Annotated in this window: 50 protein-coding genes and 1 pseudogene (1 of these 51 cut by a window edge); 23 read left to right on the top strand and 28 right to left on the bottom strand. The window is 75.2% G+C overall.

Annotation, left to right across the window (positions count from 1 at the left end; all coding sequences use genetic code 11):
• From pqqE to ACR9E3_RS15085, 10 genes are all read right to left on the bottom strand, one after another.
• Positions 1-1,024 carry the 5' portion of a pyrroloquinoline quinone biosynthesis protein PqqE gene (gene pqqE, locus ACR9E3_RS15130; RefSeq protein ID WP_460381119.1) on the bottom strand. It extends 104 nt beyond the left edge of the window, so the window shows 1,024 of its 1,128 coding nt (coding positions 1-1,024); its start codon is at positions 1,022-1,024; its stop codon lies off the left edge, out of view.
• Positions 1,017-1,298 (bottom strand): pyrroloquinoline quinone biosynthesis peptide chaperone PqqD, encoded by a 282-nt coding sequence (pqqD, locus tag ACR9E3_RS15125; RefSeq protein ID WP_460381118.1) that lies wholly within the window; start codon positions 1,296-1,298, stop codon positions 1,017-1,019. Before pqqD ends, pqqE begins: the two co-directional genes overlap by 8 nt.
• Positions 1,295-2,020, bottom strand: coding sequence for a pyrroloquinoline-quinone synthase PqqC (gene pqqC, locus ACR9E3_RS15120; protein WP_460381117.1), 726 nt, complete (start codon positions 2,018-2,020; stop codon positions 1,295-1,297). The genes pqqD and pqqC overlap by 4 nt, the downstream gene beginning before the upstream one ends.
• Before the next feature lie 7 nt (positions 2,021-2,027).
• The gene (pqqB, locus tag ACR9E3_RS15115) at positions 2,028-2,921 is read right to left on the bottom strand and encodes a pyrroloquinoline quinone biosynthesis protein PqqB (RefSeq protein ID WP_460381116.1); all 894 of its coding nucleotides are present in this window, start codon (positions 2,919-2,921) and stop codon (positions 2,028-2,030) included.
• 84 nt (positions 2,922-3,005) lie between these two features.
• Positions 3,006-3,098, bottom strand: a complete 93-nt coding sequence (pqqA, locus tag ACR9E3_RS15110; RefSeq protein ID WP_460381115.1) for a pyrroloquinoline quinone precursor peptide PqqA — start codon at positions 3,096-3,098, stop codon at positions 3,006-3,008.
• 74 nt (positions 3,099-3,172) lie between these two features.
• The gene (locus ACR9E3_RS15105; protein ID WP_460381114.1) at positions 3,173-3,937 is read right to left on the bottom strand and encodes a ribonucleotide-diphosphate reductase subunit beta; all 765 of its coding nucleotides are present in this window, start codon (positions 3,935-3,937) and stop codon (positions 3,173-3,175) included.
• 13 nt (positions 3,938-3,950) lie between these two features.
• The gene (gene rd, locus ACR9E3_RS15100; protein ID WP_285649603.1) at positions 3,951-4,166 is read right to left on the bottom strand and encodes a rubredoxin; all 216 of its coding nucleotides are present in this window, start codon (positions 4,164-4,166) and stop codon (positions 3,951-3,953) included.
• Between the two features lie 93 nt (positions 4,167-4,259).
• Positions 4,260-4,349, bottom strand: coding sequence for a pyrroloquinoline quinone precursor peptide PqqA (gene pqqA, locus ACR9E3_RS15095; protein ID WP_460381113.1), 90 nt, complete (start codon positions 4,347-4,349; stop codon positions 4,260-4,262).
• A 58-nt stretch (positions 4,350-4,407) separates the two neighbouring features.
• The gene (locus tag ACR9E3_RS15090; protein WP_460381112.1) at positions 4,408-6,096 is read right to left on the bottom strand and encodes a PQQ-dependent dehydrogenase, methanol/ethanol family; all 1,689 of its coding nucleotides are present in this window, start codon (positions 6,094-6,096) and stop codon (positions 4,408-4,410) included.
• 35 nt (positions 6,097-6,131) lie between these two features.
• On the bottom strand, positions 6,132-6,590 hold the full coding sequence (locus tag ACR9E3_RS15085; protein WP_460381111.1) for an MSMEG_3727 family PQQ-associated protein: 459 nt from the start codon (positions 6,588-6,590) through the stop codon (positions 6,132-6,134).
• 529 nt (positions 6,591-7,119) lie between these two features.
• On the opposite strand from ACR9E3_RS15085, the gene ACR9E3_RS15080 reads away from it, so the two are divergent.
• On the top strand, positions 7,120-7,878 hold the full coding sequence (locus tag ACR9E3_RS15080; protein ID WP_460381110.1) for a hypothetical protein: 759 nt from the start codon (positions 7,120-7,122) through the stop codon (positions 7,876-7,878).
• 78 nt (positions 7,879-7,956) lie between these two features.
• Positions 7,957-10,632, top strand: coding sequence for a DNA translocase FtsK (locus ACR9E3_RS15075; protein WP_460381108.1), 2,676 nt, complete (start codon positions 7,957-7,959; stop codon positions 10,630-10,632).
• 21 nt (positions 10,633-10,653) lie between these two features.
• Here the strand turns inward: ACR9E3_RS15075 and ACR9E3_RS15070 are convergent, their stop codons facing one another.
• From ACR9E3_RS15070 to ACR9E3_RS15040, 7 genes are all read right to left on the bottom strand, one after another.
• On the bottom strand, positions 10,654-12,930 hold the full coding sequence (locus tag ACR9E3_RS15070; RefSeq protein WP_460381106.1) for an HNH endonuclease signature motif containing protein: 2,277 nt from the start codon (positions 12,928-12,930) through the stop codon (positions 10,654-10,656).
• A gap of 161 nt (positions 12,931-13,091) precedes the next feature.
• Positions 13,092-14,105 carry an amidohydrolase family protein gene (locus ACR9E3_RS15065; RefSeq protein WP_460381105.1) on the bottom strand — a complete coding sequence of 338 codons (1,014 nt, stop codon included), beginning with the start codon at positions 14,103-14,105 and terminating at the stop codon, positions 13,092-13,094.
• Between the two features lie 73 nt (positions 14,106-14,178).
• On the bottom strand, positions 14,179-15,135 hold the full coding sequence (locus tag ACR9E3_RS15060; RefSeq protein ID WP_460381104.1) for a fumarylacetoacetate hydrolase family protein: 957 nt from the start codon (positions 15,133-15,135) through the stop codon (positions 14,179-14,181).
• Positions 15,135-16,070, bottom strand: coding sequence for a VOC family protein (locus ACR9E3_RS15055; protein ID WP_460381103.1), 936 nt, complete (start codon positions 16,068-16,070; stop codon positions 15,135-15,137). Before ACR9E3_RS15055 ends, ACR9E3_RS15060 begins: the two co-directional genes overlap by 1 nt.
• A 14-nt stretch (positions 16,071-16,084) precedes the next feature.
• Entirely contained in the window at positions 16,085-17,212 is a 1,128-nt protein-coding gene (locus tag ACR9E3_RS15050) for an FAD-dependent monooxygenase (RefSeq protein ID WP_460381102.1), read from the bottom strand.
• Positions 17,212-18,201 (bottom strand): cyclase family protein, encoded by a 990-nt coding sequence (locus tag ACR9E3_RS15045; RefSeq protein ID WP_460381101.1) that lies wholly within the window; start codon positions 18,199-18,201, stop codon positions 17,212-17,214. Before ACR9E3_RS15045 ends, ACR9E3_RS15050 begins: the two co-directional genes overlap by 1 nt.
• A complete protein-coding gene (locus tag ACR9E3_RS15040) occupies positions 18,198-19,142 on the bottom strand; it encodes a fumarylacetoacetate hydrolase family protein (protein WP_460381100.1) in 945 nt (314 codons plus the stop codon). The genes ACR9E3_RS15045 and ACR9E3_RS15040 overlap by 4 nt, the downstream gene beginning before the upstream one ends.
• 150 nt (positions 19,143-19,292) lie before the next feature.
• Here ACR9E3_RS15040 and ACR9E3_RS15035 point away from each other — a divergent pair, with 150 nt between their 5' ends.
• Positions 19,293-20,264 carry a LysR family transcriptional regulator gene (locus ACR9E3_RS15035; protein ID WP_460381099.1) on the top strand — a complete coding sequence of 324 codons (972 nt, stop codon included), beginning with the start codon at positions 19,293-19,295 and terminating at the stop codon, positions 20,262-20,264.
• Between the two features lie 69 nt (positions 20,265-20,333).
• The gene (locus ACR9E3_RS15030) at positions 20,334-21,548 is read left to right on the top strand and encodes an MFS transporter (RefSeq protein WP_460381098.1); all 1,215 of its coding nucleotides are present in this window, start codon (positions 20,334-20,336) and stop codon (positions 21,546-21,548) included.
• Here ACR9E3_RS15030 and ACR9E3_RS15025 read toward each other — a convergent pair.
• Both ACR9E3_RS15025 and ACR9E3_RS15020 read right to left on the bottom strand, forming a co-directional pair.
• Positions 21,509-22,171, bottom strand: coding sequence for a response regulator (locus ACR9E3_RS15025; protein WP_460381097.1), 663 nt, complete (start codon positions 22,169-22,171; stop codon positions 21,509-21,511). The two genes, ACR9E3_RS15030 and ACR9E3_RS15025, sit on opposite strands and share 40 nt — an antisense overlap.
• Positions 22,168-23,328, bottom strand: coding sequence for a sensor histidine kinase (locus tag ACR9E3_RS15020; protein ID WP_460381096.1), 1,161 nt, complete (start codon positions 23,326-23,328; stop codon positions 22,168-22,170). Before ACR9E3_RS15020 ends, ACR9E3_RS15025 begins: the two co-directional genes overlap by 4 nt.
• A gap of 156 nt (positions 23,329-23,484) precedes the next feature.
• Here ACR9E3_RS15020 and ACR9E3_RS15015 point away from each other — a divergent pair, with 156 nt between their 5' ends.
• The 5 genes from ACR9E3_RS15015 (at position 23,485) to ACR9E3_RS14995 (ending at position 28,864) form a co-directional block, all read left to right on the top strand.
• Entirely contained in the window at positions 23,485-24,135 is a 651-nt protein-coding gene (locus ACR9E3_RS15015; RefSeq protein WP_460381095.1) for a hypothetical protein, read from the top strand.
• Positions 24,132-25,265: an alpha/beta-hydrolase family protein gene (locus tag ACR9E3_RS15010; protein WP_460381094.1), complete on the top strand. Its 1,134-nt coding sequence runs from the start codon at positions 24,132-24,134 to the stop codon at positions 25,263-25,265. The genes ACR9E3_RS15015 and ACR9E3_RS15010 overlap by 4 nt, the downstream gene beginning before the upstream one ends.
• A gap of 18 nt (positions 25,266-25,283) precedes the next feature.
• Positions 25,284-25,946 carry a response regulator gene (locus tag ACR9E3_RS15005; RefSeq protein ID WP_460381093.1) on the top strand — a complete coding sequence of 221 codons (663 nt, stop codon included), beginning with the start codon at positions 25,284-25,286 and terminating at the stop codon, positions 25,944-25,946.
• The gene (locus ACR9E3_RS15000; protein ID WP_460381092.1) at positions 25,943-27,955 is read left to right on the top strand and encodes a sensor histidine kinase; all 2,013 of its coding nucleotides are present in this window, start codon (positions 25,943-25,945) and stop codon (positions 27,953-27,955) included. The genes ACR9E3_RS15005 and ACR9E3_RS15000 overlap by 4 nt, the downstream gene beginning before the upstream one ends.
• Before the next feature lie 165 nt (positions 27,956-28,120).
• Positions 28,121-28,864 carry a lysostaphin resistance A-like protein gene (locus ACR9E3_RS14995; RefSeq protein WP_460381091.1) on the top strand — a complete coding sequence of 248 codons (744 nt, stop codon included), beginning with the start codon at positions 28,121-28,123 and terminating at the stop codon, positions 28,862-28,864.
• Here the strand turns inward: ACR9E3_RS14995 and ACR9E3_RS14990 are convergent, their stop codons facing one another.
• Positions 28,865-29,398, bottom strand: coding sequence for an amino-acid N-acetyltransferase (locus ACR9E3_RS14990; RefSeq protein WP_460381090.1), 534 nt, complete (start codon positions 29,396-29,398; stop codon positions 28,865-28,867).
• A gap of 116 nt (positions 29,399-29,514) precedes the next feature.
• On the opposite strand from ACR9E3_RS14990, the gene rimO reads away from it, so the two are divergent.
• The 4 genes and pseudogenes from rimO (at position 29,515) to ACR9E3_RS14970 (ending at position 33,351) form a co-directional block, all read left to right on the top strand.
• Complete coding sequence (gene rimO, locus ACR9E3_RS14985) at positions 29,515-30,966, top strand: 30S ribosomal protein S12 methylthiotransferase RimO (protein ID WP_460381089.1); 1,452 nt, start codon at positions 29,515-29,517, stop codon at positions 30,964-30,966.
• Entirely contained in the window at positions 30,963-31,604 is a 642-nt protein-coding gene (gene pgsA / locus ACR9E3_RS14980) for a CDP-diacylglycerol--glycerol-3-phosphate 3-phosphatidyltransferase (RefSeq protein ID WP_460381088.1), read from the top strand. Before rimO ends, pgsA begins: the two co-directional genes overlap by 4 nt.
• Positions 31,605-31,759: 155 nt before the next feature.
• A pseudogene (locus ACR9E3_RS14975) lies at positions 31,760-31,976 on the top strand (helix-turn-helix domain-containing protein); the annotation flags it as partial.
• 544 nt (positions 31,977-32,520) lie between these two features.
• On the top strand, positions 32,521-33,351 hold the full coding sequence (locus ACR9E3_RS14970; RefSeq protein ID WP_460381087.1) for a PspA/IM30 family protein: 831 nt from the start codon (positions 32,521-32,523) through the stop codon (positions 33,349-33,351).
• Positions 33,352-33,366: 15 nt separating this feature from the next.
• On the opposite strand, the gene ACR9E3_RS14965 is transcribed toward ACR9E3_RS14970, so the two are convergent.
• Positions 33,367-34,170 (bottom strand): helix-turn-helix transcriptional regulator, encoded by an 804-nt coding sequence (locus ACR9E3_RS14965; protein ID WP_460381086.1) that lies wholly within the window; start codon positions 34,168-34,170, stop codon positions 33,367-33,369.
• Between the two features lie 49 nt (positions 34,171-34,219).
• Here ACR9E3_RS14965 and ACR9E3_RS14960 point away from each other — a divergent pair, with 49 nt between their 5' ends.
• On the top strand, positions 34,220-34,630 hold the full coding sequence (locus tag ACR9E3_RS14960) for a DUF2000 family protein (RefSeq protein WP_460381085.1): 411 nt from the start codon (positions 34,220-34,222) through the stop codon (positions 34,628-34,630).
• Here the strand turns inward: ACR9E3_RS14960 and ACR9E3_RS14955 are convergent.
• The 5 genes from ACR9E3_RS14955 to ACR9E3_RS14935 form a co-directional block, all read right to left on the bottom strand.
• Entirely contained in the window at positions 34,605-35,249 is a 645-nt protein-coding gene (locus tag ACR9E3_RS14955; protein ID WP_460381084.1) for a hypothetical protein, read from the bottom strand. The two genes, ACR9E3_RS14960 and ACR9E3_RS14955, sit on opposite strands and share 26 nt — an antisense overlap.
• A gap of 95 nt (positions 35,250-35,344) precedes the next feature.
• On the bottom strand, positions 35,345-38,077 hold the full coding sequence (locus ACR9E3_RS14950) for an AAA family ATPase (protein ID WP_460381083.1): 2,733 nt from the start codon (positions 38,075-38,077) through the stop codon (positions 35,345-35,347).
• A 33-nt stretch (positions 38,078-38,110) separates the two neighbouring features.
• Positions 38,111-38,989 carry a DNA-formamidopyrimidine glycosylase family protein gene (locus ACR9E3_RS14945; RefSeq protein ID WP_460381081.1) on the bottom strand — a complete coding sequence of 293 codons (879 nt, stop codon included), beginning with the start codon at positions 38,987-38,989 and terminating at the stop codon, positions 38,111-38,113.
• A 25-nt stretch (positions 38,990-39,014) separates the two neighbouring features.
• The gene (locus ACR9E3_RS14940) at positions 39,015-39,332 is read right to left on the bottom strand and encodes a hypothetical protein (protein WP_460381080.1); all 318 of its coding nucleotides are present in this window, start codon (positions 39,330-39,332) and stop codon (positions 39,015-39,017) included.
• A gap of 88 nt (positions 39,333-39,420) precedes the next feature.
• The gene (locus ACR9E3_RS14935) at positions 39,421-41,265 is read right to left on the bottom strand and encodes an MFS transporter (protein WP_460381079.1); all 1,845 of its coding nucleotides are present in this window, start codon (positions 41,263-41,265) and stop codon (positions 39,421-39,423) included.
• 267 nt (positions 41,266-41,532) lie between these two features.
• Here ACR9E3_RS14935 and ACR9E3_RS14930 point away from each other — a divergent pair, with 267 nt between their 5' ends.
• The 4 genes from ACR9E3_RS14930 to ACR9E3_RS14915 all read left to right on the top strand — a co-directional run bounded on the left by ACR9E3_RS14930 (position 41,533) and on the right by ACR9E3_RS14915 (position 45,450).
• Positions 41,533-43,014 carry a M28 family metallopeptidase gene (locus ACR9E3_RS14930; protein WP_460381078.1) on the top strand — a complete coding sequence of 494 codons (1,482 nt, stop codon included), beginning with the start codon at positions 41,533-41,535 and terminating at the stop codon, positions 43,012-43,014.
• 107 nt (positions 43,015-43,121) lie between these two features.
• Positions 43,122-43,943, top strand: a complete 822-nt coding sequence (locus ACR9E3_RS14925; RefSeq protein WP_460381077.1) for an IclR family transcriptional regulator — start codon at positions 43,122-43,124, stop codon at positions 43,941-43,943.
• Between the two features lie 113 nt (positions 43,944-44,056).
• On the top strand, positions 44,057-45,196 hold the full coding sequence (locus ACR9E3_RS14920) for an inorganic phosphate transporter (RefSeq protein ID WP_460381076.1): 1,140 nt from the start codon (positions 44,057-44,059) through the stop codon (positions 45,194-45,196).
• 11 nt (positions 45,197-45,207) lie between these two features.
• Positions 45,208-45,450 (top strand): hypothetical protein, encoded by a 243-nt coding sequence (locus ACR9E3_RS14915; protein ID WP_460381075.1) that lies wholly within the window; start codon positions 45,208-45,210, stop codon positions 45,448-45,450.
• A 122-nt stretch (positions 45,451-45,572) separates the two neighbouring features.
• Here ACR9E3_RS14915 and ACR9E3_RS14910 read toward each other — a convergent pair whose 3' ends face one another.
• The gene (locus ACR9E3_RS14910; RefSeq protein ID WP_460381074.1) at positions 45,573-46,535 is read right to left on the bottom strand and encodes a hypothetical protein; all 963 of its coding nucleotides are present in this window, start codon (positions 46,533-46,535) and stop codon (positions 45,573-45,575) included.
• 241 nt (positions 46,536-46,776) lie between these two features.
• Between ACR9E3_RS14910 and ACR9E3_RS14905 the strand changes: the two genes are divergently transcribed.
• Positions 46,777-47,526: a hypothetical protein gene (locus ACR9E3_RS14905; RefSeq protein ID WP_460381073.1), complete on the top strand. Its 750-nt coding sequence runs from the start codon at positions 46,777-46,779 to the stop codon at positions 47,524-47,526.
• On the opposite strand, the gene ACR9E3_RS14900 is transcribed toward ACR9E3_RS14905, so the two are convergent.
• Positions 47,515-52,299, bottom strand: a complete 4,785-nt coding sequence (locus ACR9E3_RS14900; protein WP_460381072.1) for an ATP-dependent helicase — start codon at positions 52,297-52,299, stop codon at positions 47,515-47,517. The two genes, ACR9E3_RS14905 and ACR9E3_RS14900, sit on opposite strands and share 12 nt — an antisense overlap.
• A gap of 72 nt (positions 52,300-52,371) precedes the next feature.
• Here ACR9E3_RS14900 and ACR9E3_RS14895 point away from each other — a divergent pair, with 72 nt between their 5' ends.
• The 4 genes from ACR9E3_RS14895 to ACR9E3_RS14880 all read left to right on the top strand — a co-directional run bounded on the left by ACR9E3_RS14895 (position 52,372) and on the right by ACR9E3_RS14880 (position 56,308).
• Positions 52,372-53,610 carry a patatin-like phospholipase family protein gene (locus ACR9E3_RS14895; protein WP_460381071.1) on the top strand — a complete coding sequence of 413 codons (1,239 nt, stop codon included), beginning with the start codon at positions 52,372-52,374 and terminating at the stop codon, positions 53,608-53,610.
• The gene (locus tag ACR9E3_RS14890) at positions 53,607-54,287 is read left to right on the top strand and encodes a GAP family protein (RefSeq protein WP_460381070.1); all 681 of its coding nucleotides are present in this window, start codon (positions 53,607-53,609) and stop codon (positions 54,285-54,287) included. The genes ACR9E3_RS14895 and ACR9E3_RS14890 overlap by 4 nt, the downstream gene beginning before the upstream one ends.
• Positions 54,288-54,396: 109 nt before the next feature.
• Positions 54,397-55,863 carry a glycosyltransferase family 39 protein gene (locus ACR9E3_RS14885; RefSeq protein WP_460381069.1) on the top strand — a complete coding sequence of 489 codons (1,467 nt, stop codon included), beginning with the start codon at positions 54,397-54,399 and terminating at the stop codon, positions 55,861-55,863.
• A 250-nt stretch (positions 55,864-56,113) separates the two neighbouring features.
• Positions 56,114-56,308, top strand: a complete 195-nt coding sequence (locus ACR9E3_RS14880; RefSeq protein ID WP_460381068.1) for a DUF3046 domain-containing protein — start codon at positions 56,114-56,116, stop codon at positions 56,306-56,308.
• The last annotated feature ends 86 nt before the right edge of the window (positions 56,309-56,394 follow it).

Here is a 56,394-nt window from a genome sequence, read left to right as displayed (position 1 = left end):
CCGCCACCGCCTCGTCGACGAGGTGCCGGTCGGGGGACAGGACGCAGACCGGGTCGGTGCGCTCCATGTCGCCGGTGAGCTGGAACGCCTGGCAGCGGCACCCGCCGAGGTCGACCTCGCGGCGCTCGCAGCTCGCGCAGGGGTCGGGCATCCAGTCGGTGCCGCGGAACGCCGAGAACAGCGGCGACGACTCCCAGATCCACGCCAGGTCGTGGTCGCGGACGTTGGCGTGCGGCAGGGGCAGCTCGTGCGCCGCGAGGCACGGCCACGCGTTGCCCTCCGGGCCGACGACGAGCTGGCGCGAGCCCCAGCCGCCCATGCAGGGCTTCGGGTACTCGGCGTAGTAGTCCGGGATGACGTAGATGACGTCGGTGCGGCCCCGGAGGCGCTCGCGGGCCTCGCGGGTGACCTCCTCGGCGTGCGCCAGCTGCTCGCGGCTCGGCAGCAGCGCCGACCGGTTGCGCAGCGCCCAGCCGTAGTACTGCGTGTTGGCCAGCTCGACGCGGTCGGCGCCGAGGTCCTCGACCCACCCGAGGATCGCCTCGATGCGGTCGATGTTCTGGCGGTGCAGCACGACGTTGAGCGTCAGCGGCCAGTCGAGCTCCTTGACCAGCCGCGCCGCCTCGATCTTCTTCTGGAACGACGAGATGCCGGCGAGCCGGTCGGAGAGCACCGGCTCGTCGGCCTGGATGCTGACCTGCACGTGGTCGAGCCCGGCCTCGCGCAGCGCCTCCGCGCGGGGGCGGGAGAGCCCGATCGCGCTGGTCACGAGGTTCGTGTACATCCCGAGGCCGCTCGCGTGCGCGACGAGGTCGACGACGTCGCGGCGCAGCAGCGGCTCGCCGCCGGAGAAGTGGCTCTGCAGCACGCCGAGGTCGGCGGCCTGGTCGAGCACGCGGCGCCACGCGTCGGTGTCGAGCTCCTCGGAGCGCTTCGTGAGCTCGAGGGGGTTCGAGCAGTACGAGCACGCGAGCGGGCAGGCGTGGGTGAGCTCGGCGAGGAGCCCGAGGGGGCCGTCAGTCATGGTCGATCTCCACCCAGCGTCGGGCGACGAGCTTGGCGAGGAACGCCTCGACCTCGTCGTCGACCACGCGGTCGTACCGGCGCCCGAGCTCGTCGACGATCTGCGCGACGGTGTGGCTGCTGTCGCAGAGCGCGAGGATGTCGGCGCCGGTGGGGTTGAGCACCACGACGGTCTCCGGGCCGAGCAGCACCTGGCGCTCCCGGGCCTTGTCGTAGCGCGTCTTGACGAACCGGGCGAGCCGCGGCCGCCCGGTGCGGGGAACGGTGCTGGTCACGAGGGGTACGCCCTGTCGATGGCGTCCATCATGCTCCACAGCACGTCGTTCTTGAACGCGAGCGAGGCGACCGCGGCGTCCTGTGCCTCGGCGGTGCGGCAACGGTCCTTGACGATCTCCAGCGCGTGCTCGGAGTCGCGCGGCGCCTGGTGCAGGCGGTTGCGGAAGTAGTCCAGGCCGTCCCGGTCGATCCAGGTGTAGTGCTTCTCGAACGCCGCGAGACGCTCGGCCATGAGCCCCGGCGCGAAGAGTTCGGTGAGCGAGGACGCGACGGCCTCCACCCACGGCCGCGTGCGGGCGAAGGTGACGTACGCGTCGACCGCGAACCGCACGCCGGGCACGATGTGCTGCCCGTCCTCCATCTCCGCGCGGGGCACACCGCACGCCTCGCCGAGCCGCAGCCAGGCCTCGATGCCGCCCTCGGTGGTGTCGGTGCCGTCGTGGTCGGTGATCCGCCGGATCCAGCGCTTCCGGATCTCGCGGTCGGGGCAGTTGCCCAGGATCGCGGCGTCCTTGCGGGGGATCGCCTCCTGGTAGCAGAAGCGGTTGGCGACCCAGCCGCGGATCTGTTCGGGGGAGAGGTCGCCGGCGTTCATGCGGACGTGGAAGTCGTGCTCGCTGTGGTACCGGTTGGCCTGGGAGCGCAGTCGCTCGACGAGCGCATCGGGGCCGACGGCCTCACCGGTGCCGTGCGTGCCGTTGGTCGCGTGGGTGACCGTCATGCCGCTCTCAGACCTCCACCTCGAGCCCGTCGGGCGCGATCTCCACACCCCGGGCGATGACCTCGGCGTGCTCGGGGGAGTCCTCGAGCAGCATCGGGTTCGTGTTGTTGATGTGCACGTAGATCCGGCGTTCGGCCCGCAGACCGTCGAGGACCGCGAGGCTGCCGCCCGGCCCGCCGACGGCCAGGTGGCCCATGTCCCGGGCGGTCTTCGACGCCAGGCCCATGGTGATCATCTCGTCGTCGGTCCAGGTGGTGCCGTCGACGAGCACCACGTCGGCGCCGGCGAGCTCGTCGTGCACCGCCGGGGTGATCTCCTGGACGCCCGGCAGGTACACGGCCGTCCGCCCGGTCGCGGTGTCGACGAGGCGGTAGCCGACGACCCGGCCCTCGTCCTCGACGCCCCCGAAGCGTGCCTTCTTCACCGTGGGCACGTCGAACGCCCGGTAGCTCAGGCGGTCGTCCAGGGCGACGCTCTCGCCCGGCACCACGCGGTGGCGCTCGACCGCGGTGTAGCGCTCGAGCGTCGGCAGGAAGCCGGTGCCGCCGCGCAGCGTCTCGAACGACGCGTCCGTGGCATGGAGCGCGATGCCCGGCCCCTCGCGCAGCAGCAGCAGACCCATCGTGTGGTCGAGCTCGGCGTCGGTGAGCAGCACGGCGGCGATCGGGCTGTCACGCCCCGAGGTCGGGTGGAGGTCCTGGCAGGCGTCGATCTGGGCGCGCAGGTCGGGGGAGGCGTTGATCAGGAACCAGGTGCGGCGGTCGGCGCTCACGGCGATCGACGACTGGGTGCGCGGGGTGGCGGGCCGGGACCCGTCCCGCACGGCGCGGCAGCCGGGGCACCCGCAGTTCCACTGGGGGAACCCGCCGCCCGCGCCCGCGCCGAGCACCCGCAGCCACATCGCTGTCTCCTCCTCGCAGGAATTGCCCCGACGGCGACAGGGGCGCCCGGAACGACATTCCCGGCGCCCCTGTCGCGATCGTCGTCAATCGTCGAGCTGAGCGACATACATGGTCACCTCGGGGGCGACACCGATCTCCTCGAACTCCGGGGTCTCCCAGACGGAGAGCGACTCCATGATTTTCGCACCTCCTTTCGATCGACGAAGGTCAACATACCTGCCGCGGGGTCACGCGGCAGTGGGCCGAGGGGTCACCAGAACTTGATCCCGACGGACTTGAGGCGCCGCTGGTGCAGGTGCTCGACGTGCGCGATGTCGTCCTGGGCGATGAGGTCGCCCCACGCCGACGCGGCCTTGGTGCCCTGCGTCAGCAGTTCCTCCATCTGGTCGTCGACGACGTCGGCGCTCTGGATCACCCGGGACCCGAAGCCGATGTGCCAGCGCTCGTCACGGAGCACCAGCTCCATTCCCTTGACGACACCGGGCATCTTCACCGTCAGGCCCTTGAGCGTCTCGAGCAGCGCGTGCTGACCCGCCGTGAGCACGACACCCTCGAGGATCATGTGGTAGAGCCCGACGGCGGCGGTGAGCTGCTCGGGGTCCTCGGCCACCTGGGCCGCGATGGCCGGGAGGCGGTCCTCGAACAGCTCGACGAGGTCCGGGCTGACGCGGTCGCGCAGGTGGTCGACGCGCTCGGTCATGGTCGCGCCCGGCACCCCCGCGACCTCGCGCACCACGCGGTCGAAGAAGCGGGCGTGGCGCGCCTCGTCGCGGGCCTGGGCCTCGAAGACCTTGCCCATCATGTCGTCCTCGGTCGCGGCGCCGCGGAAGGACGTGAGGTGCGTGGCCACCGAGGTCTCACCGATGCAGAAGCCGGCGAGCAGCCCCAGGACCTGGTCGTACTCGTCCTGCTCGAGCTTCGGGAACGCCTCGGTGTCGGCGGTGAGGTCGATGGTGGTCTCGTCCCACTGCAGGGACTCGGCGAGCTGGACGAAGTGGCCGTACCCGGTGATCATGCTTGCTACAACCTCACATCTCCGGGAACTCACCCGGTTCCAGCTCGCGGAAGTCCGCCTTCTCGGCGCCGCAGATCGGGCACATCCAGTCGTCGGGAATGTCCTCGAAGGGCGTGCCCGGCGGGATGCCGCTGTCGGGATCGCCCTCCTCCGGATCATAGATGAACCCGCACATTTCGCAGAGCCAGCGAGCGGCCGCGGGGGGCGCCTCGGTCTGCTCGACGGTCATGTCCTCTCCTCCGCGGGATCTCCCGCCGGGTCCGTGCCGAAACGCCGCAAAGGGGCGCCGGAACGGATCCGGCGCCCCTTCGCGATCTGTCGGTCAGTCGTCCATCTGGGCGACGTACATCGTCACCTCAGGCGCGACGCCGATCTCCTCGAACTCCGGGGTCTCCCAGACGTGCATCTCCATGGGAGTCACTCCTTTCCGTCGGCTCCCGCCGACGATCGTCGTCAGGTCGGGCAAGGACTCACTCGGGCAGCGCGAAGCAGAACAGCGCGTCGCCGGCGGCCGCGCCGAGCAGGCCGGGCAGGAAGCCCTCGACCCAGCCGCCCCAGCCGGTCGGCACCGCGATGTACTGGCGCCCGTCCACCTCGTACGTCGACGGGCTCGAGTGGTGCCCGCTGCCGCACTGGAACGAGTACAGCTTCTCGCCGGTGTCGGCGTCGAGGGCGACGAACTCACCGGTCGGCGTGCCCTGGAACACCAGGCCACCCGCGGTGGTCAGCGTCGAGGCGCACATCGGGTACTCGTTGTTCCAGCGCCACTTCTCCTCGCCGGACACCGGGTCGATGGCGGCCACGTAGCCGTAGAAGTCGTCGAGGTCGACGGCCACACCCGCACCCCAGTAGGGGATGCTCTCCTTGAACTCGCGGCGGCGGCGGGTCGCCGTCGCCCCGACCTCCTGGACGGGCACGTAGATCAACCCCGTGTTGGGGTTGTACGACATGTGCGTCCACTCCTTGCCGCCGGCCGGGCCGGGCCAGAAGTGGACGGGGACGCCCTCCTCGTCCGGGTAGACCTTCGGCGTGACCTTGCCGTCGGGCGTGATCTCGCCCCACGTGATGCGGTCGACGAAGGGGAAGACCCGGAAGAGCTCGCCGTTGGTGCGGTCGAGGACGAAGAAGTAGCCGTTCTTGTCCGCGTGGGCGAGCAGCTTGCGCCCGTCCGGAGCGTCGAAGAGCAGGTTCTCCATCGTCGAGTCGTAGTCCCACAGGTCGTGCGGGGTGAACTGGTAGTGCCACCGGATGGTGCCGGTGTTCACGTCCACGGCCACGACGCTGTCGGTGTAGAGGTTGTCGCCGGGGCGCACGCCGCCGTCGAAGTCGGGCGCCGGGTTGCCGGTGCCCTGGTAGAGCAGTTCGAGCTCGGGGTCGTAGGTCGAGGTGACCCAGCAGTTGGCCCCGCCGCGCTGCCACGCCTCGGCGTTCTCGTCGCCCCACGTCTCCGACCCGGGCTCGCCCGGCTTCGGCACCGTGTAGCAGCGCCAGCGGCGCTCACCGGTCTGGGCGTCGAACGCGTCCATGTGGCCGCGGAGGCCGAACTCGCCGCCGGCGCTGCCGACCACGACCATGTCCTTGACGATCAGCGGGGCGACCGAGCCGCTCTCGCCGGCGCGCACGTCACCGTTGGTGACGTCCCAGACCAGGTCGCCCGTCGTCGCGTCGAGCGCGATGAGGTGGGCGTTGAGGGTGTACATGTACACCTTGCCGTGGCCCACGGCGACGCCGCGGTTGACGTTGCCGCAGCACAGCGACACGTCGTAGGGCGAGGCGTGCTTGTAGCGCCACAGCTCCTCGCCGGTCGCGGCGTCGATCGCCCAGACCTTGCCGTCGGGGCCGGAGACGTACATGACGCCCTCGACGACGAGCGGCGACGCCTCGAACGAGTAGGTCGACGCGCCGGAGTGCAGGCCGTTCATGCCGGCCTGGAACACCCACGCCGGGGTGAGGCGCTTGACGGTGTCCTTGTTGATCTTGTCGAGCGGGCTGTAGCGCTGGCCGTCGTAGCTGCCGTAGTAGGTCAGCCAGTTCTGGGGCTCCGACTTGGCGTTCTTGATGCGCTCGAAGTCGACGTTGCCCGTGGCCGGGGCGCTGCCCTTGGTGGCGCTGAGTGTCTTGTGGGGGACGGCCTCGCCGGCGTCCACGTAGTCGGTCATCGGTTTCCTCTCCGGTCTCTACGTGCGGTGTGGGCCTACGGACGCGGCTGCGGAGGACGGTCCTGCTTGGCGTCGTCGGGGACCTCGCCGCCGAACACGAGCGCGCCCGTCAGGCCGCGGCCCTCGTCGTTGCCGGTCGTGGAGCCGTAGTAGTAGGTGCCGGGGCCGCCCAGGGAGAGACGGGCCGTGCCCTTGGAGTGGTTGACCAGCCAGATGATCTTGGGGTCACCGTTGTGGGGCAGCACCGCGCAGTGGGTGTTCTTGTCGTCGTTGATGAGCGTGAGCTCGACCTCGCCGCCCTCGGGGAAGACGAGGATCGAGGGCTCCCAGATCAGCTCGTCCTCGGGGATGCGCACCGTGCCGCGCATGACCCCGTCGGACCCCTTCTCGGCGTATCCGATCGAGCCCGTGCCGAGCAGCCGGCCCAGCGCGGTCCTGTTCTGTCCGTCCAGGCCGGCGGCGGCCAGTTCGGCGTCTCGATCTGTGGACGTCATGCGACGTACCTCCTCATGGGTGCCCTTCTCGTCTCCGCTGACGACCCCGGGCTCGTGGCGACCGGGGCACGCCGGGCATGGCTCATCGCGGCGGACGTCCGGGTGAGGAGGGCTCTGCCGCCACGGGTCACACGACCGTCCGGCCGACGATGTCGACCACTGGGCGGCAGGACACACGCGGTGTGGCGGCGGCCGGACGATGACGGCCGCCGAGCGGTGTGTGCTGAGCCACAGGGGACAGTAGGGAGGCTGTCCCGGCTCGGCAAGGGCCGGTGCGGGGGTTTCAGATCTCGATCTTGCACGCGCAGCACTATCACGCTGGTGGCCTGGGATGATCACGGGAAGTAGTCGTCGAGCGTGTCCCGATATGCGGAACAGGCGCCGGGAGTGTGCGGAACGGACGACCCCCCTCTCCATCCGACCAGGTTCGCCGGTCCGAGGTGTCCTGGATCACCGCCCGCCGCTATCGTCGGTCGCGGGCGGGCCCGACGACGGGGATCCGGACCGCCCGGTGGGAGGTCGGTCGGCGGTGGGCAGGTTCGGGTCGACCGAAGCGCTCGCGTGGCTCGCGACCCACGGCGTGCACGCCGACAGCGTCGAGCTGAAGACGCTGCTCGTACCGCCCGCGGGAGCCGCCGCGGAGGCGCTCACGGGACGCCACGGGCCCACGTGGAGCGTGCGCCAGACCTACCTGCTCGACACCGAGAGCCTCGACTTCCTGCGGGTCGGCGTCGAGATCCGCCTGCGACGCCGCGCGCGCGGCAAGTTCGACCTCGCGGTCTCGGCGCGGCGCCGCGGCACCGAGCTCGGGTGCTACCGGCCGCGGGGCGCGCGGGTCGAGTACGACGTCGTCCCCGCCGGGGTGTGGAAGGACATCGAGGTGCGCCGCGACATCGACTCGGCGGCGGCCGCGGCCGTGATCGCGGGCTCCGCGAAGGCGCGCGAGCTCCTCTCGGGCACCCAGTGCACGTGGGCGTGCGAGGGCGGGAGCGAGGTCGTCGACGACGACCGGCTCATCGAGCTGAAGGTGCACGGGCCCCTCGTCGTCCGGCGCGTCAAGGTGGCGGCCACGGGGATGGGGCTGCCCCGCGTCGACCTGGAGCACTTCCGTTTCCCGAGCGGTCGCGAGCTCGTCGAGCTGTCGACCCGCTGCTGCCCCCAGGACGTGCAGCCCACCGCCTCCGGATTCGAGCACCTGCTCGACGACCGCGACGTCGTCGTGGCCCCGGAGTACTGCACCAAGACCTCGGTGTGGCACGACGAGATCGCGCGGCGGGGCCCTGGCTGAGTCACGTCCCGGAGTGAGGCCCTTCCGGGGCGCGTGTGGTTACCGGGACGCGTGGGGCCCGCGGGCTACCGTGGGCGCATGGCCGGGCGCACCGAGACACGAGACCAGTCCTCACGGGGCTCGGACCGCAGCCGCCCGCTGACGGGCGGGCGGACACCGCGGCAGCGCGGCACGGGCCCGGCGGCGTCGACCCGGTCCCCGCAGCAGCGGCCGCCCGCCAAGCGCCGGCCCGCGGGCTCGTCGACGAGGAAGCGCCCGCCGGCCCGTCGCTCCGGGCCCGGGCCGATCGTGCGGACGCTGCGCGGGGGCTGGGTGCTCACCGCCCGCGGGCTCGGCTCGCTCGTGCGCACGTTGGGGCGGGCCCGTGACGTCGACGCGGCGCACCGCCGCGACGGGGTGGCGCTGGCGCTGGTCGTGCTCGCGGTGCTCACGGCGGCGGGGGTGTGGTGGGGCGCCGGCGGTCCGGTCGGCACCGGCCTGGACGTCGGGCTGCGGACCGTCATCGGTGCGGCCGCGCTCGTGCTGCCCGTCGTGCTGCTCGGGGTCGCCGTGATCCTCCTGCGCACCGACCCGCAGCCCGAGACCCGTCCGCGCACGGTGGTCGGCGCGTTCCTGTTCGGCCTCGCCGTGCTCGCCGTCTGGCACCTCGTCGTCGGTGCGCCGCGCGAGCTCGACGGACGGCGCGCGGCGGGGGGCGTCCTCGGCGCCGTGATCGCCGACCCGCTCGCCCGGGGCGTGACGACGTGGATCGCCGGGATCGTGCTGGTGCTCGTGGGCCTCTACGGCCTGCTGGTGCTCACGGGCACGCCGGTGCGCGAGATCGGCGAGCGCCTGCGCCTGCTGGTCACCGGCGAGCGCCCCGACGACGACTGGGGTGGCCCGGACGACGTCGACGTCGACGCCGACGGCGTGCCCCTCGACGACCCGGACGGCACCGCGCCGACCACGGCGATCCGCCGGCGGGGCAAGCGCTCGGGTGCCGACGAGGAGGCGGCCGACGCCGAGGACGGGGACGCCGCCCGCCACCCGGCGCGGCACCGCGACCGCACCGCCGCGGCCGTCCCCGACCTGACCAGCCCGCCGCGGGACGAGGAGGCCCCGGTCCCGGCCCCGGCCCCGCCGCGGCCGAAGAAGAAGCCCGCCCCGGCTCCCGCGGCCGAGGCCCCGGAGGAGACCGAGCCCGACCCGCAGGCGGCGGCCTCGTTCAGCTCCCACCGCGACGTCACCGACGGCGACTACCGCCTCCCGCCGCCCGACCTGCTCACGGCCGGCGAGCCGCCCAAGGCCCGTAGCGCCGCGAACGACGCCATGATCGAGGCGATCACCGGCGTGCTGGAGCAGTTCAAGGTGGACGCCGAGGTCACCGGGTTCACCCGCGGGCCGACGGTCACGCGTTACGAGGTCGAGCTCGGGCACGGCGTGAAGGTCGAGAAGATCACCGCGCTGCACCGCAACCTCGCCTACGCCGCGGCCACCGACCGCGTGCTGCTGCTCGCGCCCATCCCGGGCAAGTCGGCGGTAGGCATCGAGGTGCCGAACAGCGACCGCGAGATGGTCCGGCTCGGCGACGTGCTCACCTCGCCGACCGCGCGGGCCGAGACCCACCCGATGGTCATCGGCCTGGGCAAGGACATCGAGGGCCGGATGGTGACGGCCAACCTCGCGAAGATGCCGCACCTGCTGGTCGCCGGCTCCACCGGCTCCGGTAAGTCGAGCTTCGTCAACTCGATGCTCGTCTCGCTGCTGCAGCGCTCGACGCCGGACGAGGTCCGGATGATCCTCATCGACCCGAAGATGGTCGAGCTGACGCCCTACGAGGGCATCCCGCACCTCATCACGCCGATCATCACCTCGCCGAAGAAGGCGGCCACGGCGCTGCAGTGGCTGGTGGAGGAGATGGAGCAGCGCTACGCGGACATGCAGGCCAACCGTGTGCGGCACATCGACACGTTCAACGAGAAGGTGCGCAGCGGGGCGATCCAGGCGCCGCTCGGCTCGGAGCGCGTGTACCGCCCGTACCCGTACATCATGTGCATCGTCGACGAGCTCGCCGACCTCATGATGACCGCGCCCCGCGACGTCGAGGACGCGATCGTGCGCATCACCCAGAAGGCCCGCGCCGCCGGCATCCACCTGGTGCTCGCCACGCAGCGGCCGTCCGTCGACGTCGTCACCGGCCTGATCAAGACGAACGTGCCGTCGCGGCTCGCGTTCGCGACGTCGTCGCTCACCGACTCGCGCGTCATCCTCGACCAGCCCGGGGCCGAGAAGCTCATCGGCATGGGCGACGCGCTCTTCCTGCCGATGGGGGCGGGGAAGACGAACCGCCTGCAGGGCGCGTTCATCTCCGACGACGAGATCTCCGCGGTCGTCGAGCACTGCAAGGAGCAGGCCGACCCCGACTACACCGAGGGCGTCACCACCGAGGCCGCGGGCGACAAGAAGGAGATCGACGCGGACATCGGCGACGACCTCGAGCTCGTGGTCGCGGCCGCCGAGCTCATCGTCACCAGCCAGTTCGGCTCGACCTCGATGCTGCAGCGCAAGCTCCGCGTCGGGTTCGCGAAGGCCGGCCGGCTCATGGACCTGCTCGAGACCCGGGGCGTCGTCGGTCCGTCGGAGGGTTCCAAGGCCCGCGACGTGCTGTTCAAGCCCGATGAGCTGCCCGACCTGCTGGCGTCCCTGCGCGGCGAACCGACCCCGGCGCCGGCCGCCGACCCCGACTCGGACATCCCGCCGCCGAGCGAGGACTGACGCGGAAGTCGTCGGTCGCTCCTAGAAGGGCGGCGGGTCGTCGGCGCCGGACTCGGCGGCCGTCGTCGGCGGGGTGGGTGCGGGTCGGGTCCGTGAGCGCTGGGCGGCGAGCTTCGGGGCGATCTTCTCGAGCCACCGGGGGTCGGGGTCGTCGTCCTCGCGGTCGGGGTGGCCGTCGTCGGGGAGGGGCCGGGGTGTGGCGGCGGGGCTCGGGGCGGGGAGTGATCGGAGGATCTTCTTCGGCCCGGTGGTGTGGGTGATCCCGGCCCGGGTGCGGATCACGAACCACCCCGGCAGGGGCTGCCGCACGTGCCAGCCGCCGAGGTGCTTGAGGCGGTGGTCGTGGGTGCACCACGCCCCGAGGTTCCAGGTGACGGTGGGCCCGCCCCGGGCGTGGTCGCGGGTGTGGTCGATCTCGGCGCGGTGGGCGGGCTGCCGACACCAGGGGATGACGCAGTGCCGGTCGCGGGCGCGGGTCCAACGCTCGGCCTCGGCGCCGGGACGTCGGCGTAGCCAGTCTTCGGGACCGCTGGCAGCGTCGGGTGGGTGCCCGAGGGTGCCGGCGTGGCGCAGATCGGCGAGGCGGGCCTGGAGCTCGCGCAGGAGCGGCGCCCAGCCGGGGTGGTCGTCGGGGTGCAGGGCAGCGAGCACCGTCGTCGGAACCTGGAGTTCGACGATCGCGCCGGTCCGGGCCGGGCCCGGTGTCTGCCCCCGCGCACGGTGACGGCCGCGGGGGCTCGCTGGTCGGGATGGTCGACGGCGGGCGAGCAGGACGTGGTGGAGATGGCCGCCGGGGTCGGTGAGGACGACGCGCCACTCGCCGTGGTGTCGGGCGGCGATCAGGTCGCGGGCCACCGGGGCGGTGACGGCGCCGAAGCCGGGGACGGTGGCGGGGTACCGGTCGGCTCCGAGCGCGGTGGTCAGCCGGAGCCGGATCTCGACGGTGCCGCGGCGCAGCCGTCCGGCGCGCGACTCCACCGGCGGCGCGGACTCAGGCTCATCGGTGTCGTCGTCCTCGGCGGGAGGGCCGGGAAGGCCGGGAAGGTCGAGGGCGCCGTGCTCGGCGGGCGACCGCGGCGCGGGCTGCTCCGGAGCGACCTCGTCAGGGTCGTCCTCGTGTCGACCGTCGGAGGCGCCGCCGCTGGGGCCCTCGCCGCCGCTGGGGCCCTCGCCGTCGCGGCGGTCGTCGTCGGGGCGGTCGTCGTCGGGGCGGTCGTCGTCAGGGTTCTCGTCGTCGGGGTCCTCGTCGTTCGGCCTCCGACCGGGGTCGCCGTCACCGGGTCCACCATCAGGCCCGCTGTCGTCCGGACCGGGATCAAGGCCGCCGTCAGCGGGTCCACCATGAGGACCGTCAGGCCCGCTGTCGTCCGGACCCGGATCGGGATCGGGGTCGTTGTCATCGGGTCCGCCGTCGTCGGGTCCGCCGTCGTCGGGGCCGTTGTCGTCCGGCTTGCCATCGTCGGGTTCGTCGGAGGTGTCGGAGGCGTGGTACTCGGCGGCGAGGAGGCGGGCGATGTCGTCGTCGGGCATGCCCGCCGTGGACCCGTCGAGCAGCCGTGTCCCGACCTGTCGGCGCAGCAGCGCGATGGGGGTGAGCACCCCGAGCCCGCGGATCGCCGCGGCCAGCGCCTCGATCCGCGCCATCGACGCGATCCCGTCGGTCGCGGGAGCGTCGACCAGCGCCAGGGTCGCGGTGCCCGACGGGTTCATCGACAGCTCCACCCGCCCCCGCGACTCGGCCCGCTTGCGGCGCCGCTCGGCCCACTCCGGATCGAGGGCGAGCACGACCTCCTCGAACTGTTCCCGCAACGCCGTGACCGGCAGCTCGGCGGCCTCGGGCAGCACCTCGGCCACCGCGAGCCGCGCGTGATCAGCGGACAGGTCGGTGGTCAGCTCGCTGATCGCGCGAACCTTGGGTTCGTCGAGGCACCCCTGCCACAGGGCTGAGCCGAGCGCGGGCAGCCGGGAGAAGAGATCATCGGCGAGCTGCAGACGCCGGGAGGCCGTCGTGCGGGAGCAGCCCAGCACCGCCGCGACCTCGTCGCCAGAGAACTCGTCGCTGCTCGGCAGCCGGCCGGTGTGCCCGTCCTGCGCCGTGCCCAACTCCCGGAGACCGGCCAGCAGCATCGCCTCGGCGCGGTTGTGGACCTGCCACCGCGCCCGCACGTACGCCGCCAGGTCCTCCCCGGTCAGCGTGCGCGGGTCCGTCCCGTCGAGCTCGGCCATCAGGTCGGCATCCGGCTCACGACCCGCCAGCGCGGCCGCCAGGCCACACCCCAGATCGTGGTCGATGCTCATACCCGGGACGCTACGACCGCCCCCCGACAGTCCCGCCTCGGTAAGCCCAGGTCAGGCCGCACCGGCACGTCACGGAACGGCAACGATCCGGGGAGGAGTCGCGCCGCTCGCGCGGGCTCGGTTCGAGGACGTCCGGGAAACACCGGACCGCCGCCTCACCGTCACGCGGCGCGGTCGCGGCTCGGGGCCAGGAGCGCGGCAGCGGCCCCGGCGCGGACGAGCTCGGCCTCGGCAGGGTCGAGGCCCGCGGCCGCGAGGCGATCGAGGGGATCGGTGACGCCCATGTCGAAGGGGTGGTCGGTGCCGAGGCAGACGCGATCGGCGCCGGCGACGGCCACGAGGTGGCGCAGGGCCTCGGGCGTGTAGACCAGCGCGTCGAACCACAGCCGGCGCAGCGCCCGGCTCGGGGGCGCGGGCGCCGCCCGGTCGCCGGACCGGGCGTGCCAGGCGTGGTCCTGGCGCGCCGTGCCGTACGGGAAGAAGCCGCCGCCGTGCGCCGCGAGGACGCGGACCCCCTCGGGCAGGGCGTCCGACGCCACCAGACGCGAGAGGGCCACGGTCGTCTCCACGGGGTTGCCGACGCTGTTGGACAGGTAGCCGACGTCGAGGCGCTCGCCGAGCGTGCAGCCCCAGGGATGGATGAACACCACGGCCTCGAGCTCGGCGGCGGCGGCCCAGAACCCGCGCAGCGCAGGGTCGTCGAGCTCGCGGCGCACCCCGTCGGGCCCGGTGACGAACGTGCCGATCTCCACCCCGCGCAGGCCGTCCGCGACCGCCGCCCGCAGGACCTCGACCGCGAGGTCGGGATGCTGCAGGGGTGTCGTCCCGAGGCCGACGAGCCGGTCCGGGGCACCCGCGCAGTGCGCGAGCACGCCCTCGTTGACCGCCGCCGCGTACCGGGCGGCGAGGTCGCGGTCGGCCCAGGTGTGGTGGATGGGCATCGGGCTGACGAGCTGGACCTCGACACCGGCGGCGTCCATCGCCGCGAGCCGGAGGCCCCGGTCGGTCAACGCCGGGCCGAGGGCCCCGATCTGATCGCGGTTGACCCGGGACGACGCCGGCCCGGCGGCGCGCGCCTCGGCGATCCGGGCCTCGGCCAGGGCGGGCTCGTCGGCGACGAGGGCCTCGGCGGCGGGCACCAGGAGATGGGCGTGGACGTCGACGGTGGGGCTCATGCGGTCTCCGGGCGAGTGATCGAAGTACCGATACGGACGCTGAGTGTCTGTGATGGCACTTCGCTGACACGGGTCACCGGGCGACGCGATCGGTCGGGCGGGTGCGGGGGCGCGGGCGGGCGCGGGGGATCGGGACGGGGTCGGCGCCGGCGACCACGTGCGAGGTCAGCGTCCCGATGCCCTCCACCGTCAGCGAGACCTCGGAGCCCGGTCCGAGCGGCGGCAGGTCCTCGTGCGTGGCGCCGCGGCCCCAGAGCTCGCCGAGGCAGCCGCCGTGGCCGCACGTCCCGGAGCCCAGCACGTCGCCGGGCCGGACCTCGGTGCCCCGCGACGCGTAGGCGACGAGGTCGCCGAGAGGCCAGCCCATGTTCGAGAGGAGATCCTCGCCGACGACGCGGCCGTCGACCGACGCCGTCATCGCGAGGTCGAGGAAGCCCTCGGCGTCGGGCGAGAACTCGTCGGCCGTGACCAGCCACGGTCCGAGCGTCGTCGCGGTGTCCTTGCCCTTGGCCGGGCCGAGCCCGACCTGCATCTCGCGGGACTGGACGTCTCGGGCCGACCAGTCGTTGAGGATCGTCAGCCCCGCGACGTGGCCCCACCCGTCGGCGGGACCGACGTCGCGACCGGTCCGCCCGATGACGACACCGACCTCGAGCTCGAAGTCGAGGACCGCGCACCCGGGCGGCACGGGGACGTCGTCGGCGGGGCCGAGCGTCGCGTACGGGTTCGAGAAGTAGAAGGTCGGCGCGTCGTACCAGGCGTCCGGCACCCCCGTGCCCGACCGCATCCCCTCCACGTGCTCCTCGAAGGCGACGAAGTCGCGCACCGTCGGTGGCTCGAGCGGGGCGAGCAGCCGGGCGTCGGCCAGCGCGACGGGTCGGGCCCGCAGGGCGTCGGCGCCCGCCTCGAGCAGGGTGCCGTCACGCAGCAGGTCGAGCACCGTGGCCGCGCCCGAGAGCACGTGGACGTGGTCGTCGACCACCACCCCGACGCGGGCCGTTCCGTCGTGCAGCGTCGATGCGATCTTCATCAGACCGGCGGGGCGACGAAGACGCCGCGGTCGGGGTCGTTGAAGGACTTCTTCGCGACGAACTCGCTCATCGGGTTCGCCGTGCCCCACTGGTCGGAGACCATCGGGTCGGTGAAGTCGTGCAGCGACGGGTGCCAGGTGTCCTCGTCGAGGCACTCGAGCTCGGTCGTGTACTCGACGGTGTTGCCCTGCGGGTCGAGGAAGTACGAGAACGTGTTGTTCCCGGCCAGATGGCGCCCGGGGCCCCACACCTTCTCGACGCCCGCCCGCAGCAGCCGGCCGGTGCCGCGCATGTACTCGTCGATGCCGCGAAGCTCGAACGACGCGTGGTGCAGCGACACGTGCGGGCAGCGGGCGATCGCCAGCGAGTGGTGCTGGGGGTTGCAGCGCAGGAACCACATCATCTCGCCCATGTGCGGGGAGAAGAGCGTGTCGGAGAGTGCGAAGTCCAGGTGACGGTCGTACCAGGCCACCAGCGCCTCGGGCCGCGGTGAGTTGATCACCACGTGCGAGAGCTTGACCGGCACCGACTCGCCCTCCTCGACGCGCCGGTGCGCGCGGACGGCGACGTCGGCCGACACCTCGATCGTGCGGCCCTCGAGGTCGAAGAACCGGAAGCCGTAGCCGCCCCCGGGGGTCGTCAGCTTGTCGGGGGTGCTGACCAGCGTGACGCCGTCGCGGCCGAGCTTCTCGGCGAGGGCGTCGACGTCGGCGGGGGTCCCGGCGCCGAAGGCGATGAGGTCGACGCGCTTCTCCGCGTCGGCGCGCAGGCGCACCTGGTACTGCTCGGGCGAGCCCTCGGCGGCGAGGAACGCGATGCCGGTGTCGGTGGTCTCGGGGGAGAGCTTCCACAGGTCGCGGTAGAACGCGAGCTGGGTGTCGAAGTCGGGCACGGCGAGGTCGACGTGCCGGAGGTGGGTGATCAGGCGGTCCATGGGGGGGGGGCTCCTCAGGGTCGCTGCGCGAGCAGCGCGGCGGTCCGGGCCATCAGCCCGGGGACGTCGGCGGCGCCGCCGGCCTGCGGCGGGGGCTCGTGGTCGAGCAGCCAGCGGGCGAGCTGCACGGAACTCGCGACCACCGCGCCGGCCCGTTCCCGACGACGGGCGGTGTAGGCCGTGAGCGCGGCGTCGAGGTCCTCGGTGGCCTGCAGCTCCTCGACCAGGACGGTCGCGTCCTCGAGGGCCATGGCCGCGCCCTGGGCGAGGGTCGGCGGGCACGAGTGCGCGGCGTCGCCGGCGAGGACGACGCGGCCCCGGTGCCACGGCCCGTCGACGAGGTGGTGGGTGAACCACGTGTAGTTGACGCGGGAGGCGTCGGTCATCCGTGCCCGTATCTCGGTCCACGGCCCGCCGTAGTGGTCGGCCAGCCCCCGCATGGTGGCGAGCTGCTCGTCGAGGGAGAGGCCGGTGCGGTCGGCCGCGTCCTCGACGAGGTAGGCGTAGATCGAGTCGTCGCCGGTGGGGCAGTACCCGGCGATGTAGGCCGCGCCGCCGTAGATCAGGTCGGTGCGGGTGATCGACGACGGCCGCGTCGTGACGACCCGCCAGATGCCCATGCCGATCGGCTCGGGACGGGTGTCGATGCCGAGCTGCGCCCGGACGCCGGAGTTGAGGCCGTCGGCCCCGACGACGAGGTCGTGGGTGCTCCGGGTGCCGTCAGCGAGGACGACCTCGCCGGAGGAGGCGACGCTCTCCAGGCGGGTGCCGGTCCGGACCTTGACGCCGACCTCGGCGGCCCGCTCGGCCAGCAGTCGGGCCATCTCCCCGCGGGGCATCCCCACGGTGGCGGGCAGGTCATCGCCGCCGGTCCGCGCGTCGGGGATGACCGCGAGGACGCCGCCGTCCGGGGTGCGAAGGCCGACCTCGTCGAACGCGTAGCCGCGGGCCAGCACGTCGTCGAGGACCCCGAGGTCGCGGAAGACCCGCAGGGCGTTGCCCTGCAGGGTGATCCCGGACCCGGCGGTCCCGATCTCGGGCGTCGCCTCGACGAGCTCGACGGTCACGCCGGCGCGGGCCAGCAGGATGGCGGTGGCGGCGCCGGCAGCACCGCCGCCCACCACCAATGCGTTCTGGATCATCACTTCACCGCGATCGGGTTGACGGGGGAACCGACGGCACCGGTGATGCGCAGGGGAGCCGCCGTGAGGAAGAAGGCGTAGCGGCCGTCGGCCGCGCAGTCGGCGGCGAGCCCGTCGAGGTCCCACATCTCCCCGAGGAACAGGCCGAGGTGCGGGATGGCGACCTGGTGCAGGGGCTGGAAGGCGACCTCGAACTCGTTGGGCCGCACCTCCACCCCCCACGTGTCGGTGGCGATCGCGGCGACGTCGCGGTCGTGCAGCCAGTCCAGCGTGGTGAACGACAGGCCCGGTGCCGGCCCGCCCGCGTAGCCGCCCCAGCCCTCCCGGCGGGTGCGGGCGTACTGGCCGGTGCGGACGCAGACGATGTCGCCCGGCCGGACCTCGACACCCTGGGCCCGGGCGATCATGTCCAGCTCGTCGGCGGTGATCGGGTAGGCGTCCGGGAGCTCGCCCCGCTCGTCGCCGAGGACCCGCCCCGCGTCGAGCAGGACACCCCGCCCCGCGAGGTGGGCGGCCGCGGTCTCGATGCCGGTGAGCAGATCGCCCTCGACGCGGACCACCGCGGCGGCGTCGCGGCCGTTCCAGGCCTTGCCGTGGTCGAAGATGTGGCCGAGGCCGTCCCACTGCGTCGAGCACTGCAGCGGCATCGCGATGACGTCGTCGGCGCCGCCGATGCCGTGCGGGAACTCCCCGTCGAGGGCCTCGTGGCCGGTGCCGAGCATGGTGTGCACCGGGTTGGTGCGCTTCTTCCAGCCGTTCTGCGGGCCGGTCTCGTCGAACGGCTGCGAGAGGGAGAACGCCACGCCGGTCCGCACGCACGCGGCTCCCTCGACGCGCGTGGCCGGCGTCAGCAGGTTCAGCGAGCCCAGGACGTCGTCGGGGCCCCAGCGGCCCCACCGCGAGACCCGGGCGGCGACGGCGGCGACGGCCTCCTCCGGCTTCGCCGGGTCGTGTCCGGCCGCGACGATCGCGCTCGTGTCGGTGCTCATCGCGACGCCACCACCCGGGTGCGCTGGGTGCCCAGACCCGTGATCGAGCCGACCATGACGTCGCCGTCGCGCAGCAGTCGGCCCAGCGCCATGCCGTTGCCGGCGGGGCTGCCGGTGAGCACGAGGTCGCCGGTGCGCAACGGTGTGATCTCCGAGGCCGCGGCGACCAGGGCGGCGACGTCGAAGAGCATGTCCTTGGTGGTCTCGTCCTGCATCACTCCGCCGTCGGGGCCGTCCAGCTCGAGGCGGATCCGCAGGTCGGACGGGTCGACGTCGCGGGCGAGGACCAGCCAGGGGCCGAGCGGGGTGAAACCGGGGCCGTTCTTCGCGCGGAACCAGTCGGTGCCGATCTCGGGCATGTCCCGGCGGAACACGAGGTCGCGGGCGGTGAGGTCGTTGGCGATCGTGTAGGCGGCGACGTGGTCGAGCGCGTGGGCCCGGTCGACGCGGAACGCCTCGCGCCCGATCACGGCGGCCAGCTCGAGCTCCCAGTCGAACTTCGCGGTCCAGGGCGGGATCGTGACGTCGTCGGCGGGCCCGGTCACGGCCGAGGGCAGCCCGATGAACAGGTAGGGCGTGCCCTCCGCGGCGCGCCGGTCCATCATCGCCGCGACCTCGGCGCGGATCTCGGCGTCGGGCCGGGTGCCCCGCTCGGCGTGGTGGGCGGCGGCGAGGTCGATGACGTGGGTCCGGTAGTTCGCGCCGGACTGGAGGATCTGTCCGGGCTCGAGCGGAGCGAGCACGGTGAGCCCGTCGAGGGGGACGCCCGGCCGGTCGGCGAGGGCGTCGAGGGCGGCGACCGCGCGGTCCCCGTCGGCGAGCAGGTCCCGCGTGGTCGCGCCGACCTCGCTGACGTCGACGACGGTCCCCGCGTCCGTCACGAGCCCGGGGAACCGGTGTCCGCCGGCTCCGGCGAACGTGCCCAGCCTGATCGCCCCCATGGGCGTGCCCTCCGCATCGAGAGTCCGTGTGGTCGCGACCACGATGCGGTCGGGGCGCAGCAGCCCGGAAGCCCGAACCGCTGATGCCGGGCATCGGCCGGATCGATGCCCCGCTTGAAGCGCGCGCGGCGGGCCCGGTATCCCTACGGGATGGACGAGGACGCGGCACCGCGGCCGCTCCGGCTCGCCAACCTCGACCTCAACCTGCTGCTCTCCCTGCGCGCGCTGCTCGCCGAGCGCAACGTGACACGGGCCGCCGCCGCCCTCGGCCTGTCGCAGCCCGCGGTCAGCGCGGCCCTCGCTCGACTGCGGCGGCACTTCGGCGATGAGCTGCTGGTCCGGGTCGGCAACCGCTACGAGCTGACACCGCTGGCGGCCGGCCTCGTGGACCGGGTGCAGGGCGCGGTCGCGGGCGTCGAGCGGGTGTTCTCCGCCGCCCCCGACTTCGACGCCGCCGACAGCACGCGGGAGTTCACGCTCCTCGTCTCCGACTACGCGACGAGCGTGCTCGGCCCGCCGCTCGCGGCCGCCTTCGCCCGCTCCGCGCCGAACGCCCGACTGCGCCTGTGCCCGCACCGTCCCGAGGACGTCACCGGCGCGGCCGAACGCCTCCGCGGGGTGGACGGGCTGCTGCTGCCCCACGGTTTCGTCGACGACCTGCCCTTCATCGACCTCTACGAGGACCACTGGGTGGTCCTGGTCGCGACCGCCAACGAGCGGGTCGGGGAAGAGATCACCCTCGACGATCTCGCGACGCTGCCGTGGGTGACCGTCTACCACCGCCCGACCGCGTTCACCCCGGCCGCGCAGCAGCTGCGGGCCCACGGCATCGAGCCCCGGGCGCAGGTCGTGGTGGAGTCCTTCCTGCCGATCCCGGACCTCGTCGCCGGCACCGACCGGGTGGCCCTCGTCCAGGCCCGCCTCGCGGCGCGCCTGCGGCCCGGCGGCGGTGTGCGGGCGCTGCCCTGCCCCTTCACGGTGACGCCGCTGGTGGAGGCGATGTGGTGGCACCCGACGTACGACACGGACGCGGCCCACCGGTGGCTGCGCGGCCTGATCACCGAGGTCGGCGCCGTCCTCCCCGCCATCAGCGCGACCGATGGTGGGTCCCAAGAGGAGTGATTTCCGATCACGTGATCCAGGCCTCGACACTCTCCGTCACCACCACAGCGGGACGGGACGGAGGGCGTCGTGACGGTGATCGGCCAGGACGAGGACCAGGGCAGCGCGGCCCGGTCCGGGCGGGCGACGGGGCAGGGCGCGATCCTGCTGGCGGGCAGCTGCCTGCCGATCCTCGGATCGGTGCTGCTCGCCCCCGTGCTGCCCCGGATGATGGACGCCTTCGCGGGGACGGCGGGCGTCGAGGCCCTGGTGCCGATCGTGCTCACCGCGCCGGCCCTGGTGATCGGCCTGCTGGCCCCGGTCGCGGGGCGGATCGTCGACGCGGCCGGCCGCAAGCGGGTGCTGGTCGCCGCTCTCGTGGTCTACGCGCTCTTCGGGACGGCGCCGCTGTACCTGAGCTCGCTGGGCGCGATCGTCGCCAGCCGCGTCGGGGTCGGGATCTGCGAGGCCGCGATCATGACCGCCTGCACGACGCTGCTCGCCGACCTCTTCGACGGCACGGCCCGCGACCGGTGGTTCGGCCGGCAGACGATCGCGACGACCCTCGCCGCGACCGCGTTCTTCGCCCTCGGCGGGGCGCTCGGCGCGGTGAGCTGGCGGGCGCCGTTCGTCCTGTACTTCTCCAGCCTCGTGATCGCCGTCCTGGTCGCGGTGTTCGTGCGCAGCACGGGCCGCACGCCGGCCGCGGCGCTCCCGCCGGTGCCCTGGCGCCTCATCGCCGTCCCGTGCCTGGTCACCCTCTTCGGCGGGGTCGTGTTCTACACGCCGATCGCCGAGCTCTCCCTGGTGCTCGCGTCGGTCGGGGTCACCTCGACGGCCACCATCGGCCTGGTCAGCGCCGTCGCCTCCCTCGCCACCGCGGCCGGCGGCTTCACCTTCGGCCGGGTCTCCGGGCGCGGGACGCGCGTGCTGCTCCCGGTCGCCCTCGGGCTCGCCGCGGCGGGGCTCGTGGTCGTCGGGCTGTCGTCGGCGGTGCCCGTGATCGCCGTCGGCGCGGTGATCGCCAGCGCCGGGACCGGCCTGCTGCTGCCGACCCTGCTGACGTGGGCGCTGTCCGGGCTGGGCTTCGCCGAGCGCGGCCGGGGGACGGGCTTCTGGACCGCGGCGATGTTCATCGGCCAGTTCTTCTGCCCGCTCGTGCTGCTCGCGGTGGCCGGCCCGCTGGGGAGCCTCTCGTCGGCGATCCTGGCGCTCGGCGTCCTCACCGCCGCCGTCGCGGTCCTGGCACCGATGATCGTGAGGTCTCAGCGGTCGAGCCGGGCGGTGACCACGCCCGTCTCGTAGGCCAGCACGACGGCCTGGACGCGGTCGCGCAGGTCGAGCTTGGTGAGGATCCTCCCGACGTGGGTCTTCACCGTCTGCTCGGCGAGCACGAGGTGCTCGGCGATCTCGAGGTTCGACAGGCCCCGCGCGACCAGCCCGAGCACCTCGCGCTCGCGGGCGGTCAGGACGTCGAGGCGCGGGGAGACCGCCCGGGCGGGCACGGCGCGTGAGGCGAACTCGGCGACCAGCCGGCGCGTGACCGACGGGGCGAGCAGGGCGTCGCCGGCGGCCACGACCCGGACCGCCCGCACCAGCTCCTCCGCGGGGGCGTCCTTGAGCAGGAAGCCGCTGGCGCCGGCGCGCAGGGCCTCGTAGACGTACTCGTCGACGTCGAACGTGGTCAGCACGAGCACCCGGACCTCCGGGTGGCGGGCCACGATCCGCCGGGTCGCCGCGAGCCCGTCGAGCCTCGGCATCCGCACGTCCATGAGCACGACGTCGGGGGTGTGCGCCTCGACCGCGGCGATCGCCTCCTCGCCGTCGGCGGCGTGCCCGACCACCTCGAGGCCGGGCTGCGCGGCCAGCAGGGCGCCGAAGCCCTCCCGGACCATCGCCTGGTCGTCGGCGACGAGCACCCGTGTCACACGCTCCTCCCCGCGACGGCCCGCCCGCTCGGCAGGCGCGCCTCCACCGCGTACCCGCCCTCGGCGGTCGGCCCGACGGTCAGCTCGCCCCCGACCGCCGCCGCGCGCTCGCGCATCCCGGGCAGCCCGAGCCCGGAGCCCGGGCCGGTGGCCTCGCGGCCCGGGCCGTTGACCACCCGGACGCGGACGGCATCGTCGGCGTGGTCGACGGTGACCGCGACCGGGGCGCCGGCGGCGTGCCGGGAGGCGTTGGCCAGCGCCTCGGCGAGGATCCGGTAGAGCGAGACCGTCGCGGCGGCCCCGAGCGCCGCCGGGTCCCCGGTGGTCGTGACGGTGAGGTCGACGCCCGCGCGGGTGGTCGCGGCGAGGAGGTCGTCGACGTCGGCCGCGGTCGGCTGCGGCCGCCGCTCGCCGCCCTCCTCGGTGCGCAGGACCTGCAGGACCCCGCGCAGCTCGCCGAGCGCCTGCCGCGCCGCGTCGCCGATCGCGGTGAACTCGCCGGCGGACGCCTCGTCGACGTCCGGGAGGCGGTAGCGGGCGGTCTCGGCGCGCACCACGACCATCGACATCGCGTGCGCGACGACGTCGTGCAGGTCGCGGGCGACGCGGGCGCGCTCCTGCAGCACCGCGCGCCGTGCCTCCTCGTCGGCCCGCTGCTCCTCGACCACGGCGATCTCGCGACGCTGGGCGGCGACCCGGCGTACGAGCAGCGCCACCGCGAGCAGGACCAGGGTCCAGAAGACGGCCAGGCCGGTGCCCTCCACCGAGGCGGTGGCCGCGGACACGACGACCGGCACGCCGACCGCGGCCACCGCCACCGCCCACCAGGCGCACCGCACCGCGACCAGTGCCGTCAGCCCGCCCAGCACCACCAGGTGCACGACCTGCACGCCGAGCCCGTGATCCGGCGCCGGCCCGACGAGCCACGCGATCAACAGGGCCCCGAGGGCGGAGGCGATCCACGCCCGCCACGGGTGCTCCGGCGCCAGGAGCACCGGCAGGCACACGACCAGCGCGACGGGCAGCGCCGTCGGCGGGGTGACCGCGAGCTCCTGCAGCGCGGTCGGCCAGGCGATCGCGAGCAGCACGCCGACCAGCACGATCCGGCCCGCCCACGACCAGGGCCGGGCGCGCGGCGTGATCCGTCCCCGAGCCATGGACGAGGAGGTTAGGAGGCCCCTACCGCGCTGTCGTCACACCAGGGTCCTCACCCCCCGGTATGACGCCGCGGCGGTGATGGCACCGTGGTCCTGCTCCCACGACGGCTCCCCAGCCCGACGCCCGCCGAGGCCCTCGGTGGCGAGCGTTCCCCCATGACCTGCACCGACACCCCTGCTCCCTCGCTGCCCCGGGTGACGTGGCCCCGCCGCACGCGCTTCCTGCGCCGGCCGGCGACCGCGACGCTGCTCGTGGTCCTCGCCGTGATCGCCGGGCTCGTGCTCGCCACCGGCACCGGGCAGGCGACGGTGCCGGCGCGCGGCGCCGAGGACCCGGACGCGGCCCGCGCGGTCGCCGACCTCACCGGCGAGAACCCCGGACCCGGGCGCGTCGGCTCCCGGCTGCCCGTCGCCTACGTCGCCGCGACCGCGGGCACGTCGCGCCACCCGGCCGTCGTCGACGGGATGCTGCTCGACCCCGGCGGGGGGTGCTCGTCCCCGATCGCCCTGCCCGCGGCGTTCGACGACGCCTGCCGCGCGCACGACCTGGGCTACGACCTGCTGCGCTACGCCAACCGGCGGGGGGCGCCGCTGGGGGGATGGGCGCGCGCCGCCCTCGACCGCCAGCTGGCCCGCGACCTCGCCGCCGCCTGCACCGAGACCTTCGCGGCGCGGGGCGTCGTCGACCTCACGCGCTGCCACCTCGTCGCGGGGCTCGCCGACGTCGTCGTCGCCGTCAACTCGTGGCGACAGGGCTGGAGCGTGCCGGTCGTCGAGCACGGTCCCTTCGAGCGGGACCCGGCGTGACCCCGGTCGTCGGCCCGCCCGCGGCCGGCGACCCCGCCCCCCGATCCCCGACCCGCTCGGCGCTCCCGGCCGCGCTGCTCCTGGCCGTGTCGACGTACCCGCCGATGCTCCCGCGCGGGGTCGTCACGCAGCTCGTCGAGTCGGCGGTGCTCCTGGGGCTGGGCTGGTGGCTGGGCGGGTGGGTGCGGTGGCGGCTCGGCGTCGCGGGCGCGGTGGCCACCGCCGTGTGGGTCGCGGTCACGCTCGGGGCGCAGGACGTGCAGCGGGCGGACCTGGGGCTGCCGGTGGTGGGCTGGGCGCCGATCGTCGCCGTCGCGGCGGCAGTGGTGCTCGTCCGGCGTCGGGCGATGCGGGTCGTGGCGCCGGTGCTCGCCGTCGCCGTGCTGGTGGGCCTCGGTCCCGGGCCGGCCGTCGCGGCGCCCACAGGGAGCCCGGACGTGCCGACGGTTTCCCCGGTGCACGTCGCCGTCCCGCTCGGTCCCGGCACGCCCGAGGAGCGGGCGGGCGCGGCGGTGGGCGCCCTCGAGCGCGCGGGCGGCACCGCGCGTCGGACGATCGTCGTGCTCGTCCCGACGGGCTCGGGATGGGTCGACGAGGAGGCGCTCGCGACGCTCGACGCGGCGACCGGCGGCGACGTCGCGACCGTGACCGTCGCCTACGACGACGCCCCGAGCTGGGTGTCGTACCTGACCGCCCGCGACGAGGCCGTGGCGACGACGGACGCGGTGCTGGCCGCGGTCGCGCGGGTCGCCGGCTCCTCCCGGGTGCTCGTCTACGGCCAGAGCCTCGGCGCGCTGGCCGGAGCGCAGGCCTGGGCCGCCCACCCGGAGCGGGCCGACGGCGCGTTCTGGGTCGGGCCGCCGGCGGACACGGTGATCGGCGCCGGGGGCCGGCCCGTCGTCGTGCTCGCGCATCCCGGCGATCCCGCCGCGGTCTGGTCGCCGCGCCTGCTCGTCGAGCCGCCGTCCCGGCCCACCGGCCGGCCGTGGGTCCCCGTCGTCTCGTTCCTGCAGACGTCGGTGGACCTCCTCGCCGCGGTCGGCGCCCCGGCCGGGGCGGGGCACCACTACGGCGCCGAGCAGCGGGGCGGATGGGACCGGCTGCTCGCGGCCACGTCGTCGGGCACGTGACCTGGCACGATGCGCCACGTGGGGATCCGGGTGCTGCTCGTGGACGACCAGCCGATCGTCCGGACGGGCTTCCGCACGGTGCTCACCGCGGCCGGGGGCATCGACGTCGTCGGCGAGGCGGGCGACGGGCCGGCGGCCGAGGCCGCGGTCGCGTCCCTGCGCCCCGAGGTCGTGCTGATGGACGTGCGGATGCCCGGCGGCGACGGGCTCACGGCCACCGAACGGATCACCGCTGCCCACCCCGACACCCGGGTCCTCGTCGTCACGACGTTCGACGTCGACGACTACGTCCGCCGCGCTCTACGGGGCGGGGCGAGCGGCTTCGTGCTCAAGGACTCCGACCCCGAGGACCTCGTGCGCGCCGTCCGCACGGTGCACGCAGGCGAGTCGCTGCTCGCGCCGTCGGTCACGACCCGGCTGGTGCGCGACTGGGTGGCGCGGGAGCCCGCTCCCGAGACCCCGCAGGGCCCGCCCGAGGGGCTCACGGCGCGGGAGCACGACGTGCTCGTGCTCGTCGCCCGCGGGCTGTCCAACGCCGAGATCGCCGCGGAGATGGTCGTGGCGGAGTCGACGGTGAAGACCCACGTCGCCCACCTCCTGCGCAAGCTCGGCCGGCGCGACCGCGTCCAGCTCGTCGTCCACGCCTTCGCGTGCGGCCTGGTGCCCGCCCGGCCGTCGTGAGGATCCGCCGCTGGACCGGGCTGCTGCCCGAGCTGCGGGCGGGCGACGCCGTCGTGATCGGCGTCCTGCTAGTCATGGTGACGATCAGCGCGCTGGCGCTGGGCCGGTGGTCGGGGAACCCGGAACCCACCCGGATCGTCGTGACCGCCCTCGTCGCCGGCACGCTGCAGACCGTCCCGGCCCTGTGGCGCCGCGAGCGCCCGATCGGCGCGCTGGTCGTGTTCGCGGCCTCCGTCCCGCAGGTCTGGGCGCTGGCGGCCTCGCCCGCGACGTGGACGTGGGCGGTGCTCGTGTTCGGTGTCGTCCGCCGGTCCCGCCCGGTGCCCGGCGGCGTGGCGCTCGTCGCGACGACGCTGCTGGCCCCGTTGCTCGCCGGAATCGCCGACCGCCCCACCGACCCGGCCACGGCGCTCGGGATCGCGGTGGGACTGCTCCTGAACGTCGGCCTCGTCCTGGTCGCGGCGGCCGCCGTCGCGGTGGTCGCCCGGGGGCGCGCCGCGCGGATCGCGGCGCGGCGCTGGCAGGAGGAGCGTGACCGGCTCGCCGACGCCCTCGCCGCCCAGCGCGACCGGCTCGCCGGCGACCTCCGCGACCTCGTCGCCGTCCGCGTCGAGCGGGTCGTCGCCGGTGTCCGCGCCCTGCCGGCGACCGCGACCGACCGTGACGCCCGGCTCACCGTCGTCGCCGCGGAGGCCCGGGCCGCCCTCGCGGGGATGCGCCGGGCCCTGCACCTGCTGCGCGCGCCGACGTCGGAGCCCGACGCGCCGGCGGCCGACCCGCCGGCACCGCCGAACCCGCGGTGGCTCCCGACCCGGGGCGGGGCGGCGCTCGCCGCCGTGGCGGCGGGGCTGGTCGCGGCCTCGGCCGCCGTGGCCGCGGTCGCGATCCCCCACGCCCGCCCGGGCCCGCTGGCGGACACGCTCGCGCTGGTCGACGTCGACCTCTCCCGCCCCGCCGGGCTGCTGCCGCTGCTCGTCCAGGTCGGCGCCCTCGCGTGGTGGCGCCGCGCGCCCCTGCCGGCGCTGGTGGTGGCGACGGCGGGATCGACGGCGGCCGCGCTGCTGCACAGCACGCACCTGGTCACCGAGGCGGCCTGGAGCATCCTCGTCTTCGGCGCCGGGCTGGGGGCGGGGACGGTCGCGTCCGCCGTCACCGTCGCGGCGTGCTCGACCGTGGTCCTCGTGACGACCCTGACCACGGACGTCCCGGCGGCGGTCGACCAGGGCCAGGCCACCTGGGTGCTGTCGTACGTGCTGGTCCCGGCGATCTGGGGTCTCGGGGTCCTGCAGCGCCGCGCCGCGGCCGCCGAGGCCCGCCGCGCCGCCGACCGGTCCGCGGAGCGCGCCCTGCGGGAGGTCCGTGCGCAGCGGCTCGGCCTGGCCCGCGACCTGCACGACGTCCTCGCCCACGAGCTGTCGGCGCTCGTCGTGACCCTCCACGCCGCGCGCCTCGACCCCGACCCGGACACGCTCGCCGCGATCGACGAGGCCGGCGAGCGGATCGCCGCGGCGCTGGCGACCCTGCTGGAGGGCGCTCCGGGCGCCGCGCGCCCCGTCCTCGACGTCCTCGACACCGACGCCGTCGGGGCGCTCGCCGGGCCGGTGCGCGACGCCGGGCTGCCGGTGGAGGTCGAGGTCGTCGGCGACGCCCCGGCAGACCGCCCGGAGGCGGACGTGCTCGCCGCGCGGATCGTCACCGAGGCGCTCACCAACGCGCTGCGCCACGCCGGACCGACGCCGACGCGGGTGTCCGTGCGCCACGGCGACGACGGCGTGACGGTCGAGGTCGTCGACGACGGCGTGCGGCCCGGCCACCGCGCGGCGCGCGAGGGCTCGGGCCTCGGGCTGGTGGGGATGCGCGAGCGCGCCGCCCTCGTCGGCGGGACCGTCGAGGCCGGACCGTGGGGGCCGGGCTGGCGCGTCCTCGCGCACCTGCCGCGTCGTGCGGCCGGGCTGCTCGACGCGGATGCCGACGCCGAGCCCGCCGGGTCCAGATCGCCGTCCCGGTGACGAACCCGCTCGGATGTGACACCGATCGTCACCGAGATCGCGATCGTGGTCCCTCCTCCTCGAGGAGGAGACGCCCGGGCGGGGATCCGCATCGCGAGGGACGATCACCGGCCCTCGCGTCCCTAGCGTCGACGACGTCCGATCGCCGCCCGAGGAGGAGACGTCGTGTCGACACCCACGCAGCCCGCCGACCCCGGCCCCGTCCCGCCCGGCCCGACCGACCCGGGCCCCGCGTCCGGTGCCCCGGAGCGTCCGCGCCCCGGCTGGACCGAGATCGCGGTCGGCGCCGTCGCCTACCTCGCCCTCACCGCCCTGGCCGCGATCCTGCTCGGCGGGCTGCTCCGGCCGGGGTCGGCGGCCCTCTCCGTCGTCGCGATCGGGATCTCCGGGGCGGCCGCGCTCGGCGCGGCGCTGCTCGCCGTCGCCGTGCGGGTGCGGTCGCTGCCGGCCATCGGCGTGCGCGCCGCGTCGTGGCGGTGGCTGCTCGTCGGCGTCGCGGGCGGCGTCGTCGGGTTCGCCGTCAACCGCGTGATCATCATCGGGTACGTCCTCGCGACCGGGGACATGTCGAACCCCCAGGCCGGGTTCCTCCCGGGGCTGACCGGTGACCTGCCCACGTTCGCCCTCATGATGCTGCTCGGCGCGGTCCTCGTGCCCGTGGGGGAGGAGCTGCTCTTCCGCGGCGTCGTCACCACGGCGCTGGGGCGCTACGGCGCCGGGGTCGCGGTGCTCGCGAGCGCGCTCGTCTTCGCGCTCGCCCACGGCGTCTCGATCGTGCTGCCCGCCGCGTTCGTGCTCGGCGTCGTCAACGCCCTGCTGCTGCGCCGCAGCGGGTCGGTCTGGCCCGGTGTGCTGGCCCACGGCGTCAACAACGCCCTGGTCTTCGGTCTGGCGGCGATCGTCCTGTAGTCAGAGCTCCAGGAGCATGCGGGTGTTGCCGAGGGTGTTCGGCTTGACGTACGCGAGGTCGAGGAACTCGGCGACGCCCTCGTCGGCCGACTGCATCATCTCGGCGTAGACCTCGGGTGACACCGGCGAGCCCTCGATCTCGCGGAAGCCGTGCCGGGCGAAGAACTCCACCTCGAACGTCAGCACGAAGACGCTGCGCAGGCCGAGCGCGCGGGCCTGGGCGATGAGCTCGTGGACCAGCCCGTGCCCGATGCCCGCGCCCCGCATCCCCGGACCGACCGCGATGGTGCGGATCTCGGCGAGGTCCTCCCAGAGCACGTGCAGCGCGCCGCAGCCGACGACGTCGCGGCCCCGCACGGCGACCCGGAACTCCTGGACCGTCTCGTAGAGGGTGACCAGCGGCTTGCGCAGCAGGATGTTGTCGTCGGCGAACGAGTCCACGAGGGCCTTGATGCCCCGCACGTCGGCGGTGCGCGCGCGCCGCAGGAGCACCGGGGCGGCGGTCTCGGGGGCGGTCTCGGCAGCAGGGGTCACCGGGCGCTCACCACCAGCGGAGGGTAGGCCAGGGGTCGGGCCGATAGGCTGGGGAGGTGGTCGAGCGCTCCCCGGAACCCCCTGAGCCATCGAGCCGCCGTCCTCGTGCTGCGCTCGTGACGCTCGGGTGTGCGCGCAACGACGTCGACTCCGAGGAACTGGCCGGGCGGCTGGCCGCCGAGGGCTGGGACGTCGCAGCCGACGACGCCGGGGACGCGGACGTGGTCGTGGTCAACACCTGCACGTTCGTCGAGCAGGCCAAGAAGGACTCCATCGACGCCGTGCTCGCCGCCGGAGGCGGCGACGCGAAGGTCGTGGCCGTCGGCTGCATGGCCGAGCGGTACGGCGCGGAGCTCGCCGAGGCCCTGCCCGAGGCGTCCGCGGTGCTCGGGTTCGACCACTACGGCGACCTGCCGTCCCGCCTCGACGACGTGCTGGCCGGGCGCCCGCTCGCGTCGCACACCCCCTCCGACCGGCGCACGCTGCTGCCGATCAGCCCGGTGAAGCGGCCCGAGGCCGTGGAGCGCGGGTCCATCCCGGGCCACGAGTGGCTGCCGGAGGTACCGCGGCAGCGGCTCGACGACGCACCGGTCGCCCCGCTCAAGCTCGCCTCGGGGTGCGACCGCCGCTGCAGCTTCTGCGCGATCCCCTCGTTCCGGGGGGCCTTCGTCTCCCGCGACCCGCGCGACGTCGTCGCCGAGGGCGCCTGGCTCGCCGACCACGGCGCGGCCGAGGTGATGCTCGTCAGCGAGAACTCCACGTCGTACGGGAAGGACATCGACGCCGGGGGCGCCGCGGGCGGGGCGCTCGAGCGCCTGCTCGGCGAGCTCGCGGCCGTGCCGGGGCTGCGCCGGGTCCGCGTCTCCTACCTGCAGCCCGCCGAGGTCCGGCCGCCGCTGCTGCGCGCGATCGCGGAGACCCCGCGCGTCGCGTCCTACTTCGACCTGTCCTTCCAGCACGCCAGCGCCCCGGTGCTGCGCCGGATGCGGCGCTTCGGCTCCCGCGAGACCTTCCTCGCGCTCTGCCGCGAGATCCGCGCGCTCGACCCCGAGGCCGGCATCCGCTCCAACGTCATCGTCGGCTTCCCCGGCGAGACCGAGGACGACCTCGCCGAGCTCGAGGCGTTCCTGTCCGAGGCCGAGCTGGACGCCGTCGGGGTGTTCGGCTACTCCGACGAGGACGGCACCGAGGCGCTCGACCTGCCCGGCAAGGTCGATCCCACCGAGATCGCGGCGCGCGTCGAGCGCGTCACCCGCCTCGCCGAGCACGTCGCCGAGGACCGGGCGGCGCGGCGGGTCGGGACGACGGTCGAGGTGCTCGCCGAACGCTGGGAGCCCGACGAGGAGTCCTGGATCGGCCGGGCCGCCCACCAGGGTCCCGACGTCGACGGCGAGTGCCGGCTGGTCGGGGACGAGGACCTGCTCGACGCGCTGGCGCCGGGCGACGTCGTCACCGGCCGGGTGGTCGACGCCGAGGGTCTCGACCTCGTGGTCGAGGCGCTCGCGCTCACCGAGGACCGGTCGGACGAGACCGCCGCCGGCGTCCCGGCCGGCGCCGGGGCCCGGTGACCTCCCCGCGGCCGGGCTCCACGCCCGGTGCCCCGTCCCCGACCGCGTCGGCCACCACGGCCGGCGGCGTCGTCGCGCCTCCGGTACCCCTGGTCAACATCGCGAACGCGCTCACCGTCGTGCGCCTCGTGCTCGTGCCGGTGTTCCTCGTCGTCCTCTTCGTCGACGGGGGACAGAGCGCGGCGTGGCGGTGGGCCGCGTTCGCCGTGTTCGCGATCGCGTCACTGACCGACACCTTCGACGGCGACCTCGCGCGCCGCTGGGGTCTCGTCACCGACTTCGGCAAGATCGCCGACCCGATCGCCGACAAGGCGCTCACCGGGTCCGCGCTGGTCGGGCTGTCGCTGCTCGGCGAGCTCGGGTGGTGGGTGACGGTCACGATCGCGGTCCGCGAGATCGGGGTGACCCTGCTCCGGTTCTGGGTGCTGCGCCACGGCGTGATCCCGGCCAGCCGCGGCGGCAAGATCAAGACGGTGCTGCAGACGGTGGCGCTCGGGCTCGCGATCATGCCGCTGCCCACCTGGCTCGACCCGGCCGTCGCGGTGCTCATGGTCGCCGCCGTCGTCGTCACCGTCGTCACGGGCGTCGACTACCTCGTGCGCGCGCTGCGCCTGCGGGCGCGCGGCCGGGCGACCTGACGGAACTGTTCGCTCTCGACGAACAGGGCGGGGCCCGCGTCACCGTCCCGGCGGCGTCGATCTCGGTACGGTGGACGGACACGGTCGTCGACGCCCGGTCGGGCAGGTCCAGGTCCTGCCCAGGGTTCACCACGGCCGGCGCTGGGAGGTGTGGCATGTCGCTGCTGTTGCGCGAGGCCATCGGCGGATCGATCCGTCAGGCCCGCACCGAGCGGGGCCGCACGCTGCGCGACGTCTCGAAGGAGGCGCGCGTGAGCCTGGGCTACCTGTCCGAGATCGAGCGGGGCCGCAAGGAGCCGTCCAGCGAGCTCCTCGCGGCGATCTGCGAGGCGCTCGGCCTGCCGCTGCCGGAGCTGCTCGACGAGGTCGCCGACGCGCTGCGCCCGGTCCGTCGGCGCGTGCCGGCCGGGGTCGGCGCGGGGGCGATCGACGAGCAGCCCGTCGACGAGGCCCTGCGCACCGCCGTGGAGGAGGCCTTCGAGGCGGGCGACGGGACCTCGGACGGTGCCGCCGCGTCGGCCAGCATGTCGGCCAGCATGTCGGCCACGCTGCCGACGCCGCCCGAGCCCGCGGACCCGCCGCTGCCGCAGACCGTCGCGCTGCCGGAGCCCGAGGGCGTCCCCGGCACGGGCGAGGAGGTCGTGGCGCCGGTCGAGGGCGGCACCACCGTGCGCCTCGTCGGCCTCGCGGGCGGGTCGGCGACCTCGTCGGCCGGCCGCTCGACGCCGGTGGTGCGCGTCGCGGCATGACTCCCGCGTGATCTCCCCGTGAGGTCACGTGAGATCCGCGCGGGCGCAGCAGCCGGTGATCGGTGGGCCGGTGGAAGCCTCCGCGAGGAGGTGAGACGATGGGGTCAGACCAGGCGCGGATGTCGCCCGCCTGAGCCGGATCGACGTCACGAGTTGGGCGGGAGCAGATGGCCAACCCCTTCGTCAAGGCCTGGCGGTACTTCTTGGCCGCGTTCTCCTCGAAGATCGACGAGCACGCTGACCCGAAGGTCCAGATCCAGCAGGCCATCGAGGACGCGCAGCGTCAGCACCAGGCGCTGTCGCAGCAGGCGGCGTCGGTGATCGGCAACCAGCGCCAGCTGGAGATGAAGCTGAACCGTCAGCTCTCCGACATCGAGAAGCTGCAGGCGTCGGCGCGTCAGGCCCTGGTGATGGCCGACGAGGCGCGCGCCCGCGGCGACGAGGAGGGCGCGCAGCGCTACGAGCAGAGCGCCGAGCAGTTCGCCTCGCAGCTGGTCACGGCCGAGCAGAACGTCGAGGACCTCAAGACGCTGCACGACCAGTCGATCGGCGCGGCGCAGCAGGCCAAGCAGGCCGTCGAGCGCAACGCGCAGGTCCTCCAGACCAAGATCGCCGAGCGCACCAAGCTCCTCAGCCAGCTCGAGCAGGCGAAGATGCAGGAGCAGGTCTCGGCGTCGCTGCGCTCGATGAGCGAGGTCGCCGCGCCGGGCAACACCCCGTCGCTCGACGAGGTGCGCGACAAGATCGAGCGCCGCTACTCGACGGCGCTGGGGCAGGCCGAGCTGGCGCAGAACAGCGTGCAGGGCCGCATGCTCGAGGTCGAGCAGGCCACCCGCGACTACGCGGGCAAGAGCCGCCTCGACCAGATCCGGGCCTCGATGGGCCAGGGCGGTGCGCAGATCCCGGCCGGGCAGTCTGCGGCCCAGCCGCAGGTCCAGCCGGCCCAGCCCGCCCAGCCGCAGCAGCAGCCCACGCAGCAGCAGGCGCCGCGCCAGTAGCCACCGCGCCAGGGATCACCGGCGGGGCCACCCCCGGGCGAAGCGCCCGGGGGTGGTGCCCGTGACGCGACGGAAGTGCCGCGTCAGGTGCGACTGGTCGTGGAAGCCCGCCGCGGTCGCGACGTCGGCGGCGGGCATGCCGCCGAGCACCAGGCGTCGCGCCAGGTCCACCCGGCGACCCGTCAGGTAGCGGTGCGGCGGCAGCCCGAACTCCGCGCCGAAGGCCCGGACGAGGTGGGTCGGGTGGGCGTGCAGCACCCGGGCGGCCTCGTCGAGCGCGAGACCCCGGGGCATGCGGGCATCGAGGAGATCCCGCAGCCGGTGGGCGAGGGTCGGGTCCCGGCGGGTCTCCGCGGTCACGTCCCCGAGGTGGGCCGCCAGCCGCTCGGCGATGAGCGCGAGCCGGGTCTGCGCGGCCAGCTCCTCGCCCGGCGCGTCGAGCACGTGGTGCAGCTGGTCGACGCGGCGGCGCAGCAGGGGGTCGTCGAACGCCGGACGGTCGACGGCGCGACCCGCGAGCGCCGGCCCGTCGGGGGCGCGCAGCACCGCGTCGTCGAGGTAGACCACGCGCTTGCGGAACCCGCCGGGCCGAGCCGAGCGCCCGTCGTGCGCGACGTGCGGCGGCAGCAGCGTCACCGAGGCCGGCAGCGCCCCGTGCTCGTGGCGGTCGAGGTCGTAGCGCACCGCGCCGTCGTCGACGATCAGCAGCGTCCACGCCTCGTGGGTGTGCGCCGGGTAGGCGTGGTCCACGAAGTGCGCGTGGAAGACCTCGGTGATCCCCGGGACCGCCGGGCGCCACGCACGGACCCGCTCACCCACGCCAGGAACGTACAAGACCGCACCCCGGTCGGCGGCCGATCGTGGTCGCGTGAGCTTCGAGACCAAGATCGCCGTCCTGCTGCGTGACGACCTGGCGGGCTGGCAGGCCCTCAACGTCACCGCGTTCCTCACCAGCGGGATCACCGGGGCGACCCCCGAGCTGGTCGGCGAGCCCTACGCCGACGCCGACGGCACCCCCTACCTGCCGATGCTCGGGCAGCCGGTGATGGTGTTCGCCGGGGACGCCGCGGTCCTGCGGGCCGCGCACGGACGGGCGCTGAGCCGGGGCCTGCGCATCGCTGTCTTCACCGCCGACCTGTTCGCGACCGGCAACGACGCGGACAACCGCGCCGCGGTCGCGAAGGTGGGTCGCGACGACCTCGACCTCGTCGGCATCGCGGTGCACGGGCCCCGGAACGGGATCGACAAGATCGTCAAGGGCGCCCGGATGCATCCGTGAGTGGCACGTCGGCGCCGTCCACAGCCCAGCGGTCGACGCGGTCCGGCGGCGAGACCAGGGCGGGGTCCTCGCCCACGGCGGGATCGGTCGCCTCGACCGCCGCACGGGCCGCGTCGAGCGGGCGCGCGTCGGTGGCCAGGTGCAGCCCGCGCATCGACCGGGAGCGGTGGTCCCACAGGAACAGCCCCCGGACGGTGCCGGGCAGGGCGCGCAGGGCCGGGATGACGTGCCGGCGGTGGATCCGGTCCATGGCGGCGCGCCCGGCGTCGCTGAAGGGGCCGTCGAACGCGGCCACGGCGGCGATCGTCGCGTCGGCGCCGGCGTCGGGCCCGGCTTCGTCCTCGACGACCTCGTAGACGACGTCCTCGTCGATGGTCACCGGCGGCGGGGTGCCGTCGTACGCGGCGCGGGTGCGGTCAGAGGCGGCGCGGGCGTCCTCCTCGGTGGCCCACAGCGTCAGCAGGGCCCGCACGGCGGTCGGTCCGGAGACCATGAAGTAGGCCCCGCTGTAGCCGGCGTGCCGGCGCAGGATGTCCGTGAGCTCGCGGCGGCGGGCGTCGGGGTCGTCGGTGGGTGGCAGGGACCTGACGGTCTGGAGTCGGGCGAACACGGCGTCCACGTCCTCTCGGTGTGCTGGTGGATGCCGTCGAGCGTGGAACGCGGCGCCGGGAAGGACCTCCGTGGTGCCACGGGGATCGCGGTACGCAGGGCCGGCTACAGGGCCTCGGCCGCCCACGCCGCGAGCTGCGTGCGGTTGTGCAGGCCCAGCTTCGCCAGCGCGTTGCGGACGTGGCTCTCGACGGTGCGCTCGCTGACCACGAGGCGGGCGGCGACCTCCCGGTTGGCCAGCCCGGTGACGACGAGGGCGACGGTCTCGCGCTCGCGGGCGGTCAGGGACGCCGCGCCCGGCCCGAGGCCCGTGAGCTCGGCGAGCAGCGCCGACGCCCCGTCGCGCGTCGGGCGCAGCCCCAGGCGGCGGGCCACCGTCCGGGACTCGTCGAGGACCTTCCGGGCGCGGTCCCGGTCGGCCGCGCCGCCCCGCGCCGCGAGCGCCAGGCCCAGCTCCAGGCCCGACCGCGCGAGACCCGGCATCGCGCCCAGGCGCCGGTCGGAGGTCACGGCCTGGTCGGCCAGCCGGACGGCCTCGTCGTGCTCGTCGAGCCCGCGGGCGGCCGCGGCGGCGAAGCGCGCGATGGGGCCGGGGCAGCCGGTGCTGCTGTCGGTGCGCAGCGCCGTGTGCGGGAGCAGCTGGGTGAAGGTCGCCCGCACGACCTCGGTGTCGGCGAACGCGACGGCCAGCTCGCTCCCGCAGCACAGGACGGGCCGCCACCGGTTCCCGGGCGGCACGGCGAACAGGTGCGGGCGCAGCTCGTCGTAGAGCGTGCGGGCGAGCTCGGCGTCGCCGCGGGCGAGGAACGCGACGCCCGCGGTGGCCCAGAACACCGGGAGGCGGCGGGTGCGCGCGATGGCGTCCTCGTCGGGCCGCCACGTCGCGAGGGTGCCGAGGTCGCGGTGGAGCAGGCTCAGGAACGCCTGGTACATCGACTCCGCCGTCGGGTCCTGGCTGCGGCGGCCCAGCTCGCGGAACCGGTCGGCCAGGGCGAAGGCCTCGTCGTACCGCCCGACGAGGTGGGCGCGGGCGGCGCGCGCCCGCAGCTCGTGCCACCGGGCGAGGGTGCCGCCGAGCTGGTCGGCCACCTCGGCGAGGGCCTCGATCCCGGCGTCGACCACGTCGGGCGCGCCCAGCTCGAAGGCGTCCTCGATCCGCCACACGTGGCCCCAGACCAGGGCCTCCGGGCGGCGCGCCGTGGTGCCGAGGGCGATGGTCCGCCGTCCGACGGCGAGCCGCTCGGCGATGTGGGCCGGCCCGCCGCACAGCTCGTAGCGCGCGTGCAGGGCGTGCAGGACCGCGTCGGCACCGTCGGGCCCGTCGGCGTGCCGGTCGGCCATCGCGAGCGCCCGGGCGGAGACGGCCGCCGCCTCCTCGGACCACCCGCGGACGCCCGCGACCATCGCCTGCTGCGCCAGCACGCGCGCCCGCCGGGCCGAGTCCTCGCCGACGAGCAGCGCGTCGGCGCGCGCCACGAGCCCCTCGACCCGCCCCGCGACCAGGTCCGGGCCGACCCCGCGCACGACCACCGCCGCGGCGGCCGCGAGGTCGGCGCGGTCCGCGTCCTCGGCCACCTCGAGGACCGCGGCCGCCGCGGCGAGGGCGTCCGCGGTGCGGTCGGCGCGCACGAGGGCCCGGGCCAGCGCCAGCCGCGTCTCCGCGGCGTCCACGGGGTCGTCGGTGACCTCCAGCGCGCGCCGGCACCAGTCCGCGGCCTCGTCGGGCGCCCGCCGGGCGGTCGCGTCCTCCGCCGCGGCACGGCACGCCGCGGCGGCCGCGGCCCGCGCGCGCGGCGCGTCGGCGGCGGCGAGCCGGTGCCCCGCGACCTCGCCCGCTCGGGCCTGCGGCAGGGCGTCGGCGAGCCGGCGGTGCTCGTCCCGCCGCCGTGCCGGCGCGAGCCCGTCGCGGCAGGCGGCGCGCACCAGCGCGTGCGACCAGCGCACCCGCCCGGCGTCCTGCGGATCGCCGATCAGCAGGTGTGCCGCGAGCGCCTCGGCGAGCGCGGCGGACCCGTGCGCGCCGAGGAGGTCGAGCTCGACGTCCTCGCCGGCGACGGCGGCGGTGGCCAGCAGGTCCTGCGCGGCGGGGGAGAGCCCGGCGACGCGGCGACGCACCAGGGGCGCGACCGCCTCCGCGTGCACCTCGGGCGCGCGCAGCAGCTCGCGCAGGTGCAGCGGGTGCCCCGCGCTCACCCGCAGCAGGGTGTCGACGGCGGTGTCGTCGGGCTCGCCGCCGTCCCGGCGTCGCAGCAGCTCGCGGACGGGGTCGCGCCCGAGCCGCCCCGGGCGCAGCACGATCGGGACGGCCGCGTCGAGGCCCTCGGGCGCCGGCTCCCGTGACGTCGCCACGAGCAGCAGGGCCGGGCCGCGCGTCGCCACGACCTCGCCGACCAGGTGGTGCAGCAGCGCCAGGGACGCCGGGTCGGCGGCGTGGACGTCCTCGAGGGCCACCACGAGCCCGTCGCCCGCGGCGGCCGCGAGGGCGTCGGCGGCGTCGGCCATCGCGCGGAAGCGGGCGCGGGCGTCGCTGGCCTCCGGGCCGTCCCCGGCGCCGTCGAGCACGCCGGGGTCGAGGCCCCGCTGCCGCGCCGCGCGACTGCCCAGCAGGCGCAGCCACGGCCAGAACGCGGGGGCGCCGAGGTCCGCGCCGGTCCGGCCGAGGAGCACGGACACGCCCCGCCTCTCCGCCGTGTCGAGCAGCCCGGTGAGCAGGGTCGACTTGCCGATCCCGGCCTCGCCCACCATGAGCACCGCGGTGCCGCGTCCCACGCACGCGTCGTCCAGCGCCGAGACGAGCACGGCCGTCTCGTGCTCGCGGCCGGGTGGGGCGGTGTCCACGACAGGAAGTGTGGCGCGGTCCGGCCCCCGCCCCTAGTAGCGCGCCTGCCGCCCCGACTGCTGCTGGGGGCGCCGGCCGCGGCGGCGGTCGAGCGGCGGGTGGGGACCGGGCTGGCAGGTGGGGCAGAAGTAGGCGATCCGGTCCTCGCGGTCCGGGCTCCCGTCGTCCTGCCCCGCGGTGCGCACGACGTCGCGGCAGCGCCGGCACCCGCGCCCGCCCCGCTCGAACACCCAGTGCTGGGCGTTCCCGCCGAGGTCGCCCGTGGTCGACTGCTCCGGGCGCCAGGCGTTGCGCGACAGCAGCGTGTGGGACCGGTCGACGACGTCGCGGACCTGGGCGTCGGTGAGGGCGCCGACCGTCGTCCAGGGCGAGACGCCCACGAGGAAGCACACCTCGGCCTTGTAGAGGTTGCCGACGCCGCAGGCGACCCGCTGGTCGAGCAGGGCGGCGCCGAGCTCGCGGTCGGGGTCGGCGCGCAGGCGCCGCTCGACCTCCGCCGCCGCCTCCGGACCCCAGTCGTCGCCGAGGAGATCGGGGCCGAGGTGCCCGACCCAGGTGTCCTCGCGCTCGGTGGGCAGCAGGTCGAGGTCGTGCAGCCGGTAGCCGACGGCGACGCGGTCGGGCACCTCGAGGATGGCGCGGATCTGGTGGTCGCCGCCGCCCCGCCAGGGCCGGCCGGGCCGGTAGAGGTGCCACGTGCCGTCCATGCGGAAGTGGCTGTGCAGACTGGTGCCGTCGTCGAAGCGCGTGAACAGGTGCTTGCCGACGCTGACGACCTCGAGCACGGTGCGCCCCGCGAGGTCGTGCTGCACGAGGCGGGGATGCCGCAGTTCGCCGCGCGTCAGCTCCTGGCCGGCCAGCGCGTCGTGCAGGCGCCGGCCGGCGAGGAAAACGGTGTCACCCTCGGGCACCGCGCCATGGTCCCACTGGCGCGGGTCAGTCGTCCGGGTTCCGGGGCCGGCCGGTACCGGCCTCCTGGAGCTCGTCGCGCGGGTCGCCGACGAGCCCGCTCGGCACGAGCGCGCCCGCGAGGCGCTCCCGCAGCGTGGCGAGGTCGTGGGTGTGGGGGTCGCGCGGATCGGTCGTCGCGCGGTCGACGCCCTGGAGCACGTCGACCAGCTGCTCGACGAGGGCCCGCGCCTCGGTGCCGAGCAGCCCGAGGTCCTCGCGGTCGAGCGGCCGCGTCACCGTCCCGGCCCGCAGTGCCGCGATCGCCTGCCGGACCGCCACGACCGGGGTGTCGTCGCTGGACAAGGTTCCCTCCGGGCCACGCATCGTTGCGTCTGGTCGAGAGGAGGGGTGCCACGCGTGGGGTGGGCCACAAACGCGTCCCGCGCGACGATCAGGAGTGCGAGGTGCACCTCGGCGCCCGCGACGGGGTGGACGACGCGCCCGTGATCTCCGGGATCGCGGTGCGCCGGTGGACCCGGGCCGGCAACAGGACCAGAGGGCTGGCGAGCGTGTCCTGGCCCGGTGCGACGTGCACGGCGGCGGGTGCCGCCCCGGGCAGCGCGGCGATGAGCAGCACGGGACGGTGCGGGCCCGGGTCGGCGGTGAAGGCGCCGTGCTCGTCGACCGGGGCGACGGCGAGCTGGCGGCCGTCGTTGCCGACCAGCGTGACCCGGGCGCCGGTGGCCGGCCCGCCGTCGCCGTGCAGCACCCGGCCGCGCAGCAGCGCCGGGTGGGCGACGGTCACGGCGTCGGTGGCGGTCTCGGGGGCGGTCTCGGGGGCGGTCTCGGTGCGCCCGAACTCCTCGACCTCCTCGGTCGGCTCCGGCAGCGAGGGCACGGCGAAGCTGACGAGCAGGGCGAGCACGGCGCACCCCGCCGCGATGAGCAGGGTCGTGCGGATGGCGCCGAGCGAGGGGACGAGGGTGTCGCCGACGGCCACGGTCGAGGCCGAGAGCACGACGGCCGCGACCGCGGAGGCCGCCGAGGTGCCGATCGAGCGCATGAGGGTGTTCAGCCCGTTGGCGGCGGCGGTGCGGGTGGTGGGCACCGCGCGCATGATCAGCGCGGGGAGCGACCCGTAGGACAGCGCGACGCCGGCGCCGATCACGGCGATGACCAGCGACACCTGCCACGCCGCGCCGACCAGGACGATCCCGGCGAGGTAGGCCACGGCGATGACGACCAGCCCGATCCACAACGACGTCCGGGGGCCCGCGGCGGCCGAGATCCGGGCGGTGACCGGCGACATCGCCATCATCACCAGCCCCATCGGGGCGAGCGTGACGCCGGCCGCGAGCAGGCTCATCCCGAGGCCGTGGCCCGACGCGACCGGCGCGGTGAGCAGCTGCGGGAAGACGACCATGCCCGTGAACATGGCGACGCCGACCGGGATCGAGATCAGGTTGGGCAGGAGCACCGCGCGGCGGGCGTTGAGCCGCAGGTCGACGAGCGGGTCGCGCACCCGCAGCTCGTAGAAGCCCCACCCGATCAGGGCGACGACGGCGACCGCGGCGGACGTCAGCGTCGCCGCGCTCGTCCAGCCCCACTCCGCGCCCTTCGACACGGCGAGCAGCAGGCCGATGAGGCCGATCGAGAGCACCACGGCGCCGCCGGCGTCGAAGCGCCCGCCGGTGCGCGTCGTCGACTCGGGGATGACGAGCGCGACGAGCACGACGCCGACGAGCCCGAGGCCGCCCGCGACCCAGAACAGGGCGTGCCAGTCGGCGAGCTGCACGATGATCGCGGCGAGGGGGAGGCCGAGCCCGCCGCCGATGCCCAGCGTGGCGCTCATCAGCGCGATCCCGGAGCCGAGGCGTGCGGGGGGCAGCGTGTCGCGCATGAGGCTGATCCCCAGCGGGACGGCGCTGACCGCCACCCCCTGCAGGGAGCGCCCGACGAGGACGGGCACGAGGTCGGCGGTGACCGCGCAGAGCACCGACCCGACGACGAGCAGCGCGAGCGTCGCGAGCAGGACCCGGCGCTTGCCGACCATGTCGCCGAGGCGTCCGGCGATCGGGGTGGCGACGGCGCCCGCGAGCAGCGTCGAGGTGATCACCCAGGACGCCGTGGCCGCCGAGGTGTCCAGCAGCCGGGGCAGCTGGGAGACCAGCGGCACGACGAGCGTCAGGCACAGCGACGCGACGAGGCCCACCGACGAGAGGACGGTGACGACCAGGGCGGGCCGAGGTGCCGCGGACGCGGGGGACGACGGCACCGACGCGACGGCCTGCGGCACGCGTCCTCCTCGCAGACGTGATCGTTGGCTGTGCCAACCAACAGTAGCCCGCGGCGCCCGGTCCGGGGACGTGGTCCTGGTCGCTCCCGACCGCTCGTCCCACTCGTCGTCACCGGGAGTTCACGGCCGTGCACCCCGCGTCGGAGGCGCTCGACCGGACGGCCCCGGGCGTTGGTCTCGGCTCTCCCGTCGCCGGGGACGTCCCGTCCGTGCGGTCCGGGCGGTTGGGGGCACGGCGTCCGGACCCGTGCTCTACGGTGCGTGAGCATGATCACGCCCCGTCGCGGAGCCACGGTGCTCGTGCTGAGCGCCCTCCTCGCCCTCGCGGCCTGCGGCGGGGGCGGGGGTGGTGCCGGCGGCGCCGCGGGTCCGGGCCCGGAACCGGGCCTGCCCCGGCGGCTGGCCGAGCAGGCCACCGCCGACGGGGCCTTCGCGCACCTCCAGGAGCTGCAGCGCATCGCCGACGCGCACGGCGGCAACCGCGCCTCGGGCACGCCCGGCTTCGACGCGAGCGTGGACTACGTCGCGGGCCGGCTGCGCGAGGCCGGCTACCGCGTGGACACGCCGAGCTTCCCGTTCGACACCTTCGCCGTGGACGCCCAGACGCTGGCGGTGGCGGGTGCGCCCGGCCCGGCGGTCACCGCCCTGTCGTACTCCCCGGCGACGCCGCCCGGGGGAGTCACGGCGCCGCTGGTGGCGGCCCCGGACGCGCCCGCCGACCCGACGCCGGGCTGTGAGGCCTCCGACTACGCCAATCTGCCGGCCCGGGGCGCCGTCGTCCTCGTGCGCCGCGGGTCGTGCACCTTCACGCAGAAGCAGCAGGTCGCGGCCGAGGTCGGCGCGGCGGCCGTGCTGGTCGGCAACAACGCGCCCGGCCCCCTGGGCGGGACGCTCGGCTCGGTCGCCGAGGGCCGACTGCCGACCGGTGGGCTCCTGCAGCCCGACTTCGACGGGCTGCTCCCGCGGGTGGGCACGCCGGTCACCCTCGTGCTCGCGACGCGGTCGGCCACGCAGACGACGCGCAACGTGATCGCCCAGACGACGACGGGGCGTCCCGACGAGGTCGTCATGAGCGGGGCCCACCTGGACTCGGTGCCCGAGGGGCCCGGGATCAACGACAACGGGTCCGGGTCGTCGGCGCAGCTCGAGCTCGCGCTGCGCCTCGGCGGGGCGCCGGCGGTGACCAACGCGGTGCGGTTCGCCTGGTGGGGCGCGGAGGAGGAGGGCCTGCTCGGCTCGACCAACTACGTGCAGAGCCAGACCCCCGAGGCCCGTCGCGACATCGCGGTGCTCCTCAACTCGGACATGCTCGCCTCGCCGAACCCGGGCTACCTCGTCTACGACGGCGACGACTCCGACCGCGAGGGCGCCCCGCCCGGCCCGGCCGGCTCGGACGCCATCGAGCGCACCCTGACCCAGGCCCTGGGCGCGACGGGCGTGCAGCCGCGCGGCACCGACTTCGACGGACGGTCCGACTACGGGCCCTTCATCGCGGCGGGCATCCCGTCCGGCGGGCTGTTCACCGGTGCCGAGGAGGTCAAGACGCCGGAGGACGCGGCGCTCTGGGGCGGCCAGGCCGGGGCCCCGTACGACCGCTGCTACCACCAGGCCTGCGACAACCTCGCCAACATTGACCGCGTCGCCCTCGACCGGATGCTCGACACCCTCGCCGTCGGCATCGGCACCTACGCCGTCGATCTCGGCGGGCCGAACGGCGTCCCGACCCGGGAGCAGCGACAGACGCGCTGAGACCGCGTAGGGTTGCGCACTCCGCAACCGCACCTCCGGTGGCGTCCCGACACCGATGGACCCCCACCCCCCGGACGGCCCTGCCGGCTCGGAGAGGATGGTCCCCGATGGCCCGTACCGACGGCGACGACGCGCGTACCGGCGGCTCCGGCCGTGACCGGTCGGAGCCGTCGCTCGTCCGCTCGGTCGACCGCGCGGTGACGGCCCTCGAGGTGGTCGCGGCGCGCGGCGAGGTCGGCATCACCGAGCTCGCCGAGGAGCTCGGCGTCCACAAGTCGACGGCCTCCCGGCTCGTGGCCGCGCTGGCGCGGCGCGGGATGCTCGAGCAGCTCGGCGACCGGGGCCGGGTCGCGCTCGGCTTCGGTGTCGTGCGGCTCGCGGCGTCGGCCACGGGCCGAATGGACATCGCCCGCCTCGGCCAGCCGACGTGCCAGCAGCTCGCCGAGGTCGTGGGGGAGACCGTCAACCTCGCGATCCACGACGGCGAAGCCGCGATCAACGTCGCCCAGGAGTTCGGGAGCGCGTCGGTCACGACGCAGAACTGGGTCGGCCGCCGGACGCCGCTGCACGCGACCTCGGCGGGCAAGGTCCTGCTCGCGTACATGAGCGACGCCGAGCGCCGGACGTTCCTGCGCCGGCGCCTGCCCCGCTTCACCGACGCGACGATCACCGAGGCCGCGGACCTGCGCACCGAGCTCGCCCGCGTCGTCGACGAGGGCCACGCGCGGTCGTTCGAGGAGCTCGAGGTCGGGCTGCACGCCGTCGCCGTGCCGGTGTGGGGTGCCGGCGGGGACGTCGTCGCCGCCCTCAGCGCGGCCGGGCCGGCCTACCGTCTGCCGCGCCGCCGGGCCCGGGCGATCGTTCCCGACCTCCGGTCCGCCGCCGAGGACCTCTCCACCCGTCTCGGATGGCTCGGCACCTCCACCTGACCGCCCCTCAAGAGCGCGTGTGCTCCGGGTAAAGAATGCTTGACCGCGCATTTCCCCGGCGTTCGTGAGGGTCACCTACGGTCGCGCCGTCCCACCCGGAAGGGGAATGTGCGGTGGACCTCTCCCTGATCGTCATCGTCGTGATCGTCACGGCGTTGGCCTTCGACTTCACCAACGGCTTCCACGACACGGCCAACGCCATGGCCACCTCCATCGCCACCGGGGCACTGAAGCCCAAGGTGGCCGTCCTCATCGCCGGCGTCCTGAACGTCGTCGGTGCGTTCCTGTCCGTGGAGGTCGCGAAGACGATCTCCAGCGGCCTCGTCGACGAGGCGAGGATCTCGCCCGTCGTGATCTTCGCGGGCCTGGTCGGCGCGATCCTCTGGAACCTCCTGACCTGGCTGCTCGGCATGCCGTCGAGCTCGTCGCACGCCCTGTTCGGCGGGCTGATCGGCGCGACGCTCGTCGCCGCGGGCGCCGGCGCCGTGAACTTCGGTGCGGTCCTGTCGAAGGTCGTGCTGCCCGCCGTGATCTCGCCGGTCCTCGCCGGGGTGATCGCGCTCGTCGCGACCTACCTCGCCTACCGCACCACCTCCCGCGCCGACGACGGCACCGTCAAGCGGGGATTCCGCATCGGCCAGATCGGCTCGGCGTCGATGGTGGCGCTCGCGCACGGCACGAGCGACGCCCAGAAGACGATGGGCGTCATCACCCTGACGCTGATCACCGCGGGTGTCCTCGCCCCGAACTCCGGCCCGCCCTTCTGGGTGATCCTCGGCTCGGGCCTGGCGATCGGCCTGGGCACCTACCTCGGCGGCTGGCGGATCATCCGCACGCTGGGCAAGCGGGTCAGCGAGATCGAGACGCCGCAGGGCTTCGCCGCCGAGGCCAGCACCACCGCGGTCATCCTGACCTCGTCGCACCTCGGTTTCGCGCTGTCGACCACCCAGGTGGCCACCGGCTCGATCTTCGGGGCCGGCGCGGGGCGCCGTCTGGCCGCCGTGCGCTGGAGCGTCGCGGGCCAGATGGCGATCGCCTGGATCCTCACGCTGCCGTCCGCCGCCATCGTCGGGGCCGTCGCGGCCTGGGCGGCCTCGACCGGCGTCGTCGGCACCGTGATCGTCGCGCTCGTCGCGATCGCCGTCGCCGCGGGCATCTACGCCGCCTCGCGTCGCCGTCCGGTCACCGCCGACAACGTCAACGACGTCGCTGACGACGCCGCCATCCGCCACGAGCCGGCCGTCCCGGCCTGAGAGGACCCGACATGACGATCGACTGGGCCTCGCTGGGTCTCGTCTCCGTGGTCTCGATCGCCGCCGGGGTGGTCGTCGTCGCGCTGTTCTCGCTCGGGCTGGTCGGGCTCTCCGCCCGCGCGCCCGAACGCGTCGGCGGCCCCGACGACGGCGCCCCCACCCTGAGCCCGGCCGCGGGCACGGCGGTCGCGGTGGTGTGCTTCGCCGCCGTCGTCGCGATCGTGCTCTACGGGCTGTACGTCATCGCCTTCTGAGCGCCCCGAGATGCAGCGAACGGGCTGTTCGCTGCTTCTATGCGCACGAAGTCCCCGTTGATCACCGCCCGCCGACCGCCTTCCGGTCGGCGGGCGGTGTCGTGCGCGCCACCGGGAGGCCGTCAGGCGAGCTGGTCGAGGTCGGGATGGTCCTTGACCCACCACAGGAACTGGCGGGCGTGGTCGAGGTCGACGAACCGGTTGCCGATCAGCTCGACGAGCAGGTCGTTGCTCCAGTACGCGAGCCGCCCGATGGTCTGCGACGTCGAGTCCGGCGCCGGGAGCTCGACGCCGAACACCCGCCGCGCGATCTCCCGCTTGCCGCCGGACGGGCTGGTGTAGACGAGGATCGGCAGGAAGCGCTCGGGCTCCGCGATGCACAGAACCCGGGTCAGCATCGACTCCCGGAACCCGGCCATCGCCGGCGGCTCGTCGGACGTGATCAGCTCCGTGAGCCGGTCCTCCGGCGCGGGCGGGTCCTCGCCGCGCAGCAGGTGCTCGATGACCCCGCGGAACGCGTCGGCCGCGTCCTGGCTGCCGAGCGCGCGCCACTCGTCGTTGAACCGGCTCATGTTGCCCGGCCGGGCGACGACCTTGCTGTTCGCGAAGTCCTTGAGCGCGTTCGGGGTCGTGTAGGGCAGCGCGTCGGCCTCGAACGCCTGCCGGTAGACGTCGCGGTAGCGCCCGGCCTCCTCGTCGGGGTGGGGGAAGTCGGCGAGGAACTCCCGCCGCAGCTCGTCGATCAGCTTCCACCGCGCCGGCGGGAGCTCCGGCGTGACCGGGAACCGGCGGCGCGCGGTCTCGACGTCCTCGGGCCCCCGGCGTTCGCGAGCCGGGCGGGCCGGGGACGCCGGGCGGCTCGTCGAGCGGGTGGGGGAGCGCGGCGCGGTGGAGCGGGAGGTCGTGCTCCGGGTCGTCGTGCTGCGCGACCGCGTGGTCTGGCTGACCGCGCGCGGCGACACCGGCTTGGCGCCCAGGACCCACTCGTGGCCGCAGCTCGTGCAGCGCATCATGTTGCGGCCGTCGTCGGCCATCCCGAGGTACTCCGCGGCGGACTGCTCACACGTGGGGCACGCCAGCGCCATTGCTCTCCCTCGTCGTCGGCTGCTCGGACCGGGCGGTGCGGGGCGGTTGCCGCCCAGCCTGCCGTGCGCGCCGTACGCCCGCTCCTCGAGGTCCCCTGTGGACGGAACCACACCGCGCCGGGCGCGTTCGGGCCCCGTGCGGAGCAGCGCGCCGGACCGTCCGGTCGAGGCCCGGATCGCCGTGTCCACCGATGGTCCCGAACCGCACCCGTCGCGGGCGCGACCACCGCACCGTGGCGTCATGACCTCGCGCCACGCACTCCGCATCCCCGCCGGTGACCGGGACCTGACGGTCCGGGTCGTCGGCACCGTCGCCTGCCTCGCGCTGCACCCCCGGAGCGGCGAGCCCGGCGATCACGACGGGCCCGACGGGACCGACGAGCCCGGCGATCAGGACGGGACCGATGAACCCTCGGAGCCGGTGACCGTCGCCGTACCGGCGCGCGTGCTCGTCGCCGCGCTGCGGGCCGCCTGGGCCGACGAGCACGACTCGTGCACCTTCGAGCCCTGGCGCGACCGGGACCGCTCCGGCTACGGCGACGGCGGTGACGCCGGTGGCGACGGCGGACCGTTCGGCCGGTACCGCTGGTACGGATCGGGCGACCTCGGCGGGCGTCGCTGTGAGCGATGGGGCGACCGGCCCGACGACCCGGTCGGCGACCTCGGCGACGGCGATCCCGACGGGTTCCGGGATCCGACGGTCGTGCCGTTCCCGAACCGGTTCCGGTCTGCGGTGCCACCCCGCAACGGGCTGCCCTGGGAGCCCGAGGAGGAGCTGCGCATCCGGACGGCGTGGCTCGCCGCCGCACCCGACGCCGACCGTCGCGCCCTCCTCGCCGAGATCGCGGGCTCCGTCGAGCGCAAGGTCAGCGGGGTGGTCCTGCGTCTCCGCCAGGTCGGCTGCGACCCCGCGCAACCGGGGGGTCTCCTCGCGCGGCCGTGGGACACGCCGGCCGGTGACGCGCCGACCGGCACCTCGTCAGGCCCGTAGCCGCAGGCCCTTCGGGCTGTGGCGGAAGCCCGCGTCGGTGAGGACCTCGGCGAGCACGCCGTCGAGCGAGCCGGAGCCGTCGGCCTTCTCGACCGCGATGCTGCCGAGCCAGCCCTCGCGCACCGCGGTGGCCAGCGCGGTCGCGGCGGCGGCGAGGGTGTCGTGCTCGGTGGTGAAGCTCAGCAGCGTCTTGCCGCCGCGCTCGACGTAGATCGCGGGCTCGCCGTCGGTGAGCACCACGAGCGCGCCGGCCTTGCGTCCCGGCCGGTGCGAGCTGGTGCCGTCCTGGCTGCCGACGGTCGCGGGCCACTCGAGCGCCGCGCCCCAGGGCTGGGCGGGATCGGTCGCCGCGAGGACGAGCGCCTGGGCCGCCCCGCCACCGTCCTCGACCCGGGACTCCGCCCGCAGGCGGTCGATCGCGCCGGGCACCGCGAACTGGGCGGCGCCGAGCCCCTCGATCACGTAGCCGCGGCGGGCGCGCCCGGACTCCTCCATGGCCCGGAGCACCGGGTAGATGCCGGCGAACCCGCCGGTGGTGCGCTCGGTGTCGAGGGCGCCGCGGGTGAGGACGCCGTGGCGCTCCAGGAACGCCTCGGTGCGGGCCTGGGCGCGCCGGGTCGGCTCGCCCTCACGCTCGGGGACCCCCGACCAGCGGCCCGCGGCGGTGGGCGGGCCGGTGCGCGAGGGCATCGGTGCGCGCCCGAGGCGGGCGTAGCGACCACGTGCCGGCGCCCGGCGTTGCCGGTGCGCCCCGCCCCGTGACCCGCCCGAGCCCCGGGACCCGCCGCCGGAGACGAGGGCCCGCACCGGGGCGAGCGTGTCGTTGGTGGCGAGCCCCGCCCACACCAGGTCCCACAGCGCGGCGACCATCGTGGCGTCGTCGGGCATCGCGGTCTCGGACTCGCCGGCCTCGCGCAGCGCCGCCTGCGTCCGTTCGGTCAGCTGGCGGAAGAACAGCGCGCCGCCGGCCTCCAGGGTCGTGAGCAGCGCCCGGTGCAGCGGGGTGTCGGCGAGGTCGGTCTCGGGGTCGGGCAGCAGGAGGTCGGCGAGGTCGGTGGGCGCGACCGCGAGCCACCCGTCGCCGCCGGCGAGCGTGCCGCAGCCGGTCCATGTGACCTCGCCCGCGCTGGTCAGCTCGTCGAGCAGCGCGGTCGAGTACCCGGGAAGGCGGGCCGGCAGCACCAGGCTCTCCAGGGCGCTCGCCGGGATCGGCGCGCCGGCCAGCTGCTCGACGACCCCCAGCACGTCGTCCGGGCCCGGCGCGCGGCGGACCCGCCCGCCGATGCCGTGCCACGAGGGGAGGAACCGTCCGAGCGCCGCCGGCTCGACCGGCTCGACCTCGGCCCGCAGGCGGGCGAGCGAGCCCCGCCGCAGCCGGCGCAGCACCTCGGCGTCGCACACGTCCGGACCGGTGGCGGCGAGGTCGGCGGGCGCCCCGGGGACCGGCGGCGACCCCTCCGGACGCAGCTCGCCCCGCACGAGCCGCCCCGAGGAGACCAGGCGGTCGACCACACCGCCGACCACCGCGACCCCGAGCCCGAAGCGGTGCGCCGCGGCGGCGACCGGGAACGGCCCGCGCGTGCGGGCGAAGCGGGCCAGGAGGTCGCCGAGCGGGTCGGCCACCGGCTCGGTGAACGCCTCGGGCACGCCGACCGGCAGGCCGGCACCCAGGGCGTCGCGGAAGCGCCCGGCGTCCTCGATCGCGATCCAGCGCTCCTGCCCCGACACCCGCACCCGGATCGCGCGGCGGGCCGCCTCCAGCTCGGTGAGCCACTCCTCGCGGACCCCGCGGGCCTCGGCCTCGGCGGTGGTGAGGTCGCCGACGAACCGCAGCAGGTCGGCGGCGCCCTCCGCGTCGCGGACGTGGCGTTCCGGGTCGGTGCGCTGCAGCTGGCCCTCGATCTCGGCGAGCACCTCGGCGTCGAGCAGCTCGCGGATCGCCTCGGACCCGAGCAGCTCGGCGAGCAGCGTGGAGTCCAGCGAGAGGGCGGCGGCGCGCCGCTCGGCCAGCGGGGCGTCCAGCTCGTAGAGGAACATCCCCACGTAGCCGAACATCAGCGTGCGGGCGAACGGCGAGGCGCTGGCGGTGGCGACGTCGACCACCTGCACCCCGCGGGAGCGCACGTCGCGCATCAGCTCGGCGAGCCCGGGCACGTCGTAGACGTCCTGCAGGACCTCCCGCATCGTCTCGAGCACCACCGGGAACTGCTCGAAGCGGCTCGCGACCGAGAGCAGCTGCGCCGCGCGCTGGCGCTGCTGCCACAGGGGCGTGCGCCGGGTGGGGTCGCGGCGCGGCAGCAGCAGCGAGCGGGCCGCGCACTCGCGGAACCGCGCGGCGAACAGCGCGGAGTTGCTGACCTCGGCGGTGACCACCTGCTCGACCTCGTCCGGATCGAGCAGCACGTCCTCGGCCGAGGGCAGGATCTCCTCGCCGGCGTCGTCGAGCGCGTCGGGCAGGCGCAGGACGATGCCGTCGTCCGCGCTCGCGGCCGACACCTCCAGCCCGCGCTGCTCCCGGAACCGGGCCGCGATGGCCAAGGCCCACGGCGCGTTGACCTGGGCGCCGAAGGGGGAGTGGACGACGAGGCGCCAGTCGCCGAGCTCGTCGCGGAAACGCTCGACGACGATGGTGCGGTCGCTGGGGACGTGGCGCGTGGACTCCTTCTGCTCGCGCAGGTAGGCGAGCAGGTTGGTGGTGGCCCACGCGTCGAGCCCGGCGGCCTGCGCCCGCGCGGTCGCCGCCTCGTCGTCGGCGGCGGCCACCTCGCGCACGAAGGCCCCGAGCGCCCGGCCGAGCTCCAGCGGGCGGCCGGGGGCGTCGCCCTTCCAGAACGGCATCCGGGCCGGCACCCCGGGCGCGGGCTCCGCGACGACGCGGTCGCGCGTGATGTCCAGGACCCGCCAGCTGGTGGAGCCGAGCAGGAAGGTGTCGCCGACCCTCGACTCGTAGACCATCTCCTCGTCCAGCTCGCCGACGCGTGACCCGCCGGTGCCGCCCTCGCCCGCCCCCGGCGTCACCACGGTGTAGAGGCCGCGGTCGGGGATCGTGCCGCCGCTGGTGACGGCCAGGCGCTGGGCGCCGGGGCGGCCCGAGAGCTGGTCGGTGACGCGGTCCCAGGTGATGCGCGGGCGGAGCTCGCCGAAGTCGTCGCTGGGGTAGCGCCCGGCGAGCATGTCGAGCACCGCGGCCAGCCCGGAGTCGGGCAGACCGGCGAAGGGCGCGGCCCGGCGGGCGAGCGCCGCGAGGTCCTCGACCGTCCACGGCTCCATCGCCGTCATGGCCACGACGTGCTGGGCGAGGACGTCGAGCGGGTTGCGCGGGTAGCGCATCGCCTCGATGGCGCCGCCCGCCATGCGCTCGGCGACGACGGCGCACGACACGAGGTCGCCCCGGTACTTCGGGAACACCACGCCCTCGGACACGGCGCCCACCTGGTGGCCCGCGCGGCCGACGCGCTGCAGCCCGCTGGCCACCGACGGCGGCGCCTCGACCTGCACGACGAGGTCGACCGCGCCCATGTCGATGCCCAGCTCGAGGCTCGAGGTGGCCACGACGCAGGGCAGCTGGCCGGACTTCAGCGCCTCCTCGACCTGGGTGCGCTGGGTGCGGCTCATCGACCCGTGGTGGGCCCGCGCGACGATCACCTCGGCGGCCTCGGCCGTACCGGACTGGCCGACGGCCTCCGCCGGGAACCTCCCGATCATCGGCGCGAGCTCCTCGGCCTCGTCGTCGGTGCCGGTGCCGGTGTCGGTGTCGCCGGGCTCGGCGTCGTCCAGCTCCACCGGCTCCCGCTCCGCCGCCGCGGCGTGGGCCCGTTCCGTGGCGAGCTCGTTGATGCGCGCGGTGAGCCGTTCGGCGAGACGGCGGGAGTTGGCGAACACGATGGTCGAGCGGTGCGCCTCGACGAGCTCGAGCACCCGCTCCTGCACGGCGGGCCAGATCGAGGCGCGCTGCGCCGCGCCGGCCGCGGAGCCCTCGACCTCCTCCTCGACGCCCGGCCCGGAGCTGTTGTCGCCCTGGCCGTCGAGCGCCGCCATGTCCTCGACGGGCACCTCGACGCGGACCTGCACCGTCTTCGCCGACTCGGGCGCGACGACGCGCACCGGGCGGCCGCCGCCGAGGAACGCCGACACCTCGTCGATCGGCCGCACGGTCGCCGAGAGGCCGATGCGCTGAGCCGGCGCGTCGAGCAGGGCATCGAGACGTTCGAGGCTCAGCGCGAGGTGCGCCCCGCGCTTGGAGGCGAGCACGGCGTGGACCTCGTCAACGATCACCGTGTCGATGCCGCGCAGCGACTCGCGCGCCGCGGACGTCAGCAGGAGGAACAGCGACTCCGGCGTCGTGACGAGGATGTCGGGCGGCGTGCGGGCGAAGCTGCGGCGCTCGTCGGCGGGGGTGTCGCCGGTGCGCGACCCCACCGTGACGTCCGGGCGCGGCAGCCCCAGACGCTGCGCCGCCTGCCCGAGCCCGGCCAGCGGTGAGCGCAGGTTGCGCTGCACGTCGATCGTCAGCGCCTTCATCGGCGAGACGTAGAGGACCCGGCAGCGGCGGGTGGGCTCCTCGGGCGGCGGCGACGTCGCCAACCGGTCGAGCGCCCAGAGGAACGCGGCGAGCGTCTTGCCCGAACCGGTCGGGGCGACGACCAGCGCGTGCTGCCCGTCGGCGACCGCCTCCCAGGCGCCCTCCTGCGCGGGCGTGGCCCCGGCGAACGCGCCGGTGAACCAGTCGCGCGTCGCGGGGGAGAAGCGGTCCATGACGTCCACGGGTCCCATGGTGCCCCCGACCCCCGACAGCGAACCGCCGAGCGCTTCCCGGTGGTCGGGAGGGATCACTAGCGTGGCCGGATGCGGATAGCGCTCGCCTTCCAGGGCGGCGGCAGCCACACGGCGTTCACCGCGGGCGTGATGGCCCGGTGGGTCGAGCGTGGCGCCTTCGACGGGCACGACGTGGTGGCCGTCAGCGGCACCTCGGGCGGCGCGATCAACGCGCTGCTGACGTGGTCGGTGCTGCGCGGCGGCGGCGTCGAGGGGATCCCGGCGGCCCTGGAGGCGTTCTGGGAGGACAACGCCGCGCGCGGTCCGGTCGAGCGCGTCGGCAACGCCGCGCTCGTGGGGGCGGGGCTCGCGCAGAGCCTCGGCCTCCTGCCCCCGCTGAACCCCTACCTGGTGCCGCCGCCGTTCGACGGCCGCGAGGAGTTCCACCGGCTGCTGCGCCGGCACGTGGACTTCGACGCGCTGACCGTCGACGCCGCCGGCGAGCACCCGCGGCTCGTGCTCGGCGCGGTCGACGTCCGCAGCGGGGCCTTCCGCGCGTTCGACAGCCGCCGCGACCGCATCACCGCGGACACCGTGCTGGCCTCGGCGGCGATCCCCACCCTCTTCCGCTCGGTCCACACCGACGGCGGCGCCTACTGGGACGGGCTGTTCTCCCAGAACCCGCCGGTCGCGCCGCTGCTCGACGACGACCCCGACGAGCTGTGGGTCGTCCAGATCAACCCGACCCGGCGGGACACCGAGCCGCGGACCACCCTCGAGATCGCCGACCGCCGCAACGAGCTCGCCGGCAACCTCTCGCTCTACCAGGAGCTCGCGGCCGTCGAGCGGATCGACCAGCTCCTGGCGGCCGGCACGCTGAGCCCGGCCGGCGGGTACCGGCAGGTCGCCGTCCGGGTCCTCGAGCTCGCCCGGTCACCGGTCACCGGCCTGCTCGGCGCCGCGTCCAAGCTGAACCGCGACGTGGCGTTCCTGCGGGATCTGCGCCGGCGCGGCCGCGCGCGGGCCGACGTCTTCCTCGCCGCCCTGCGCTTCGAGGAGGCGTGGGACGCCGGCGACGTCGCCCTCCTCCGAGCCCTGCTCGTCGACGCCGCCGTCGGGGCCGACCCGCCGTTCGACGGGTCGGCCGACCTCCCCGCGGCGCTGGTGGACGACGTCGCCCGCGACGTCACCCGCAAGGAGCTGGTCGGCGAGGACGTCGCGTGGCGCGTCCGGGCCGGCGACGGGACCGCCGGGCTCCTCACGGCGTCGTACGCGGGGGAGCAGATCGTCCGGCTGCACCTGGGCCCGGCCGACGAGGACGCGACGTGAGCCCGGAGGCCCTGGCGCTGGGGCTGCTCAGCGCCGTGCGGGGCGTCCAGCTCGCGATCGTCTACATCCTGCTGCTCTCCGAGCGCCCGCGTCCGCTGCTCGTCGCCTACCTCGTCGCCGGGATCGCAGTGACCCTCGGCGTGGGCATCGTCGTCGTCACCTGGCTGCACACCGGGGCGCCCTCGACCGAGGCGACCACGGGCCGCCTCGTCGTCGACCTCGTGCTCGGGGTCGTCGCCATGGTGTGGTCCGCGTTGCGCCTGGCCGGCCGGGAGCCGCGCCGGCGGCGCCCGGAGCGTCCCCGCAAGCGCAGCACGGTCCTGCCCGAGGCCCTCGACCGCCGCCTGCGTCCGCCGACGACCCGCGTGGTGGCCGCGGCCGGGGTCGTCACCAACCTGCCGGGGCTCTACTACCTGGCCGCGCTCGTGGCGATCCTGCAGACCCATCCGAGCGCGGTGGACGGGATCGTGCAGGTCGCGGTCTACACCGTGCTCCGCTTCGCCGTGCCGCTCGCGGCCCTGGCGCTCGTCGTGCTGCGCCCGGACCGCACCCTGGAGACCGTGCAGGGGGCGCACGCGTGGGGCCGGCGCAATTCCAAGACGCTCATCGCGGTGGCGGTGGGTCTGGTCGGGATCTACCTGACCGGCAAGGGCCTGGTCGGGCTGCTGGGCTGGTGACCCCGGCCGGGTCGTCCGACGGAGGTCGATCCGCGTCCCTCCTTTCGGCCACGGGGAGCAGCCGTCGCGCCGTGGCCGGCGCCCGGTGCCCCTGGCGACGATCACCACCATGACCGTCACGGCACACGTCCCGACCGCCACCGCACCGTCGCGCCCCGTGCGGCCGCCGTTCGCGCGGTGGCCCGTGGGCGCCGTCGCCGCCGGCGTCGCCGCGGCCCACCTCGCGGTCGCGTGGATCCCGGGCTGGTGGTTCGACGAGGCGCTCATGCTCGCCATCGGTCGCCACCACCTGGCGTTCGGGTCGGTCGACCAGCCGCCGGTGGCCCCGCTGATCGCGGCCGCGATGGACGCGATCGCGCCCGGGAACGTGCTCGTGCTGCGCCTCCCGGCGATCCTGGCGACGGTCGCGGCCGTCCTGCTCGCCGCGCTGATCGCCCGCGAGCTCGGCGGCGACACGCGCGCCCAGACGCTGACCGCGCTCGCCCAGGGCACCGGCGTCTGGGCCACGATCGGCGGCCACTGGGTCACCCCGTACACCCTCGAACCGGTCACCTGGCTCGCGCTGGGCTGGCTGCTGGTGCGCTGGTGGCGCGTGCGCGACGACCGGTTGCTGCTCGCGGTCGGCGCCGTGGTCGGGGTCGGTGCCGAGGTGAAGTTCCAGATCCTCCTGCTCGCGGCCGTGCTGGTGCCGGCGGTCGCCGTGCTGGGGCCGCGCCGGCTCCTGACCCGGCCCCTGCTCTGGGCGGGCGCCGGCGTCGCGGCCGTGCTCGCCGCGCCCACCCTGGTCTGGCAGGCCGTCAACGGGTGGCCGCAGCTGCGGATGGGCCCGGTCGTCGCCTCCGAGGCGGCCTCTCTCTACGGCGGGCGCCCCGGGATCGTGCTCGGGATGCTCGCCGCGGCCGGCGTGCTGGGTCTGCCGCTCGCGCTGTACGGGGTGTGGCGCCTCGCGCGCGACCCGGAGCTGCGCGACCTGCGCCACCTCGCGCTCACGGCCGTCGTCCTCTACCTCCTCGTCGCGGTCACCCTCGGCCGCCCGTACTACCTCGCGGGCCTCTACGGGCTGCTCGCGGCGGCGGGCGCGGTCGGGCTGCAGCGGCGCCGGGAGGCCGGGCACCGGCGGCTGCGGTGGGCCGCCTGGCCCGCGGCCGCGGCGAGCGCCGCCGTCGCGATCGCGGTGCTGCCGACGTCGGTCGCGATGGCGGCACCGACCGTCGGCGAGCCGCTCGCCGCCGCGACGGTCCGCGCCTACGACGCCCTGCCGCCCGGGCAGCGCGCGCACACGGCCGTCACGGCGGAGTCCTACATCTACGCGGCCTACCTCGACGTCCACGCCCCCGAGGGCGCCCTGCCCCCGGCGGTGAGCAGCAACCGCAGCTACGGCTGGTTCCCGCCGCCGTCCGACGACGCCGACACCGTGCTCTACGTGGGGTCGACGGCCGACGAGCTGCGGCCCTGGTTCGCCGACGTGCGCCCGGTGGGGGAGCCGGTCGGCGACGCACGGCTCTGGCTGGCGACGGGCCGGCTCGTGCCCTGGGACCAGCTGTGGCCGAGCCTGCGGCACCTCGAGGTGCAGTGAGGACCGTGCAGCAGCTCAGCGACCGCGGTTCTGGAACCACCAGCGCAGCAGCACCACCAGCGCGCCGACCATGCACGCCAGGGCGACGATCGACCCCAGCGTGCCCCCGAGCGCCCCGTCCACGCCGTCCAGGTTAGCGGTCTCGCGGTTACTGGCTGGTGTTGCTCGCCAGCCGAGCGATACCAGCCAGTAACCGCAACCGGCGGGGCGTCGCGGGCCGGACATCGGGTGCGTGCCTAGGGTGGGACGCGTGCGGCTGACTCACTTCCGGCAGCTGATGGACGACGAGTTCGGGGCCGTGCGGGCCGGGTCGATCTCCCGCGACCACGTGTTCGGCGCGCTCGGCGGGCGCACGGTGGCGCAGGCGCTCGAGGACGGTGACGAGCCGCGCGACGTGTGGCGGGTGGTGTGCGCCGAGTTCGAGGTGCCCGCCGAGCGGCGGTGACGTCGCGTCCGGCACCACCGCCCGGCGCACCGGCCCCGACGCCCGACACGCCCGGACCACCACGGGCTCCCGGATCGAACACCTGT

It is taken from the genome of Actinomycetospora sp. C-140 (assembly GCF_054796175.1).
Note: the sequence above shows the minus strand (reverse complement) of the source record. Positions and strands in the feature narration are given on the sequence as shown.

What these genes read in the sequence shown, in the direction of transcription:
- pqqC (WP_460381117.1), bottom strand. Translation starts at nt 2,020, where the DNA reads ATGACGGTCACCCACGCGACCAACGGCACGCACGGCACCGGTGAGGCC.
- pqqB (WP_460381116.1), bottom strand. Translation starts at nt 2,921, where the DNA reads ATGTGGCTGCGGGTGCTCGGCGCGGGCGCGGGCGGCGGGTTCCCCCAG.
- pqqA (WP_460381115.1), bottom strand. Translation starts at nt 3,098, where the DNA reads ATGGAGTCGCTCTCCGTCTGGGAGACCCCGGAGTTCGAGGAGATCGGT.
- ACR9E3_RS15105 (WP_460381114.1), bottom strand. Translation starts at nt 3,937, where the DNA reads ATGATCACCGGGTACGGCCACTTCGTCCAGCTCGCCGAGTCCCTGCAG.
- rd (WP_285649603.1), bottom strand. Translation starts at nt 4,166, where the DNA reads ATGACCGTCGAGCAGACCGAGGCGCCCCCCGCGGCCGCTCGCTGGCTC.
- pqqA (WP_460381113.1), bottom strand. Translation starts at nt 4,349, where the DNA reads ATGGAGATGCACGTCTGGGAGACCCCGGAGTTCGAGGAGATCGGCGTC.
- ACR9E3_RS15090 (WP_460381112.1), bottom strand. Translation starts at nt 6,096, where the DNA reads ATGACCGACTACGTGGACGCCGGCGAGGCCGTCCCCCACAAGACACTC.
- ACR9E3_RS15085 (WP_460381111.1), bottom strand. Translation starts at nt 6,590, where the DNA reads ATGACGTCCACAGATCGAGACGCCGAACTGGCCGCCGCCGGCCTGGAC.
- ACR9E3_RS15075 (WP_460381108.1), top strand. Translation starts at nt 7,957, where the DNA reads ATGGCCGGGCGCACCGAGACACGAGACCAGTCCTCACGGGGCTCGGAC.
- ACR9E3_RS15070 (WP_460381106.1), bottom strand. Translation starts at nt 12,930, where the DNA reads ATGAGCATCGACCACGATCTGGGGTGTGGCCTGGCGGCCGCGCTGGCG.
- ACR9E3_RS15065 (WP_460381105.1), bottom strand. Translation starts at nt 14,105, where the DNA reads ATGAGCCCCACCGTCGACGTCCACGCCCATCTCCTGGTGCCCGCCGCC.
- ACR9E3_RS15060 (WP_460381104.1), bottom strand. Translation starts at nt 15,135, where the DNA reads ATGAAGATCGCATCGACGCTGCACGACGGAACGGCCCGCGTCGGGGTG.
- ACR9E3_RS15055 (WP_460381103.1), bottom strand. Translation starts at nt 16,070, where the DNA reads ATGGACCGCCTGATCACCCACCTCCGGCACGTCGACCTCGCCGTGCCC.
- ACR9E3_RS15050 (WP_460381102.1), bottom strand. Translation starts at nt 17,212, where the DNA reads ATGATCCAGAACGCATTGGTGGTGGGCGGCGGTGCTGCCGGCGCCGCC.
- ACR9E3_RS15045 (WP_460381101.1), bottom strand. Translation starts at nt 18,201, where the DNA reads ATGAGCACCGACACGAGCGCGATCGTCGCGGCCGGACACGACCCGGCG.
- ACR9E3_RS15040 (WP_460381100.1), bottom strand. Translation starts at nt 19,142, where the DNA reads ATGGGGGCGATCAGGCTGGGCACGTTCGCCGGAGCCGGCGGACACCGG.
- ACR9E3_RS15035 (WP_460381099.1), top strand. Translation starts at nt 19,293, where the DNA reads ATGGACGAGGACGCGGCACCGCGGCCGCTCCGGCTCGCCAACCTCGAC.
- ACR9E3_RS15020 (WP_460381096.1), bottom strand. Translation starts at nt 23,328, where the DNA reads ATGGCTCGGGGACGGATCACGCCGCGCGCCCGGCCCTGGTCGTGGGCG.
- ACR9E3_RS15015 (WP_460381095.1), top strand. Translation starts at nt 23,485, where the DNA reads ATGACCTGCACCGACACCCCTGCTCCCTCGCTGCCCCGGGTGACGTGG.
- ACR9E3_RS14970 (WP_460381087.1), top strand. Translation starts at nt 32,521, where the DNA reads ATGGCCAACCCCTTCGTCAAGGCCTGGCGGTACTTCTTGGCCGCGTTC.
- ACR9E3_RS14930 (WP_460381078.1), top strand. Translation starts at nt 41,533, where the DNA reads ATGATCACGCCCCGTCGCGGAGCCACGGTGCTCGTGCTGAGCGCCCTC.
- ACR9E3_RS14925 (WP_460381077.1), top strand. Translation starts at nt 43,122, where the DNA reads ATGGCCCGTACCGACGGCGACGACGCGCGTACCGGCGGCTCCGGCCGT.
- ACR9E3_RS14915 (WP_460381075.1), top strand. Translation starts at nt 45,208, where the DNA reads ATGACGATCGACTGGGCCTCGCTGGGTCTCGTCTCCGTGGTCTCGATC.
- ACR9E3_RS14910 (WP_460381074.1), bottom strand. Translation starts at nt 46,535, where the DNA reads ATGGCGCTGGCGTGCCCCACGTGTGAGCAGTCCGCCGCGGAGTACCTC.
- ACR9E3_RS14905 (WP_460381073.1), top strand. Translation starts at nt 46,777, where the DNA reads ATGACCTCGCGCCACGCACTCCGCATCCCCGCCGGTGACCGGGACCTG.
- ACR9E3_RS14900 (WP_460381072.1), bottom strand. Translation starts at nt 52,299, where the DNA reads ATGGGACCCGTGGACGTCATGGACCGCTTCTCCCCCGCGACGCGCGAC.
- ACR9E3_RS14895 (WP_460381071.1), top strand. Translation starts at nt 52,372, where the DNA reads ATGCGGATAGCGCTCGCCTTCCAGGGCGGCGGCAGCCACACGGCGTTC.
- ACR9E3_RS14885 (WP_460381069.1), top strand. Translation starts at nt 54,397, where the DNA reads ATGACCGTCACGGCACACGTCCCGACCGCCACCGCACCGTCGCGCCCC.